Below are 57,671 nucleotides of genomic sequence, written 5' to 3'. Positions count from 1 at the left end.
TTACTATATCTGCTTGTGTTAAGGGTTCTAGCATTACTGCTGTTACATTACTAGTATCACCTAATTTTAAACGTTTAAATATAATTCCATTAGTGAAAGATCCACCTACACATGCTATAGCTGCAATTCCCATAGGTAATCCAGTTAATCCAAGCATGGCAGTTAAAGCCATAGAACTTAATGGAGAAGTACATATCATCTTCATTAAACCACCTAATAAGAATCCCATAACTATAGGCGATTGGTCAGCTGCTATAAGGATCATATCTCCTATATTAGCTAAAGTTGAATCTACCACTGGTGCCACTTGTACTGCTAATAATCTTGCCATAGGTGCAATAATTAATACACTTACAATTACATCTAATCCTTCTGGTAGTTTTTCCTCTAATTTAGGACCTATTAATCCTACTGCATATCCAGCTATAAATCCTGGTAATATGCTCATGCCTGATAAGGCAATCCCAGCTGATACGGCTAAAACAGGGCTAACTCCCATACTAAGTGGTACTAAAGCTGCTGCCGCAACACCACCTAAAGAACCTGATGCGTTTCCAACTTCTCCTAAGAAAGCTATTCCTAAAAAATCTCCAAATATATATTTATGAATTGCTTCTACTAAAAAACTTGCCACAGCTGCGTTAGCTAAACCAGACATGGCCTTTTGTCCCTTTGGGGCCTTCATACTAAATATAGAAAATACTGATAATGCCAATAATAATAAACCTATTCCTTTAACAATTTCCATGAAATATCCTCCTTGTAATTTAAAAACTTCTAGTAATAGTCTGAATAAAAAATTAGTCTCTTATAGGACAAATAATGGATATGCAAATAATACACAACTGAATATACTTATAACCAACATACCGGCCTTTTTTAAAGCTTCCATACTAATCCTCCTCACATAAAATTTAATTTTAATGAATATAATTAACTTGAGTTGAAGGAATTTTAAATTTTTTCTAGAATTAATTCATAAGGGGTTCTATACATTAAATGGCTGTGAAATCGTATTCCCAACGTTTAGGTAAATACTATACGGGCTTAGGTTATAGTATTTACCTTCAATCTAAATTAAGTTTTAGGTTATTGAAATTAGGATAAGTAAAGAGTGTCTGTATTCTTTACAATGAGTAGGCTTGCTAAAATAGATTGTCATATTGTTGAGATATACTTACATAATTAATGTAAGATTCTAAGCAACTCAAGTTAGTAAGCTAATTTTTTAAGATTCTAGTCAAGTTGAAATTATATCTTCTGTAAATATAATTTCTCTATAATGATTTGAGAAAGTTTATCTAATGAAACTTTCATATTTAGATTTTTCATTAAATTTAGTATAATATCCTAGTTTCGAAAATCTTCAAGAAGTATAAATATTTTGTAAAATAAATTGAATTTTCTTTTATTGTGGAAATTCATTCATGCCATTTAAATCACCTCTTAAGCTTGTTATTTTCAACACTCTCATCTATACAAGGAGGTCTAATTATGGTTCATTTTTTTAAATTATTTATTTTAGTTTCTTCTATACTTTTCATATTCTTGAAACTTTATAATCTTCAAAAGGATACTTTAATACTTAGATCAGCCCTATCCTTTGGTAATGACTATCTTCCATTTTTCATAAGTGCATCTTTATTGATGGGTATTTTTCATTTTAGAGATTTTTTCAATATATTAGAAAGTTCCCAATTAAATATTCATAATTTTGTAGAATTTCTTAACTATATTTCCTTGAAACTTTCTGAGACAAAGAACCTATTATCTGTGTACTATAAAAATGAGGTCCTCTTTTATCCTCTTATGGCCGGTCTGATTTTTTCATCTTATGGTGTCGCAGGTATTTTACTTATGAGTAAAAATGGCTTATATGAAAGTGGCATTTATATAAACAGTGATAAATATAACTGGAATTATATAAAGGATTTTAATTGGTCATCTGTTAAAACAAGTAAAAGTAAAAAATTTTACTATTTAAACTTTATTTCATATAATGAAGAAGACCTTGTTATGAAGATTCCATTTAAGGATAAGAATAAGTGGGATTTAGTTTTAAGAGAAAAGTTTTAAGGCATAGTAAAGGAGTTTTATATGAATATTGCAGTATTAGGTTATGGAGGAGTTTCAAAAGCATTCATAGAGTTAATTTCTTCTAAAGAAGATTACTTAAAAAGAGAAAAAATTTCTATACAGATAAATTATATTTTAAATTCTAAGGGAGGAGTATATGATCCAAAGGGTATAGACTACAATAATCTATTGAATTTTACTAGTAATAAAGGAAATTTAATAGATTATCCTCATGGTGGAAGTTCTAACTTGACCTTTAATGAAATATTAAATGATAAGAATATAGATATTCTAATAGAATTAACTCCCACAAATAAGGATACAGGTGAACCTGCATTTACTCACATGAAATCAGCCCTTGAGAATAAAATCCATGTAATAACAGGAAATAAGGGACCTATATTATTAAATTATAATGAATTAAATAATATTGCCATTAAAAATAATGTTCAACTTGCCATAGGATGTACTACGGGAGGTGCCCTTCCTAGTATTAATGGAGGTCTATTTGATATGGCAGGAGCCGATATCACGTCCATAGAAGGTGTATTAAATGGTACTACTAATTTCATATTAAAGGAAATGGAGGATACATCATGCACCTATGACGAGGCTTTAAAAACTGCCCAAAGATTGGGAATCGCAGAAGCTAACCCGTCCTTAGACGTGGATGGTTGGGATACGGCCACCAAATTACTCATATTAACCAATGTACTTATGAAGGAAAATAAGACTCTAAATGATACGAAAGTACATGGCATCAGTCATATTACACCTAATCATATATTAGAGGCTCAAAAAGAAAATAAAAAATATAAGCTCATTGGTAGAACCACAAAAGAAAATAATGTTGTTAGTACTAGTGTGGGACTAAAACTATTAGAATCTACCCATCCCCTATATAATGTGGACGGTAAAAATAAGGGGCTAAGATACACTTCATCTACCTTAGGTGATTTAACCTTAATAGGAGGTGCTTCTGGAGTTACCCCAGCTGCAGCTTCTATATTTAGAGATTTAATAAATATTAATAATGGATATAAATTTTCAAAATAAAACTGGGTAAGAAGCACTCTTCTTTAACCCAGTTTTTTTAATTTCATTGTATTTACTATGTATTTGTCCATGTACTAGTTTTATTTTTTGATGAAACTTTACATAAACAACCTATATAAATTAAATCTAGTAGAAAAATGCTCGTGGCTAAAACCATTACTAATGGAGACCTATAATAGGCAAAGGCTATGATAGATGCACATAAACTTCCTACCATTTTACAAATCCCTATATATAGTGATTGGCCTTTTAAATTTCCCCTCTTAAGAATCAATGATATGAACAATGCAGACATGATGAAATTTTGACTAAAGGCAGCATACTTTCCTCTGAAATCATTAAACTCCCTTGATATGGCAACAATTATAAAAAAGCTTAAAATTAGTCCAAATATAAATGTGGGGTAAAAATATCTCAGTGGCGTATATTTTTTAAACTCTTTCCATCCAAAGATGAAAAATTGCAGTACAATAACACAATCTAATGAAAACCATACTATGTTCACAATAAGTTGTATCCCCTCTGCCGGATATATGAAAGAAAATATAAACTCCCAGCAAATATTGGCGCAGAGTGCAACCATAGGCATTCCATGTGCTCTATCCTTAAACCCTTTTCTTATAATAAGTATATATGTTATAGTCCAAAATAAAGCCATCCCCAATTGTAATATTAACTCTATCATATGCCTATTGCCCATAATTCTCCCCCCTATTACATTAAAAATTTATTAATATATATTTATTTCCCTTATGAAGTATTCATACATAAATTTAAGTATTGTATAAGGTTTCACATGTATTAGTTACTGTTGACCTATTTAAAATTTATCCTGTAACAAAGAAAGACAAGGATAATATACTAATACTAAGGGGGTATTAGGTAAATGTATAATCCATATTTATATTCCATGAATCAGGACATATATACAAATTCAATTAATGCGCACGACTCTCATGTACCTACTAAGGATAAAAAATATTATAGAGCTTTTAATTTGGGTGATCCTGCACCTGGATTTACATTACAGGGTATTGTTAATGGGCAGCCTAAGATGGTTTCATTATCGGACTATAAGCGTAAATGGGTAGTAGTATTTTTCTATGGTTCAGATTTTACATTTGTTTGACCTACTGAATTAGCAGCAGTTGCTGACTCATATAAAAATTTTCAAGCTTTAAATACACAAGTACTAGCCATTAGTACGGATAGTATCTACTCTCATAAGATTTTTATGCAAACATCACCTTCTGGAAAAAAAATAAATTATCCGCTCCTGTCTGATAGGTCTAAAGAAGTATCTAAAAAGTATGGAGTTGTAAATAAAAAAGGAGGATTTGCATATAGAGGCGCCTTCATAATAGATCCTGATGGAAATCTACAAGCTTATTTAGTTAATCCACAAGTTGTTGGGAGAAACATATACGAAATTTTAAGAATTATACAAGGTTTACAGTACAACTCAAAAACTGGGTTAGGAGTACCAGCTAACTGGAAACCAGGAGAGAAAGGCATTCCAATGGGATGGGATTATGTAGGTAAATATTAAAAACTTTAGCTTATTATAATTAAGGGGCTCTCTCACATTTTATTGTGAAAGAGCCCCTTAATACATATTCTAAAATCTATTTGTGCTACGTCTAATTCTAATCTTTTTAGCACTTATATTCTTTCCTTTTATTTTATTATTTTGGAGTGCCTTCCAGATCATATCCCCTTTTTTGTTGAATATTTCTATATATGAACAGGTATCTTGAATATCAATAATACCAATGTCTTCTCCACTTACTCCCTTAATATTAGTAAGGGCTCCTAATATATCTCCTGATCTAATTTTTTTCTTACTTCCTACATTTATACGTATCCTTGTAATATCCTTATTAAAGTTTTCTGCCACATCCCTTTGGATTTTAGGCTTTTTCTTTAACTTCTCGTTCATTACTTTAGGCTTTTTATTGTTCATCTTTCCCTTTGGTATTTCATAGTTTAAATACTCTTTAAGTTCATTAAATCTCTCTTCCTCATTAGATGATACTAATGATATGGCTATGCCCTTTTCCTCTACTCGTCCAGTTCTTCCTATTCTATGTACATAGGCTTCATTTTCAAAGGGCACATTATAGTTAATAACTAGGGATAAACTATCCACGTGAATTCCTCTACCTGCCAGATCTGTAGCTACTAAAAAATTAAATTGTCCCATCTTAAACTTAGATATGGTCCTAAGTCTAATATTCTGATGCATGCCTCCATGGAGTGCTTCACAATAATATCCCTGTCTTTTTAATTTGTTAGTTAACTTTTCAACCCCTTGTCTCGTATTACAAAATATAATACAACTTTCTGGTTCCTCTTCATTTATAATATTCTTCAGTAGTGAAACTTTATCCCTCTCTTCTACTTCATAAAAGGCCTGTTTAATCTTTTTAGTAGTTGGATTTTTCGATTCTATCTGGATTTGTTCTGGGCTTATCATATATTTTGAGCATATTTCCCTTATTTTTTCAGGCATAGTTGCAGAAAAAAGTAAGGTTTTTCTATCATGGGGAAGCTTTTTTATAATATCTTCCACTTGGTCTATGAAACCTCTGTTTAAAAGTTCATCTGCTTCGTCTATAACTAGATATTTTAAATCTTCTAGTTTAATAGTTTTTCTCTTTATATGATCACTAATTCTTCCAGGAGTTCCCACTACCACATGAACCCTTTGTTTTAATTGTCTTATTTGCATTTGTATAGGTTGTTTTCCATATACTTTCACACTTCTAATTTTTTTAAACTTTCCTATATTAGTAATTTCATCACTAACTTGCACTGCCAACTCCCTAGTAGGTGTTAAAACTAGTGCCTGAGGTTTATTAGTCTCAAGTTCAATTTTCTCACAAAGGGGGATGGCAAAGGCTCCTGTTTTTCCACTACCCGTTTGAGATTTTACTATTAAATCTTTTCCTTCAAGTACTAGGGGAATTACTTTAGATTGAACTTCCATAGGTTTTTCATATCCTAGTACATTTAATGCCCTTATTATTTCTTTGTTAATTCCATATTTGTTAAATCCTATATTATTCATCATTTTCTACCTTTCAATTTTAATACTATCTATAATTATAGTTCCCTAAACCTTTTCTGACAATGAAATATAATTATAATACTTATATAAAAATTTGATAAATGAAAAAGAGATAAGTATCTACTTATCTCTTTTTCATTTATTATTAACACTTATTTTTAATCAACTTCTATTTCTACCGTCTGGGTTGGTCCATCCCATTTTACATCACAGCCTAAATTTTCAACAATAAATCTTAGAGGAATCATGGTTCTAGAAGAATCTGATATATATGGAGCCACATCATTATATTTTTTCCTACCATTAATCTTTGCCGTTTTGCTACCAATCCAAAGCCTAATGTCCATATCATCTACTAAAATTTTAACTTCCTTCCTATTTCCATCCCAGTAAACTCTACCACCAATGGATTCTATAAATGCTCTTATAGGTAGGAATGTTCTTCCATTTTTAATAATCATTTTAGTGCCTCTTCTAGGATCTATTTCTCTTCTCTTACCATCCACTGTCATGTACTTACTTCCTACTTTAAGTATTATTTTATTATTTTTATTATTTGTCCATTCTGATCTTACTTTCACCTCATTTGAAGATTTGCTTAAGGAACCATCTTTAAAAACTGCTTTCATTATATAATAATAAGTAGTGTCATCTTCTACATTTTTATCAGTGTAGGATGTACCATCTATTGGAAAATCCGTAATAGGAGTACTGGATTTCCTTCCCCTACTAGTTCCTCTATAGAGGTTATATCCTATTACTCTTGATTCATCTAAATCATTCCAACGAAAACTTATACCATTATAACTGGATTCTGCCCTTAAGTTAAATTCTTCATAATTATAATCTTTATCTGAAATATTAACTAATTTAAAGGTAGACCATCTGCTTATTTTATCATAATTGGCCATAAGCTCATTATCATCATCTTCAATACCTAAGAACTTTCCATTATATCCTTTAAGAGCTATCTTATTGTTTCCTAAGTAAACAATTTGAAACTTAGTTGAATCATCAATTCTGCTGCTGTCCGCTTCAATTTCGCCTGATTTTTTATCTTCAACGTCCACATATTTTCCATTGTGCACTTTCAATGCTACTTTATTATCTCTTGACTGAATCAATTCAAACTTCTGCCAACTATTAATTCTGCTGCTACTTGCGATGATTTCTTCTCCACCGCCATCTTCTGCAGTTAAATATTTCCCATTTTCAGCCATTAATGCTATTTCATCTTCAAATTCAAAGTCGGGTAGTTCAAACTCACTTTTTACAAATTCAAAGGTCTCCCATTTTCCAACCTTATCACGATTTGCTACTACTTTTCCTCCGCCTCCATTTTCAGCACATACATATTTACCCTTATATGTCTTTAATGCATATTTCCCATGACTTACATAGACTAATTGAAAGGTCTCCCATTCTCTAATCTGATCTCGGTTAAAAACTACATCCTTTCCTCCGCCACCTTCTGCACATAAATATTTCCCATTATATCCCCTTATTGCAATTTTATTATTGCCCAAAGAAATTAGCTCAAAGGTCTCCCACCTTTCAACTTTCCTTCTATCCGCCTCTACCTTTCCACTCTTTTCTGTTCCCAGATATTTTCCATTATATGCTTTTATTCCTACTATTTTAATGTCCCCTGAGGATGCATAAACATCAGTAGTCACAGCACTTAATCCTGCTATCATAATAAAAGCAGTTACGATAAATGGCAATAGATTAATAAATCTTTTTCTACACTTCATAAGTCCACTCCCTTTTAGATAGTTTCAAGGTCTAGGTAGTATTACTTCCCACTAATTTATATTTCATTCATAGGAATATCTTAGACCCATTATCATTATTAGTATGATATGGCAGCAAATATTCTTTTTCAAAGTAAATGTAACATTAATGTAAAAAATGTAAAAAAAGATAATATAATCTTTTAAGGCAAAGGACCCTCTAAAAATATTTTCATTTCTCTCCATTAGGTTTAAAATTATTAATAGAGTGTAATAAAATGTTCTGTTAGCACCTAATAAAAATTATGATATACTTAAACGAAAAATCATTTGAATAACAAAAGGAGGATTACATGAGTAATGAATTATTAACCTCTCGCAAAGACCTTCCTATTCGACTATTCGTAAAACGTATAATAAATGATATCATTCATTGGCATGATGGAATAGAAATAATCTTTGTATTAAAGGGTTCTATTCATCTTAGTATAGGTGCAGAAACATGGTGGCTAAAGGAAAATGATATGGTTATTCACAACATAGGTGAAACACATAGGATCCATCAAACAGAAGAAGAAAACCAGCTTTTATTTTTGCAAATAGATACTAAATTCTTCAAAAAATATTATCCTAATATAAATGAGTATTATTTTCATTGCTGCTCTCCTGAAAATGAAGAAGGCAATAAAGAAAAGTTTCATATTTTACGTAAATATATAGCACGAATAGTATTTACAATAAATGAATACGAGAACAGCAATGAACATCAAATTCAGAATTTAACAAAAGCATTATTAGAGTATTTAGTTGAGCATTTTGATTATATACGTGCTAGTGAGATAAAAAATGAAATGCAAATAGAAAGATATGAACGAATTTTTGAGTATGTAATAAAAAATTATATGAATAAAATAAGCTTGCAGGAAATTGCTAAAAAGGAGCATATAAGCTTATATTATTTATCTCATGATATTAAGGAAAAATCAGGTTATAGCTTTCAAGAAATCATAACTGCACTTAGAGTAGACCAAGCTGTAAAGTTATTATTAGGTACAGATAAGAAAATTTCTCAAATTGCTTTAGAATGTGGATTTTCTGCACCAAGGTACTTAAATAAGTACTTTACAAAGTACTATAATGATACGCCTATACATTTTAGGAAAAAGAATAAAAGAGAGAAAGCTTTTGAAAAACATGAAGAATTAGAGTTATCAGTGGCAATAGAAAATTTAACTAACTATCTACATGACTACAAAGGCAAAAAAAAATATATAAAAGAGACTAAAACTATTTACCTTAATACGGATTCAAACGGAAGAAGTTTTCATCACACATGGAAAAAAGATATTTATTTAGGTAGTGCGAAAAAAATCCTTATGACTAATTATCAAAATTATCTAAAAGAAATGCAGACAGAAATTCGTTTTGATTGTATAAAGTTTTCTGGATTATTTGAAGAAATGGATGCTTTTCACAAGGATACAGATGGAAATCATATTTTTTATTGGAATCATATTGATGAAATTTTAAATTTCTTTCAGAAAATAAATATAAAACCCTTTATAAGTGTGCATTTTGTCCATTTATCTAATGTACATATTGATTTTTTTAATAGATTTCTTTTCCATTGTATAAAAGAATATGGTTTAAAAGAAATAGAAAGTTGGATATTTGAAGTTCCTAATGATAAAGGCTATGAAGAGATTATCAAAGTAATTCAATCCATTTCTTCTAAAGTAAAAATAAAAGAGGAGAAAATACCTGATTTTAACAAAAACTTTCTATATGATACGATTTATATGGCTCCCTATATTATACATAGTGCCATACATTCAAAAAATCCATTAGATTTTATCAAAGCTGTAGATAGTATAGATTTTAATAAAAAAATAAATAATCCTATTTTCCATGGCGAAAACGGACTTATGACTATTAATGGACTGAAAAAAGCTTCCTACTACGCCTATTACTTACTATCACGTTTAGGAAATGAAATGATAGAAAAAGAAAAAGGGTATATTATTACTAAAAAAAATAATGATTTTCAAATTCTTTTATATGATTATGAGGAAAATAAGAAGAAACATATAGAAGAAAAGTTTGAAAAACATTCTTTTTTCAGAATAAAAGACGAAAAAGAAATATTTCTATATATAAGAAATTTAATGGGAAAGTATAAGATTACAAGATATGAATTAAACGAGAAACATGGATCCATATTTGACCATTGGACAGCTATGGGTCAGCCAAAAGAATTATCTCAAAAGGAAGAAAAATTCCTAAATAGAATTGTTTTTCCAAAGGTGACCTTTGACTGTACAGAAAAAAGCAATAAGGATTTATCTATTAAATTAAAACCTCACGGCGTCACCCTAATTACATTAGAAAAATTATATGAATAACTATAATTTTCGCCCAAAATAGGGCGTTTTTTGTTGCGCAAAAATCAAGATAAGTATTTGGACAAAATTCTTTCATATATTCCACAAAATTGTTATATGTGTTCAACAAAATGGTGAATGATTCTAATTTTAAAAACTTATATACTTAAAATTAGTCACTAGAAGATATTAGCAAATAACATTATGGAATGAATTTAAATCATTGAATTGTATTTATTAGTTAAAGAGTTTTAAAAAAGTTGAAATTTGTAGATTCATCTATTTATTTTTGAATAAATCAATTCACATGTATATAAAGAAAGGGAGATGATTATGAAAAAATTTTTAGTCCTATTACTTATGATTAGCACACTTTTATTACTAGTAGCATGTTCAAAAGCTGAAGGAACTACAGTAAAAGAAAAAGTAAAAGCAGTAAAAGTTGAAAAAATACAACAAAGTGAGAATTCTGTTTTCCTAAGTTATATTGGAACAGTAGATGCTAAAGACATTATAAAGTACAGCTTTAAAACGTCTGGAAAAATTGGAAGAGTTTTTGTTGAAAAGGGAGATAAGGTAAAAGAAGGAGATAAATTAGTTCAGCTTGATACACAAGATTTAAAATTCCAAGTAGATGCTGCAAAATCCACATTAGACACTGCACAATTTAATATAAAAAAGGCTAAAGATTCCTATATCTATGACAAAGATTATTTTAGTAAGATGAAAAAATTATATGATGGTGCAACCATATCTAAAAATGAATATGATCAAATAAAGTTAAAAATGGATATGTCAGAAACTACTTATAATCAAGCAAAATCTCAATATGAGGTAGCAAAGACAGATTATGAATATAAGTTAAGCTTACTTGATGATTCAACTATTTATGCAACAATAACAGGAAGTGTAGTAGACACTCTCTATAAAGAAAGAGAGCTTGCTCCTGAGGGAAATCCCGTTGCCATTGTTAGAAGTAAAGAACAGATCATAAACATAGGCATTGCTCAAAAGGATCTAAAGAAAATTAAACTTGGAACAAAAGCTATCAGCCATGTAGACGGAGAGAAAGTAAATGGAGTAATAACAAATATAGCTGAAGCTCCAGATGAGGATACAAGAACATACAAAGGTGAAATTACTGTAAATGAGAAGCACTTTAAATTAGGATCTATTGCACAGGTTGAGCTCAATGTGGGCATGGAAAAAGGTGTATGGATACCAATTGCATCTATTATGTCTGATGGAGAAAATTATGTATATATTGTAAAAGAAAATAGAGTTTATAAAAGAACCGTACAATTAGGTAATATTAATAAAGATCACGTTATGATTAATGGCGTAAAAGACGGAGAATTTTTAGTAGTAAGTGGAATGAAAAATTTAAATGACGGACTAAAGGTTAATATTACAAAATAGGGGGGGTTTTATGAGTAGTTTAATAAAAGTATTAATCCAGAAAAGAAGAGTTACACTGTTTTTATCTGTTATCATTGCTGTTATGGGAGCTTTGTCATATCACTTGTTGCCAAGACAAGAGAGCCCAGATGTGGCTGCTCCCTATGCAATGGTTGTAACTCCTTATCCTGGAGCATCTCCAAAAGATGTGAATGATTTAGTAAGTAAAAAAATAGAAGATAAACTGGCACAGCTTGAAGGGTGTAAAGAAACCGAGAGTATATCTAACGATAGCGTATCTATTGTAGTGATATCTTTTTTTAATGGTACAAATAATGACAAAGCAATGCAAGATGTTAGAAATGCAGTTGCTGACGTAAGTAGTGAATTGCCAAAGGGATGCTTACCTAGTGAGGTTAATACGGATTTGGTGAAAACAGCTGGAATCATTATCAGCTTATCGGGAGAAAAATATTCTTATGAACAGCTTGCATCCTTCGGAAAACAATTTAAAGATAAACTAATGGATATTGACGGAATATCAAAGTTTACAATAGAAGGTGAATTAAAAAAACAATTAAAAGTAAAGATAGATATGGCTAAAATGAATCAATTAGGTATATCCTTTGAGGATATATATAATATCCTCCGAAGCCAAAATATTGAAATTCCGTCAGGAAGCATAAAAACAGAAAGCGGAAAGATAAAAGTAAAAACCTCTGGAATTTATACATCCTTACAAGATGTAAAAGATACAATCATAGGTATATCTCCTCAAACGGGAGTTGTAACAAAACTATCTGATATAGCACATATAGTTATGGAAAACCCAGAAGATGTTCAAAAGTATAAGCAAAATGGGAAAAATGCCGTATTGCTTACAGGATTTTTTCAAAAGGGTAAGAATGTGGTCATCATTGGAAAAGATGTACGAAAGGCTATTGATAATGTAAAATCCACCCTTCCTGAAGATCTCATTGTAGAGGAAGTCGTTTATCAGCCTGATTCTGTAAGTAAATCAACCAATGATTTCATGATAAATCTTGTTGAAGGGATTATACTTGTAATTATTGTAGTATTTTTAGGAATGGGTATGAGGAATGCAGTAGTTGTTTCAGCCGCTATTCCCATGTCTATACTCATGACTTTCATAGTTATGTATGCAATGAAAATATATATACATCAAATGTCTTTGACAGCCCTTATTGTTGCGTTGGGAGTTTTAGTTGATAATGCCATTGTTATTAGTGACACCATTCAGGTAAGAATTGATGGAGGAGAAGAAAGAATAGAAGCTTCTTTTAAAGGAACCAGTATGTCAGCCGTACCAATATTTACAGCAACCCTTACGACTGTAGCTGCCTTTTCTCCCCTTTTAGGAATACCAGGAGCTGCTGGAGATTTTTTAAAGTCGATTCCTCAGGTATTGATTATTTCTATCATTGCAGCATACATTGTTTCAATGTTTATAACACCAGCGATGGCTACTATATTCTTTAAAAAGAGCAATAAGAAAAATGAAAAGGAGGGTTGGCTTAGAGTATTTTTCAAAAATTTATTGGTAATTGGATTGAAGAGAAAAATTACAGTTACTTCTGTTACATTTATTACATTAATCTTAGTTATACAGTTTGTTATGCCTGTACTACCCCAAGAATTTTTTCCATTTGCCGATAAAAATATACTTTATATAGATATTACCTCAGAAAAATCAGGGGATATTGAGACGACAGAAAAATTAACTGACCAAGTAGTAAATCTTTTATCAAAGGAAAAGGAGATTACTAGTTATACAGTTTCCATAGGAACGGGTATGCCAAAATTTTATGTAACCTTAAATCCTCCTACGCCATCAAATGATTTTGCTCAAATGGTATGTAAATTTGATTTAGGAGATGAGAAAGATAGAAAATTTAATACTAATAGTGAGTTGTCAAGTCATATACAAACTCTTTTAGATGAAAATATTCCTAGTGGTAATTTCAGTGTACAATTATTGGCACTTGCTGAACCAGGAGCTAAAATAAGATTAAATGTTTCAGGAGAAAGTGTAGAGAGAATCAAAGAAGTATCAGATTTAATAAGAAATGAAATCAAAAAGATTGAGGGAACAACAAATGTACGCCATAATATGAACGATAAAACTTTACAATATCTTGTAAAAATAGATGGTAATAAAGCTACTAATTTAGGCATTTCAAAGTATGATATTCAAAGACAAGTGAATATTGCATTATATGGTGCAGAGGCATCTGTTTATAGAAAAGATGGTAAAGAATATGATATTTTAGTAAAAAGTCCAATGAATAAGATTGAAGACCTTGAAAATCTGCAAATTAAATCTTCAATTACTGGTAAGAAAGTACCAATTAAACAATATGGCCAGGTTACATATGAATCAAAATTGGATCAGGTAAATCGATTTAAAAGAAAATTAACAATACAAATTAAGAGTGATGTGCTACCAGGGTATAATTCATCTGAAATAGCAAATATTATTGAAACTGAACTTTTACCTAAATTGGATATCTCAGGAGTAAATATTCAATTTAAAGGCGAAAGAGAAGATATTGCAGATACTTTTGGAAATGTTATTCTATTGGCAGGTCTAGCCATATTCCTTATTTATGTAATTCTCTTCATTCAATTTGATTCGTTTATTCAGCCTATTGTTATTATGATGACAGTACCCTTGTCATTAATAGGTTGTATAATTGGCCTATATTTATTTAATCAACCACTGTCCCTAACAGCCTTCTTAGGAATTATTGCTTTAATTGGGCTAGTTGTTAAAAATGGTATATTATTGATAGAATATATTAATGATGCAAGAAAAGGAGGATATGATATAGATCATGCTTGTATTGATTCTGTTGACAAAAGATTTAATGCCATTGTCCTTAGTGCAGCTACTACAATTATGGGCCTTGTACCATTAGCACTCTCAGGTAGTAGTTTATTTGCACCCATGGCAGTATCTCTCATGGCAGGATTGATTGTATCAACCTTTTTAACAATGGTTGTAATCCCTGTTATATATAGTTTAATTGAAACATTTTTAGAAAAAGTTAATAATAGGAGAAAAGAAGCTTCATTATAATAAATAGTAAGGAGAGGATTGATTAACTATCCTCTTCTTACTATTATACTTCTCAATCAATCGTTACGACCATCCAATCATTGTACCAATTGCAACTGCTAAAGTACCTATTAACACCCAAAGGCCAAATAATGGTAACATAAATTTTACCCATTTTTCATAGGGAACTTTTGCTACACCTAATGTAGCCATTAAAACTCCTGACGTAGGAATTATGGTATTTGAAAATCCGTCTCCATATTGATATGCAGAAACTGCAACCTGTCTAGTTACATTAACCACATCGGCCATAGGTGCCATTAAAGGCATAACAACCATTGCTTGCCCTGAACCAGATGGAACAAAGAAGTTGAAAATTAAGTTTATATAAAACATTAGTATACTAGAAATGGTAGGCGGTACCTTAGATAATGGCATGGACATATAATAAATGATTGAATGTATTACCTTTCCATCCGTTAAAACTATTGTAATTGCCTTAGCAAAACCAATAACTAGTGCTCCATAAACCATGCTTTTACATCCAGATATAAAAGATTTTGCCATATCATCTGGATGCATCTTTCCTATAAATCCACTTATTAATGCAACTGCTAGCATAATAGCACTTAGATAATTAAGTTTCCATTTTAGTTTAAATGATCCATATGCATAAAGTGCAAATCCAGCTGTTAAAACTAATAAAATCAAACCATGTCTAAAGTTAAACTCACTAGGTTCATCTTCTGCGCCTTCTTTATCAGACCATTCTATTTTATCTAATACACTATCATTAATATCCTTTTGAAGCTTTTTGGAATAAGAAATTGTATACCATAGTGTTACTAAGAAAATTGCAGCCCACACTATAGATCTAAATCCAAATCCAGACATTATAGGGATACCTGCAATTGTTTGACCTAATACAGTATTAAATGGACCCATAGGGCTAGATGTGAAGCCTGAATAGGCACCAAGATACATAATAGATATTCCAACAACTGGATCTAATTTTAACTTTTTAGCTAATGCTACTCCAATTGGTATAAATGCAATGGCTGCATTTACTATTATACCTAATGCCCCTAGTACAGACATTAGAGCCATAATGATAGGAATAACCAAAAGAGCTTTATCCTTTAATTTATTAATAGATAAGTTTATAGCAGAATCAATAGCTCCCGTATCATTTACAATCTGAAAATATCCTCCTACTAAAAATACTAAAAATATTATTGACGCCGCACCTGTCATACCATTTGTTATTGATAGTAAAAAGCCCATTATTCCTACTGGATTTTTTTCAACAAAGTGGAATGAATTAGGATCAATTAAAGTCTTTCCTGTTACGTCATCTTTAACCATTTCATATTGGCCAGCAGGTATAATATAAGTTAAAAGAACTGCAATTATAACAAATAACATAATCAATGTATATGTATTTGGAATCTTAAACTTTTTCTTATTTTTGTTTGAAGTAATGGAATTCGCCATAAAATAACCTCCTTAATTTAAACTTTTAATAACATAATTATCCTAATCTTTTTTCTATAAATTTAATTATAATATCCTTGCCATACTCTAATGCCTTTAAATCAAAGGCCATCTGTGGATGATGCAATCCAGGAACTAAATCAGCACCTAATCCTATGTAGGTGGACTTTATATTAAGAGCCTTATTATAGTAATGAAAATCTTCTCCCCCAGGAGTAACAATAGGATCTAGAGAACTTCCTAGTACCTCTATTATAGATTCTTTAGCAGATTCAATCATCCCCCTGTCATATTCAGCTGCTATAACACCTGCTGGAACTTCTATCTTAGCCTTTGCACCAATTGATTGAGCACTCATGGAAACAGCCCTTTTAATGGCTTCTATCAATTTATCCATCGTCTGGTTATTTTGAGCCCTTACATCAAGGGTCATGCTTACCTTGCTAGGAATTATGTTATGAGCTGAGCCAGATGAACTTATTTTAGTAACTTTAGCAGAATGGGCAATTCTAGGATCAACCCTTACTGAATTAATTGCATTAATACATAAGGAAGCAGCGTCTATGGCATTTATCCCCAAATGGGGTCTTGCTCCATGGGATTCTAATCCAAATATCTCCACATTTATTGCATTTGAAGCCCCATGATATAGGGCCGGAGTCCCTTCGCCTAATTTAGCCTCTTCAATTGGTCTAAGATGTATTCCTACTAATTCGTCTACGTCATGAAGTATATTGGATTCACAAATCAGCTTTGCTCCCTTTGATATTTCTTCAGCCGGTTGAAATATGAACATTATTATTCCTTTTAATATACCCTTTTCAGATATTTCCTTTGCTGCTCCTAATACCATGGTACAATTTGCATCATGTCCACAAGCATGAATATTTGTCTTTTTTCCTTCCATTTCGAACTCAAGTGCATCCATATCCGCTCTTACACCTAAGCATACCCCATCTTCTGAACCCCTCATTATTGCAACTATTCCCGTTTGTCCAATATTCTCTATAACCTCATATCCAAATCTTTTTAATTCATTTCCAATAAATTGTGAGGTTTTAAATTCATTAAGTCCTGTTTCAGGTATTGAATGAAGATAATCAAATACTTCTTTTACATATTCTTCATTTGGCATATCTATCACCTCCCTTTGTATGAAATATTTCACTAACTTAGAAAAGCAATATTTATACCAACAGCTTTAATATGGATATACTAATTGAATAATCTAATTAAAAAAATTTCTACAGCCTAGGAATTTCTTTTACTAATTAATATGTCTTAGACAAAAAAAAATTTTATTTATTAGGTGATAAAAGATTTAAAACATAGCAAAAACGGGATGGTATTAGTTTTTTCACCCTTATACCATCCCATTAACATCCCATTATTTAATTTTTCTCGTAACTTCTTTTCCCTTATGAGTTAAGAAAGAACCCTTTCTACCTTTACCATATGTTATATACTCATTAGAATTTAAAAAATCCATTATGTTTCTAATTTTATGTTCCGATATGTTATAATTCCTTTCAATTAGTTCATCGTATATGGCCCTTCTTCCAGCATTCTTATATTTTAAAATACTTAATATTTCTTTTGCTATATTATTATCTTCCATATGTAGTTGAGAAAATAACCATTCTTCTTCTATTTTTTCATTTGAGCAATCTGATTTACTGAAATCTGGAGGAAGGTCCCTTATGGTTAATACTTCGTCCCCCATGTATGCCATATATTCTATACAATTTCTCAATTCTCTTATATTTCCACCCCAATAATTGTTCTTTAATATATGTAAAAGTTCAGTATGAATTTGTTTATTGCCCATAGATATTTCATTTAAAATATCCTTTATCAAGTAAAGAATATCGTCCTTCCTCTCTCGTAGAGGAGGCAAATATAAGGGTAATACATTTAATCTATAATACAAATCACTTCTAAATTTCCCCTTTTCCATTAATTCCCTTAAATTCCTATTGGTTGCTGCAATAACCCTTACATCTACAGGAATAACACGTATACCACCCATCCTCATTACCTCTTTTTCCTGTAATACCCTCAAAAGTTTAACCTGAGTGTCCACAGGTAATTCTCCAATCTCATCTAAAAATAAACTACCTTTATGTGCTAGTTCAAAAAGGCCTTTTTTACCACCCCTCTTAGCTCCAGTAAAGGCCCCTTCCTCATATCCAAACAATTCACTTTCTAATAGATCAGATGATAAAGTGGCACAATTTACTGCTAAAAAAGGTTGATTTTTTCGCCTAGAAAAATTATGTATAGACTGGGCAAATAGTTCTTTCCCTGTTCCACTTTCTCCAATAATTAAAACAGGAGAATCAATTTTGCTGATTTTTTTTGCCTTAGTCTTACATTCTATTAAGTTTTCACTAACACCTATTATATCTTGAAAATGATATTTAGCCACATGGCCCTTATCTACTAGTTGTTTTCTCAATTGACTCTCTAAATTTTCTATTTCCGTCTTATCTTTGATAATCAAAACATAACCATAGATATTTCCATGTGTCTTTATAGGTCTCTTTGTAACAATTAAACTTTTATTTGTTAGATTATATTTCACTATATAATTTTGTATATTATCTTCTTTTACCAATTCATTTAACACAGATGACGATTTTATTAAGTCTTTTATATTTTTATTTAAAATATCTTGTTCCTGGATGCCAAGTATTTTTTCTATAGATTTATTTAAATGTAAAACCTTATATTCCTTATCTACAACCATAACCCCATCATCAATCACGTCTAAAATAACATTCAATTGATTTTTCATTTTATTTGTATTTTCAAATATAAAATTAAAACCTTGATTAATTGGAATAATATTTTTTAAATATCTTTCTAATTTTTCATCAATTCTTTCATTTAATATATCAAGCTTTGTAATTATGTTCATCAAAGTTGAAATATCAATAACTCGCCAGCCTATATCAAAAACCTTTTCTACAGTTTTAGGTACATATGCCATCTGTCCAGGAGTTACTGCATACTTAAGGTCAGGAATATTATCTAGATTAGGATACACAGGTTTAAAATCTATATGCTTAATTCCCATTTCATATAAAAGGGATATAGTTCCTATAGTTCCTATGTCATTATTATTTACAAGCATAGCTTCCGTACCTTCTGGTATATTATGCAAAGGATCTAAGCTTCCCTTCATAAAAGTTCTATTCATATATATAATTTCTATTTCCTCTGAAAGATATTTTTGAGCAATACCAGGTAATATGGGAGAGGTTACTAAAGCCAAGTCCCCTTGTATTTTTTCATATATTCCTTCACGTATACTATAGCCTTCCACTTCTAAATAATCTTCAAAAAAATCCTTTAGATCTCTTGTATATTTTTCTTTAGGTTCTACCTCTAGAGTAATAAGTATTAATTTTTTCTTCATTCTCTCAACCCCAAATTAAAGATTTAACTTTTATAAACTATTAAAAATGATTAAAACTTACGTTATTCTTTAATCTAGATTATATCTTATTAATACAATTTATTGTATCTTTAAAGTAGGACCCCCTGGTCTTTTTTCAGTTTTAAATATTTTTTCAAAGTTATAATATTCATAGGGAAAAATGCATAATCTTCATTTTCTAAAAACTGGTGAAGTTCCCTAATTGGTATCCACCGTGCATTCCTAGATTCATCTGTCTCCTTTAAAGGCTCACCTTCAGCTTTGCAAATAAACACTTGAACTATAATAGGATAATTGCCCTTTGTATTTTGAGTGACGGAAAAGGGAGTATAATTTACAATATTATATCCATTGCATTCATAACTTGTGGCTTCATCTTCTCCCTGTATATGAGTAAGAGTTAATCCTGTCTCCTCTTTTACTTCTCTTCTTAAAGCATCAAATATATTTTCAAAGGCTCTAATTCTACCAGCTGGTATTTCTATAAGACCATATTCCTCTGGTATTTTAGGATTAAACCTCTCTTGTACTAAAATATGTGACACTCCATCTGCTACCTTCTCAATAATAGCACCTGCTGCTGGCATAAAAAATGTTTCCAATTTAGTTTCCCCCTTCTTTTCCTGTAATTTTAAATTCTTATAATTTCCAAACACTCCCAATCCATATTAATCTTATCATAGAAAGAAAAGTAAAATAAAGAACCACCAAAGGCTTTTTTTATTCCTTCAGTGGTTGCTCACCGTAAATTTTATTTAATTAGGCTTTTAATCAAAGCATAGACTTCTTCACTATTTTCTAAATCATAGAAGGTTAAAGCATTATATTTTCCATAGAAATCTACACTGCTATCTCCAAAGATTATGTTTCCCGTATTGTTCTTTTTCATAATTACATTTAAATTTAATATACCATTAATCCTTAGAATCTCTATATTTTTGTCCTTATAATCCATGATCTTTATTATTCTCTTATTAGTTATTCCATAATATGTATTAAGATTTCTATTATATCGTCTTTTTTCAGTAATAAAAATCATAGGTATACTAATTATAGCTCCAAAGAATATAGACACCAACCAGATGGCTACCATGAAAGGTTCAATTATGTAGATTATTAAGGCAGGCATAAAAAGTATAACCAATAATCCTATTAAAAGAGGCTTAAGTTTTTTATTTATAGGATATAATACGGGCTGTCCTTGCCACAGTAGTTCTTCACCTTCTAGAAGCTCCTCATAAATTAGTTTACTCATCCTTTATATCTATTATAATTCCCTCTATGAACTTCTTGATATTAACCTTTCCACTTTGGTCTGATTCGCCCCTTGCAAAGTTCATTTGATTTCTTACTTCTTTAAAATTAAATAAAGTACTAGAATATTTAACAAAGATTTCATTCTCAGGATTCTCAATCCCCATATTGGCTATATTCTTAAGGGCTTTTATTGAAGATCTCCTAACCCTTTGTTCTATGGCAGAAGTATTTGTAGATATGCCCTCTTCTTCACTGTATTTATCGCATAAATACTTATATATATCAGATAACTTATATTTAGGTAAGTTATTTTTACCCTCTTCCATATGTTCAATTATCCATAGGATAATCTCCATAATGTCTTTTACTCCTGCTTCACCTAAAATACCTAATTGGGCTAATACCTTTTCTATTTTATCTTCATTACTATGTTCCTTACTCTTTTTCTCTGTAGGTACATGATCTATTCTTCTTATACCCTTTAGGGCATCTTCAAAGGATTGAATTACCTTACTCATGTTCACCTTTTCCTTTATCTTTTCGATTACAGTTATAACCTCTATTACATTGATAGGCTTACTTATGAAAAACTCAATTCCATTTTTATATGCCTTAGATATCATCTCTTCTGAGCTCACTTGAGATATCATGATAAAAGTAACATCTTCATGAGTTTCTTTAACCTTAGATACTATCTTTATACCATCTACAGTAGGTAATAATAAATCAACTAAAACAATATCCGGTTTAAGTATTTTTATGTCTTCTATAGCTTTTCCCCCATCATTACTAGAACCAATTATGTCTCCCAAATCATTCTTTTCAATTATTCTCTTTAATATATTTTGCACAACTTTATCATCTTCAACTATGTAGAAACTTGTATTCAATTGATTATGCACTCCCCTCAATATTCGTAACTGGAATTTTTATTTCAAATATTGTTTTTGAACTTTCCCTATTATTAACCTCTATTGTACCCCCGAAATGATTTTCCACTATATTTTTAACATGGGATAAACCTATCCCTGTGGACATTTTGCCCGTTGTTTTATCGTATTTATTAGTAAAACCAGGCTCAAATATTAACTCCATATCTTCTTCCTCAATACCAGGACCATCATCAATAACTCTAAATACATGGTTTCCATCCATTTCATATTCCTCAACAATTATTTCACCTGTTGATTCTATGGCCTCGATAGAGTTAGTTATGAGATTATTTAAAACAGAAATCAAATGATAATAGTCATCCATTTGAAAATTACTTTGAGTTTGAAATTTCACAGAAATATCCACATTCTTAAACTTTATTAATTTATATGTGGCATCCTTAATTATTTTAAATATGTCTTCCACAGACATGTGTAGATTTGTCTTTTCACTTAGCAGTGTATTTTCCATACCTGCTACCACTCGAATATAATCCTTTTTGATTTCATGTATGTTTTTAGAAATGTTTAAAGCCATATCCCTTAATTGTGGTTCTTCAAGTCTTTCATATAAATCATAACTCTGTTCCATCATATCTTCAATGTCTATCATGGATTTTTTTAAGAAAAATAATTCAGTCTTAAGTTTTGCCGTGAACAATAACAACTCCCTAAACTTCTTTTCCTTTTGTTCTATTTCAAATATATCCTTAGAATATAATATAATCTTGTAAATAACCCATGTCATCCAGGATCTTATTAATCCCACATATATAATGGCTATAACAGCTTTCTCAAAATCAATGTTCATAAAATAGTATGACAATATGGCTTCCGCAATATTACTAGTACTATCACAAAACCATAAAGATATAATAAAAACTGCAGAATCATCTAACTTATCCCTTATATTAAGAAGTTTAAAAAGAAAACCAAAGACAATATAAAATGCGACCACAGGTAAGTAACTGAGTAAGTTTGTGAGAAATGCGGTTTCAGGATAAGCAATAAAATTCAGTGATGCTCTAAATATGAACATTAATACCCCTATACTCGCAGATACAGTCACCACTGATAGGTCCTTAAAGTATATTAATAAAAGTGATAACACTAATACGGCAAGTGAAAATCTAAACCATTGGGAAAATGGACTTATATATCCTTGTCCCATAAAAACCGTTACTAAACATATGGCTATAGTATTTCCTAATCGTTTTTTATCCATAACTAAATCCTTTCCTAAAACTAAGCTTTATCTTAAATAATCATACAAACCTATACTATCACAAAATGAAATAAATTAGTCCATTTATTTTAATGTATCATGCTTCTTTTCTTTATATAGTTTTTACTTTGCGATGCCTATTGAAACAATAAAAATACAAATTTAAATTTATTATATCCATAAAGAATTTAGAATGACTAGTCTATAAGAACTATTTTTAAAAATTTTCTTAATTCGACTCATTCTTGCTTTTTTCACCCTTAACTTTCTTCATTATTTATAGTAAAATATAATTCAACATTTTCTGTAAAAATATTGCATAATTTACTAGATATTTCAAATTAGAGTTTGCGTTTAAGGTAAAGCTTATAGGAAAATCTTATTAGGCTTTTATGAAATGAAAGTATGGGAATTATGTTTTTAACACTTGGGGGAGTGTATAATTTCCTACGAATTCTAAAAATATAAAAATAATAAACAGGGGGAATAGCACATGGAAACTTATGTAATTAAACCAGAGGTAGGCTTTCCAGAATTAGAGATTTACAACAATGAGGAAATGATGGATCTTTTAGGATTAAGGGATTCTCGTAAGCTTAAGGTTTTATTTAGAAAGGGTGGAGTAAGTAAGAAGTTCACCACCTTTGATTTCAATGAAAAGAAAGTAAATGAAGCCATGACTGAAATGTGTTTTAAATCTATTGAAAAGCTATTCAAAAATAATAATATTAGTCCACAAGATATAGACTGTGTTATCACTTGCTGTAACTCAAGTGATCAACAAGTACCTGGACTAAGTAGTAGATTATTCTCTAGAATAGACTTTAGAAAAGACATTCATAACTACCCTATATATGGTCTAGGTTGTGGAGCCTTTCTTGCAGCTATTAATATGTCTAAGTCCCTATTAAAGGATGAGAATATGAAGAATGTATTAGTAGTATGTTGTGAAGCACAAACTAATTCATTCATGGATAATATAGATCCTAATAATGATGGAAAGTTAATAGGATTGACCATATTTGGTGACGGGGCTGCTGCTGCTTTAGTTACTAAAGATGATTCCTTTGAAAATAATAAAATACATGTTTTAGATACTCAGGTTTTAACTCATTATAGCGATAGCATGACCATGACAAATAGTGAAGTACACATTGATGAAAAACTTCTTGAAAAGATTTCACCTCATATTCAAAAATTAGTCACTTCTTTACTTGAAAAACACAATATTGATAAAAATGAAGTTAAGCATTGGGTAATGCATTCAGGTGGAAAGAAAATTTTAGCAGGAGTTAAAAAATTATTCGATTTAAATGATGATCAGATGAAACCTTCCGTTGAAATATATAACACTTGTGGAAATATGTCTTGTGCCAGTGTGCCAGCTGGATTAAATAGATTGTATTCATTAGCAGAGGAAGAAAACTATATAAAAAATTCAGGAGAACTTGGTATAGTTCTAGGTTTTGGTTCAGGATTTTTCTTAGGAGTAAGTTTAGTAAGATACTTGTAATTTAGGAAAGTTTCATGATTAAGATTTAGAAGATAATAAAGCTACCTTTCAATTTATAAAATAACTATAATTCAAAGGTAGCTTTTATTGTATATACTATTAATACTAAACTATTAAAACATCATAATCATCAAAAGCTTTAAATGACATTAATATTATGGATAAAATTGCACTAAAGTATCTGCATATTAAAATGGCCACCATTATGGCTGCTTGATATTTTATTGCCGTTAGTGGAATAGCCCCTCCTAAAATTTGTCCTGTCATCATTCCAGGTAAAGATACTAATCCAATAGTCTCAATAGCTGCCATAATAGGATTTACTGAAGCTGACACGGCATTTCTGAAATAAGGTATCAAAGCCTCTATGTTACTTCCACTAAGGCTTAAAGTATAAAAATACTCTTTTTCATTTTCCTTTATGGCCTTGTAAAAATTATTTATACATATTATATTACCTTTTAAACTATTACCTAATAGCATTCCTGCAATAGGAATCAGATATTGGGCACTAAATATATTATCTAACCTTATAACAAAGGTATTAAAAAATAATAATATTATTACATTGGGAATTATGAAGGCAAAAAACAATGGAGCAATAAATTTTTTAGTATTAAATCCGCAGCTTCTGATGGATGTAACGCTAGCTACACCTATCATAAAAACTAAGTATGCAAAGTTTATAATAGAATTATTAATATTAAAAATATATTGAAGAAAGATTCCTACCAAGGCAAGTTGTATTACCATCCTTCCTACGGAATAAAATATTTTTTTATTTATGGGTATATTTAATTTACGATTTAATATAATTACAGGAATCATTAATACTACTAGACTTAACATTGACAAATAAGATACTTCATTTGTACCCATATTACTACCACTCCTTTATTCTAACTAGATTACTTTTATTCCAAACTCTATCATGAGAGATTATTAATACAGTTTTATCCTGCTTTAATACATAGTCTACTACCTTTTCTTTCATTTCCTTATCTAGTCCAGATGTCACTTCATCTAAAAGCCATATATCTCTATCCATAAATATACATATGACCAGACCTAATCTTTGTCTTTCTCCTCCTGAAAGTTGACTTACTTTCTTTTCCATAATATCTTCTGAAAAGTTAAAGTATCTAAGAATATTCAAAACCTTATCTTTAGTAATTTTTATATGTCTATTGCTCTTGTATGAAAATATTTCAAGGATCAAGTCCCATACTTTATCATTTCTTAAATCCACATCTTGACTTACATAAGCTATATTCTTACGAAAATACATAATATTATTTTTTTCTAGATTCTTACCATCCAGTATTATCTCGCCCTTATCAGGCTTATTAAAACCTAAAAGTAATTTAAATAAGGTAGATTTCCCCTTACCTGAAGGAGCATTTAATAGTATTTTTTCACCCTTTCTTATGTGCATATTAAAATCTTTAAATACAGTTTTCCCATCAAAACTTACACCTATATTTTTAAATTGAATCAATATTATCACCCTTCTCCTTTACTTCACCAGTCAATTCCATTGCCTTTTCTCTAGCTTCGACTAAAACTTCTTCTCCTAGTATTGTGGTTGTATAAAACTTTACTATTCTACCATCAACATTCTTTTCTTCCTTTATTAATAATCCTTCCTTTTCCATTCTGCTTAACATGGGATATAAAGTACCAGGACTTATTTTATATCCATGTTCTTTTAATTCATTCATCATCCAAGTCCCATATATAGGTTCCTTCTTAGCATGGTACAATATGTGTATTTGCATAAATCCTAAAAATAGTTTTCTTAATATCTTATCTTTCATAAACATTCCCCTTTATCAAAGTGTATCACCATTCGATATCGTTTTGCGATATCGTTTCATGATATAATCCTATCATCATACATATTATCTGTCAATAAAAACATAAAAATAAGATATCTTTTCCAATTATTAATCTTACTTATATCTTTTCATCTTAGTAAACAATAAATCATATGATAGAATAAGACTTATGAATTTAAGTTAGTCAAATATCAGGAGGATCAGAATATGTTAGTAGCTTCAAAAACGGATTTAATTGCTTTAAGAAAAATTGGAAGGATTGTTGCATTAGCAAGAGAAGAAATGATCAAAGCAATTAAGCCTGGTATTAGTACCATCGAACTTGATACTATTGGTGAAGAAGTTCTTTTAAAGTATGGAGCAAGATCTGCTCCTAAATATGAATATAACTTTCCTGGAAGCACATGTATAAGCCTAAATGATGTGGCAGCCCATGGAATACCAAGTTCAAGAATTATAAAAGAAGGAGATATAATTAACATTGATATATCGGCAGAATTAGACGGATATTTTTCTGATACGGGTGCCACAATTCCTGTTGGGTCCATATCTTCTATCAAGAAAAATTTAATTGATTGCTCTAGGTCTGCTTTAGATAAAGCCATAAAAACATCAAAGGCTGGGGTTAAAATTAATGAAATTGGAAAGGCCATTCACAATGAAGCAAGAAAACACTCCTTTACAGTAATTAAAAACTTGGCTGGCCATGGTATTGGAAAGGTCCTCCATGATTCACCAAACCTCATATTAAATTACTACGATAAACATGACCATAGGGTTTTAAAAAAAGGTATGGTATTAGCCTTAGAAACCTTTATTTCCACAAGGGCAGAGTATGCTATAGAACAAAAGGATGGTTGGACTTTAAAGACTCCTGATGGAAGTTTTGTTGCCCAATTTGAGCACACAATTGTGGTTACAGAAAAGGAACCTATAGTCCTTACATTAGTGTAATCATTAATAAATAAAGATAAAGGACTTACAAAATATAAGTCCTTTATCTTCAATGGATATAATAATTATAATTAAGATTTGTGAGTCCTTACTTCGTATTTTATCTTAGACTTATTTAGGATTACTAAGTTAAATGTTAATAATAATAATCCCCCTCCTATTGGCAATACATATGGTTGTATTTTATTTAATAAAATTCCAGATAATATTAAGCCTATGGGGGCAATAACTTTTCCTACACTTATCACTATGCTAAGAACCCTTCCCCTTATTTCGTCTGGTATATACTTCTGGGTCATACAAATAAAAGGTATATCTATAAATGAAATAGTAACTCCAAATAATATCATTATGGTTGTATAGTATATTAAATAAAAAATTCCACTTAATTGAACCTGCCTTATAACCGGAATTCCTACTAAGATCATGTTTATGGACAAGGAAATACTCATAATCATTAAAATCTCTTTGTATTCAAATTTCTCCATTATTTTATAAACAAATATTGCTCCAATTATGACTCCCATAGAAAAGGAACCTTCTATTATTCCAAAACTCTTAGAAGGTAATTTTAACACATTGTTTATTATAAAAGGTAATGGCACAGTTATGGCGACACTGATAAAAAAGTTAATGGCTATAAACAATCCAAATACATTTATAATATTCTTTTCAGATTTAATGTACATGAAGGCTTCTTTCATATCCTTTGTTAGACTAATGTCTTTCTTTTCTTCAATTTTATTTACGTAGTTGTACCTAAAATCAATTAACATTTCACACAAGGCTGAGAGAATAAAAGAAATTCCATTTAACAATATAAACATGTGTATATCCATAAAGGCAAATACAATTCCTCCTATTAGAGGACCCATAATGGATGATAGGGAGTCAATTATTTTACTAGCAGAATTAATATTAACTAGTTTCTTATCTGATACTATATTAGGTATGGCCACCTCAAAGCTTGTTGCAAAGATAGTGGTAAATGTTCTAGTAAGAAAAGTACTTATATAGATCATTATGAGATTTAATCCATATACTCTACTGATAAAATATAGGCATAGGAACAAAATTCCATTTAATATGTCCATAAAAATAACTATATTCTTTTTATTAAATCTATCTGCCATAACCCCTCCAATAGGGTTAAATACAATTATTGGAATTATACCCAATACTAAGGTAGTAGCAAAATTTAACCCTGATCCTGTTAATTTTAATACATATAGACCTATGGCAAAGGTATATATGGCAGTTCCAAATATGGATATGAATTTTCCCAATGAAAAAAATATAAAATTAAAATATTCCTTTGATTTCATATAATCCCTCCTGTCTTTAAGTCCATTCTAAACCTTTGGCTAGACACCATGACAATAGGGTTACACATACTTTTTTCATACCTCTTAAAATAAAAGGTAGGGTTAACCCTACCTTTTTCCATAAAATATATAATTATATACCTTTTCACCTTTTACAAAGAAACTTTCATACTTGCCACCCTCTTCTACATAATCAGATACTTTATCATCTATACACTTATATCCCATATTATGTATATTAGCCTTTACATTTTCCATTACAAAGTTCTTTCTATATTGCTCTCCTATAAGGCTATTCATGCTAAAGTTCTTAAATAAAATATAACTCCCAATTAAATACCCATTGTCCTTTGCATATTTTTCCATATGCTCTAGTAAAAATTCTTCCTCCTCAAAACTATAATTACTAGTTCCTGCAAAGTCCACTAACATATCTACTGATTTATTTTTTATAGGTATTTGTAAAAAATCCGTACATAGGAAAATAATATTCTTCCTACACTCTGCCCTTTCAAGGATACTCTTAAGAAATCTATGGCGAGTCAAGTCATGATCTACAGCTATATACACACAGTCATCTGAAAGCTTATTATATATATTTCTAAGATAAAATCCAAACCCTGAACCTAATTCTAAAATGACTTTACTCTTAAAATTATTAAAGTCTACTTTCTTATCTATCCATTTTATACCCTTATATACATTATCTAAGTAATCTGAATCAGTAACATTTATGTACTCACTAATATAACCACTCAAGAAATTCAATTCTGATTCTCTATAATATCCATCTATTTTTAGTATGCCATCTTCAATAATATATTCTTCATTGCAATTACATCTTAACTTTCCATCTATTATCTGGTTGTCCTTTATTTTCCCATCTACTATGACTAATTTTCCATTACATTTTAAGCATCTTAATAGATTCAATGTACTTATATGAACACCTAATGTGAACTTCTTTTTTCTCTTTTCTTTTGATATTTCATCTATCTTTTTCTTTAATCTATTTTTTATATTAGTTAGGTTTTCAATATCCTTTATAACATTCTCATATTTGCTCATAAAAATAGTTTTATAATACTCTTCTTCCTCATAGGGAATGAGATTACCTAATATTCTAAAGGTAAATATGGTCTTAATCTCATTCAGAGTAAATCCCATAGCCTTTAGATCTAAAATTCTATTTAAACTATTTTGACACCTCTCATCAAAGTCATATTGTCCCCCTACCTTTTCTGGTACAATTAAGCCTAAATCCATATAGTGTCTTATTGTATCTTTACTAATATTATTTATCTGTCCAAATTTCCCAATCCTCATATTATCACCACTAAAAAATTATATTTGTTTTTATTATATCATTTATGGTCATCCTTCTTTTATACATATATGAACCTTTTAAGGAATATACACTTAATATATAAAATATTTTGTATGGGAGGAAAAGCCATGTATGAAGATTTAAAGAGAAAAAGAGTAGTTATAACAGGTGGTGCTAGTGGTATTGGATTGGCTACTGTTAAAAGATTTGTAGATGAGGGTGCTAAAGTTGTAATATTTGATGTTAATAAAAAGAATCTAGATGAAGTATTATTAGAACTTAAAAATGTACAAGGAATACTAGTAGATGTAAGTAATGAATCAAGTGTAGTTAATGCATTTGAACAGGTGGATGAACTATTAGGCGGAGTAGATATATTAATATCTAATGCAGGTATAAGTGTTAGGAAATCCTTTCATGAGATTACATATGAACAATGGCAGAAAGTTATTAATATAAATTTAGGTGGCATGTTTTTATGTGCCAGGGAAAGTATAAAAAGAATGATAAAAGAAAAAACTGGAGTTATTCTCTTTACAGGATCAACTAATGGTATGGATGGCCATGTTTATTATGCAGATTATAATGCCTCTAAGGCTGGTGTTATTAATCTGGCTAAAACAATTGCTCTTGAATACGCCCCTTGGTTAAGGGTAAATGTTCTTTCTCCAGGATATGTAATGACTCCTATGCAAAAGGCTGAATACACAGAGGAAATGTTTGCTGAAGTAAATGAAGGTATTCCTATAAAACGTCATGCAGAGCCTGAAGAAATAGCTGCCCTTTTTGCTTTCTTAGCCTCAAATGAAGCCTCTTATATAACAGGTCAAAACATTCCTATAGATGGAGGAGAAACTGCTTAAGTAGACATTCTATCCTTTAATAAAGTAAACCTCCATGGGGAGGCTATTAAATCTACCTATGGAGGTTTTATATTTACTATAATTTTGTAATTGTCTTGTATACTAGTCCACCTACCACACTAATGACGACTATGATGTTTTTAATTTGTGAATATCTATTTGTTTTCTAATTGATAAAATAATAGAAACAAGGTGGTGTATGTGGTAAAATGTAGCAATAAGAAACTGGATTCTTCATAAAATCAGTTTGTTTTTAGAAGAAAGATAATTGATATAGAATTCATATACACTATATTTTCCTTTAGAAAGTGGGTAATAAAATGATAACAAGATATCTAGAATATATGTCTGAATTATATGACCACATAGATGCGATTATAATTGTTAATAAACAAGGTATTATTGAATATTCTGCAATGTTTTGCCCTGAAACCAACCGTTTTGAAAATGAAGGCATTACAGGAAAACGTCTTTTAGAAATATATCCTACACTCACAAAGGAAACTAGTAGTCATTATAGGGTTCTAAAAAGTGGTGAGCCTATCGTCAATGAAAAACAATCCCTAACAAACTTTAAAGGAGAGTCTGCCGTTCTTATCAATTCCACTTTTCCAATGGAATATAATAACGAGATCATTGGGACCATAGAAGCTTCTGTTTTTTCTTCAGCCCATAAAATTAACTCTCATAAATCCTTGAATGACTTTAGATCACATAATGCTTTATATACACTAGAAGATATTATTACAAAAGATGATGCCCTACTTGAAATCAAAGAGAAACTAAAGAGAATATCTCAAAGTAATTCTTCTGTATTAATTTGTGGAGATACAGGAACTGGAAAAGAACTTGTTGCCCAAGCCATTCATAATTACAGTGCAAGAAATAACGGCCCTTTTATCTCTCAAAATTGCTCTGCCATTCCTTCAACTTTACTAGAAAGTACATTATTTGGAACCGTAAAAGGAAGTTATACGGGAGCAGAAAATAAAAAAGGGTTATTCGAATTAGCAAATGATGGAACATTATTTCTAGATGAAATCAATTCTATGGATATTGGTCTCCAAGCAAAAATACTAAAGGCTATTGAAGAGAAAAAAATTCGCCGTGTTGGCGGTGAATCCTTTATCAATATCAATATTCGCGTTGTTTCTGCCATGAATACAGATCCCCTTGCAGCTATTGATGATGGTATACTTAGAAAAGACCTGTATTATAGATTAGGTGTAGTACAAATAAATCTACCACCTCTTAAAGATAGAAAAAAAGATATTCTTCTTTTAACAGATCATTTTATAAAAACATATAATCATCAAATGTGTAAAAACATACTGGGTGTAAGTGAAATTGTAAAAAACATATTTAACTCCTATACCTGGCCTGGAAATGTTAGGGAGCTAAGAAATGCAATAGAATCTGCTTTTAATTTATGCACAGAAGAAATTATTCCCTTGAAAGATATTCCTGAATATATTATTTACAATAATAAAAAGGAAAAATATTTTGCAAAAGATACGGTTCAAAATAAATCCCTTCCTGAATTGCTAAAAAACTATGAAAAAAACCTTATACTGGATGCCTTATCTATCTCAAAGAATATAACGGAAGCTGCAAAAAAGTTACAAATTACTAGACAATCTCTTCAATATAAAATGGATAAATATAATCTATAAAAGCGCAAGAAATTTTGCGAAATTTCCGCAAAATTTCTTGCGCTTTTAACCTTTTATCTTTTCTATTTTTAATTTCAAATCTATGGAAGCTTTTTAAATCCAAGGATATATAAAATATAATTATCCACTCTAACTTTGGCACTATTATTGCAATAATAAATTTTTAAACAAATAAAAGGAGTGTATTGTTTATGGAATGTAAGAAAAATATGACTTTTGGAAAAGCCATTAGCGTTATTATCTTTCTCATCCTATCCTTGTTTTGGTCATTAAAATGGGGTACGGGCTATTCTCAAATTCCTTTAATTGCAACAGCTACACTTGCAGCTGTCATTGCTATGAAATCCGGATATGATTGGAAGGAACTAGAAGTAGGTATCTTAAATACAGTACAAGTATCCATGCAAGCTATTCTCATTATGATGATTATAGGTATGCTTATTGGAACATGGATTTTGTCTGGAGTTGTTCCTACAATGATTTATTATGGGTTAAAAATTATTTCTCCACGTATATTTTTAATTGCCACTTTATTTATTTGTTCTATTGTATCACTAGCCTGTGGAAGTTCATGGACTACTGCAAGTACAGTAGGTATTGCCCTTGTTGGTATTGCACAAGGTCTTGGTATTCCTACACATATTGCAGTAGGTGCAATTATCTCAGGCTCCTATTTTGGCGATAAAATGTCTCCACTTTCAGAAACTACAAATCTTGCTCCAGCTGTGGCTGGTTCAAATCTCTTTGATCATATTAAACATATGAGTTATACAACTGGCGTTAGCTTATTAATATCTACTGTTTTGTTTGGATTTGTAGGGCTTAAATATGGAGGATCTAAAATTGATTCTAATTCTATTCAAATTATTTTAGACGGATTATCTTCACAATTTATCATTTCTCCTATTTTATTTCTTCCACCGATTCTTGTTATCGTCATGGTAATTAAAAAAATTCCTGCTATTCCTGGTCTTATTGTTGGTGTAATTTTAGGTGGATTATTAGGTTTTTTCTTACAAGGCGCTGATTTAAAAAGTATTGTAGAAGCTGCTCATTTTGGTTATATATCTGATACAGGAGTAGAGGTTATTGATAGTTTATTAAGCCGCGGTGGCATGGATAGTATGATGTTTACTATCTCCTTAATCATATGTGCAATGATTCTAGGTGGAGTTTTAGAAACTTCTGGAATGCTTTATGCTATATCAGAAAAGATACTAACATTTGTCCATGGTACAGGTTCTCTCGTTATGGCCACAGTTCTTACTTCTATCGGTACAAATATTGTAACGGGTGATCAGGCTTTAGCCATCATCATTCCTGGAAGAATGTACAAAGATATTTATGAAGAACAAAGATTAAAACCTAAAAATCTATCTAGAGCTTTAGAAGATGCTGGAACCCTTACCTCTCCTTTAGTTCCTTGGAATGTATGTGGTGCCTTTATGGCTACTACCTTTGGGGTTGCAACATTAGCTTATTTACCTTTTGCTTTTCTCAATCTTATTAATCCTATTGTCTCAATTATCTATGGCTTTACAGGTATCACAATGGAAAAGTATTCTGAAGAAGAATTACACAAAAAAAGTACTATAGATATTGAGTAAAATATTTGAAATTCATATTATTATAAACTTTAAGGAGGATGTATTATGACAACTGTAAATGAAATGATTAAGGATCATCGTATATGGGCAGGTTTAAACAAACCTGATTTATCCCCTGATGAATCAGATGTACTTATCTTTGGTATTCCTTTTGATGGAAGTGTTAGTTTTCGATCTGGCGCCAAAGATGCACCAAAAGCCCTGAGAGAAATTACCTACACCATTTCACCTACTACTGAAGATTTAAAAAGTTTTGCTGATTTAAAAGTACTAGATTTAGGTGATTGCTGTGGAGAAAATAGAAATGAAGTCTTTGAAAAGGCAGAAGAATTTACTTATCAAGCGGTAAAATCTAATAAATTTTTTACTATGATCGGTGGAGATCATTCAACTACCATTCCTGTACACAAAGGAATTGATCGTGCCCTTGATGAGCCTTTTGGTATTATTCATTTTGATGCACATTTTGATCTCTGTGATGATCAAGGTGGGGATAAATTATCCCATGGTTCAACAGAAAGAAGAGCTCTTGAACTAAAAAATGTTACGAATACAGATAACCTTTTTTTCGTAGGTATTCGATCTATTGAATCAGATGAATTAGATTTCTTCCATAATAATAAAATAAATGTATTAACTTCTAAAGAAGTTCATCATAAGGGTGTTGAAAAATCATTAGAGATTATAAAAAATAAAATGAAAAACTTTAATAAGATATACATTACATTAGATATTGATTGTTTAGACCCTGCATATGCAGGCGGTACGGGTACGCCTCAATTTGGTGGATTAACCAGTAGAGAGCTATTAGATCTTCTATATGGTTTATTTGAATTGCCTATTATTGGTTTTGATGTGGTTGAGGTAGCTCCAAAATTAGACCCTTCACTAACATCTCTTTTTGCTGCACGAAAAATTATTACTGAATGTTGGGGACATTATTATAGAAAAAATAATAGATAAAAAATATGTAGATAATTTGTAACTTTAATAAAATAAACCTCCATGGGTAGACTAGTAAAAAATCTACCCATGAAGGCCACTTGCACAACTGTTTAACATAGATAAAAAGGCATGATAGTCCTCCAACTATACTGGCAAGGGCTCCTTCCATTCCTGCTCCCACAATAATGACATTAACCCCTCTTAATATCCTACGCTTATTTGTCTATGATCGTCAATTTTAACAAACTCTAGATGTGTAAGACCAGCTAATCACTCCTTATTAACCCTATCCTTTGATATCTCTATTGCTCCAAAATTTCCCTATTAACATGAAATTTTACTTACCAAAGATTTTGCTCCAAATTTTTTTTTACTTCTAGGTTCAGTTTTAACATTTATTTCAGCTCATATATAGCTTATATACCCATCAAAATCCTCTGCTATTTTAGAAAAAGATAATTTAGAGTATGTTTTATTTTTTATATGAAAAGATTCCTTTTTGCATTCTTTCAAGTATTGGCTCAATTCTTCTCTTTTCCACTCGTATCTAATTTTAGATATAAATACTATTAGCATAAAAATAAAGAAAAAAATACCAGCACCTACAACTGTAATTTTATCGAGTATACTCAAATTGTTAAACAAATCAAGAACTCATAACTTAAGTGTTCATTTATAATACAAAAGACTAGAATCTTAAGTCCATACACATTATCAAAAAAATAAAACCCTAGAAATTTCTAGAGCTATAATAGTACCAATCATCCCTAACAAATATTAATTTAAGAATACTTGTTTTAAGGGTTTCTAGGCCGTATGAGTTAAATTTCGTGGTTGATTGGAGGATCACCATACTTATTTGCTCCAGTAGTACCTTTTTTAAATAAAAGACAAAAAAACAAATAAATATTGTAAATAGGAATAAGGAGTAATAGAATATGTTCCAATGGTCTATCTAAATCATGTAAACGCTGAACAATAAGACAAGATATGCCCCATATAAGAATAATATAAAAAATATATAGATTAAAAGATATTAGGACACTTAAACTTATATCAAATATAAGTAAGAAGAAGCTATATCCAATAAAACGCAAATTATCTATACGGCCTTTAGGTAAGAATAACCTACTTAATTCCAATAAAATCAACTCCATTATTATAAGTATAAATATAGGATGACACAGAATTTATCTAAAGATTTATTAATCGTACTAGAAAATAATTCAATAATTTGAAAAAACTACAAACTATTACTATAAAGGCAAACAACAAGAAGAAAGTGATGAAACGACTGATTTTGTCAATTCCATCACTACTTCTTAATAACTAGCTTCAATTTTGTTATCTTACATTATAAACCTCTATAAGTAGACTGGGAAAAAATCTACCCATTAAGGTTTTATTATAACTTATTAATGATACTAGCATTATATGCTGCACCAAATCCGTTGTCTATATTTACTACACTTATCCCACTTGCACAACTGTTTAACATGCATAAAAGGGATGATAGTCCTCCAAAATTTGCTCCATAGCCTACACTTGTGGGAACAGCTATAATTGGCTTATCAACTAGGCCTCCAACTACACTGGCAAGGGCTCCTTCCATTCCTGCTACCACAATAATGACCTTAGCCCCTCTTATTTTGTCTAATCTGGCTAAAAGTCTATGAATACCAGCAACTCCCACATCAATAATTTTCTCTACCCTATTCCCAAGAATTTTTGCAGTTTCTGCTGCTTCCTCCACTACGGGTAAATCTGAAGTTCCTGCTGAAATGATGGCTATATAATCATTCGTTAGCTTCTCTTCTTTCTTTCTAATAGTTATTGTTCTTCCAAGCTTATTATATTCTGCATCTTTGCATATTTTCTTTACTGCATTGTAAATTTCCTCATTGGCTCTGGTGGCTAGTATGTTGCTATCCTTTGTATTCATGAATTTAATAATGTCTCTAACTTGTTCTACAGTCTTTCCTTCACAATATATTACTTCAGGATATCCTACTCTTATTTCTCTATGGTTATCAATTTTAGCAAACTCTAAATCCTTAAAAGGTAGATCCTCAATCTTTTCCATTGCTTCTTCTATTTGCATTTTATCCTTTTTCACATCTTCTAATAATTTTCTAATATCCTTCGAATCCATTTAAACCTCCTATTTTTTCATAGTTTCATTAAAGCTTCCTACTCTGTATCCTTCCATATCCATGGATATATATTTAAATCCAATTTCTTTTAATCTAGCTGAAATATCATCTAGAATCTTTTCATCAAATAGCCTTTTTCTGTCTTTCCTGTTGACTTCTATCCTTGCCAAATCATTATGACATCTTACTCTAACAGCTCTAAAACCTATGCTCATCATATATTTTTCAGCCTCTTCTATCTTTCTAAAATTCTCTTCCTTTAATTCATGGCCATAGGGAATTCTAGTTAAAAGACAAGCATAAGCTGGTTTATCCCATGTACTAAGATTAAGTTCCTTAGATAAACTTCTTATCTCATTCTTAGTCAATTCACATTCAAGTAAGGGACTTTTTATTTCTAATTCCTTTAAAGCTACCATACCCGGCCTATAATCAGATGTGTCATCAAAGTTAGTTCCATCTATTACGTAATTATATCCCTCAATTTCAGCCTTTTCCTTTATCATACTAAATATGGCTGTTTTACATAGATAGCATCTATCTTCTGGATTATTTTTAATTTCATCAATGATTGGAACCTGTATTACTTCATATTCTACATCTAATTCCTTAACTAACTCCTTAGCTTCTTCCACTTCCCATCTAGGAATATATGGCGAAAGTATAGTTACTGCCTTTACATCATTTCCAAGGGCCTCTTTAGCAGCTTTTAATAAGAAGGTACTATCAACCCCTCCTGAAAAAGCTAGAACTACCTTATCTAATTTCTTTAAGTATTTTATTAGTCTTTTATATTTTTCATTATTTATCATCTACATCTTCTCCACTATTTTATCTACTTCTTTGTAAACTTCTGAAATTGGTATATTATTTTCTTTAGCAATTTTTTTGCAATCTTCATATTCTGCCTTATATTTAATTAATTCACCTTCATAATAGGCCTTTTTAATAGTAACATCTCCATACTTCGTACTTATCTTTTTAAAATCTCTATCAAGCATAATCTTATCTACTTCATATTTTCTAAGACCTATGGAAGTGGTCTCTTTAAAAATTACTTCTAATACATCCTTTTCCTTTTTATCACTAACTAATATACTTAATTTTGTGGCAGCCCTTCCCTTTTTCATAATAATAGGTGTTTTAAACACATCTAAGGCTCCCACCTCAAAAAGTCTTTCTTCTACATGACCATACAGTTCTGGATTCATATCATCTATATTAGTTTCAAGAATATACTGCTTTTTTACTTCCTCTTTCTTTATTTCCTTTCCCAAGTACACCCTAAGTACGTTAGGTATTTCTAATTCCCTATTACCTATACCGTATCCAATTTTCTCTATTGAGAACTCTATCTTATCTGTAAATTCCTCCACATTGGCTGCTAAAATGGCTGCCCCTGTAGGTGTAGTTGTCTCAAATTCCACAATTCCAGTCTTAACTGGTATATCCTTTAATATTTCAACAGTAGCTGGAGCTGGTACTGGTATAATTCCGTGGGCACATTTTACAAAACCCCCTCCTAGTTGAACTTTAGATGCCATAATTTTGTCTACCTTTAAATAGTCTAGGCATATGGCTGCTCCTACCATATCTATAATAGAATCAATGGCTCCAACTTCATGAAAATGTACTTCATATAGGCTTTTCCCATGGACCTTAGCCTCTGCCTTAGCTACTTCCATAAACATGTCTAAACTTAGTTTCTTCACATTTTCATTTAAGTCACTTGAATTTATTATGTCTTCAATTTCCTTCAATCCCCTATGGTGGTGTTCATGACTATGGTCATGATTGTGGCTATGATTATGGTCATGTGAGTGATCGTGTCCATGGTGTTCATGATGGTGATGATGATCATGTTCATGGTCATGTTTGTGCTCATGGTCATGGTTATGACCTTCATTTTTTATGATTACATCAACCTTAGTTCCTGTTATGCCCTTTTTAATTGATTCTTTAATGTGTATTTCATATTCAGACTCTAACTTAAGCTTTGATATTCCCTCTAAAAGGTATTCCTTATCTACACCTAGATCTATCATTGCTCCTAAATTCATATCTCCACTGATTCCACAAAAACAATCATAATACAATACGTTCATGATTATGCCTCCCTACTTAATATTATTATCTATTAAAAATTCATCGTCTTTTACAACCATATCGTATTTATCATCCCTAATAACAGTATGGTCTTGGGAAAATACTAGGGCCCTTTTAAAAAGACCTTCCACATACTCAAAATCATGTGTTGCGCAGATAATAGTTTTACCAGCTTTATTTAATTTAATAAAAAGTTCTCTTAAAAATCTTTTTCCCTTTGGATCTATACCATTCATAGGTTCATCTAGAGTAATGACCTCTGGATTCATGGCAAGAACACTGGCTATTGCAACCCGCTTTTTTTCTCCACCACTTAGGTTATATGGGTGTTCATCCCTTAACTTTTCTATGCTGAGCATGGATAAGCAATCATTTACCCTTTTATTTATTTCATCCTTTGAAAGACCCATTTGCATTGGTCCAAAGGCTATTTCCTCAGAGACACTAGAACAAAAGAGTTGAGTGTCTGCATTTTGAAATACAAATCCTATTCTCTTGTGAAATAGTTTAGAAAAACTATTATCCTGCAATCTTTTTTCAGTAATATTAGTTTCATCAAAGGTATAAGTTCCCTTACTTGGAAAGACAATACCATTTAGCAACTTTAAAAATGTAGATTTTCCACTTCCATTTGGCCCAATAATGGCTACTGACTCTCCCTCTTTTATATGAACCTTCATATTATGAAGGGCTGTTTTCTCTTTATATTTAAATGTTACATTATCTATTTTAATCATTTGCGCTACTCCTTAATAATTTAGGATTACAAATAAAACAATTATAATTATATTAATTAGTCCATATATATAATCTATATTTTTTAATTTAAATTCTATTGATACCTTGTACTCTCCAACAAATCCTCTACACTCCATGGCACTTGATAAGTCCTGACTCATCCTATAGGATTTTAAAAATAAGTTTCCCATTATTCTTGATATGGAACCCTGTTTATCCTGGTTCTTTCCAATGGATCTAAGCTTTAATGCATATAATAGGCTTGTGGAGTACTCTCCTAGTAAAATAATATATTTTAATCCTATTTCCATAACCCATATGAATATGTCAGGTACAAATAATAATTTTAAAGTTCTACTAATGTGTGTCCACTGGGTACTATAGGATAAAATATTGGCAAATAATACACTTAATATGATTCTCTGGAAAAGTAATAAGCTATTATATATGTTTCCTTTCATCATGGATGGAATCAACATTATTAGTGTTACAATTGGAAATATAAAACTTATTGACATAATCTTTTTTCTATCTTCTGAGTCCATAAGTAAAATACTTATAATCACATATATATCAAGTATAAATAAATAGGTGAAATTTCTTGATAGGGATATAAACAATATATTTAATATTGTAAATATAACCTTCAACACAGGATCTATCCTGTAAAAAACTTTATCTCTATTTTTAACACTTCTAATCCTTGAAAGGATCTTTAAAAATGAAAGGATACTTTTATCTATATATGTATCTCTTTCTTTCTTAGGCACATAATCATCCTTTTCTAGTAACCATTTCTCATTCATTACTTCACCTTTTCTGGATTATTTTTAAATTGAGATTTACTTAATAATTTAATCAATGTAAAGATTAATCCTACTCCTACTAGGGCAGAGAAAATATATGCTATAATTTCTGAAACACCTGATATGGCATAATCCGGTATAGGCGCACTAAAGTTAAAGCCTTCTATCATCCCTTTTGGTATAAATCCTATAAATTCTTTTAATTCCTCAGGAGCCCATTCTCCCCAAGCCGTTCCTGTGGCTAATACTCCAAGGGGACTAAGAATAACTAATGATACTATTAAGGCATAAAGGGGTTTTATTTTCTTACTAGTACCCTTATATATTATCTCTGGAGAAAGTTTTTTCACATAAGCATATACTCCAGCTGTCACTAGGCCTTCTAATATTCCAGCTACTAATAAATGGGGAATCATCATGGCAGGAATTGCTATGTTCAAACCATAGGGACTGTATAGAGGAAGTCCTACATTATCAGTAAATAACATGGGCTGAATTCCAAACTCTATTGCTGTTAAAAGGGCCGCTACATTTAAAGATATATATCCAGCTAGAAAAGCTCCCACGTATTGACCCCTTTCACTAGGAAAGTTCTCCTTAACAAATTTGAATATGTAAAAGGCTACAAAGGGCATTATAAATGCCATGTTAAAGCAATTTACTCCTAATGCTAGAATACCTCCATCTCCAAAAAATAGGGCTTGAATTGCAAGGGCAATGGTGACTGCTATAACTGCAGAATAGGGTCCTAGTAAAATTGCTGCCAAAGTAGCTCCAACTGCGTGACCTGTAGTACCTCCTGGAAGGGGTATATTAAACATCATAATTAAAAATACAAAGGCTGTGCATATTCCAAGAAGGGGCATCTTTTGCCTAGACATTTCTTTTTTTACTTTCGTACTTGCCCACTTCCATATTGGTATCATGGTTACCCCCAATGTGGCACAAGTAGATGGACTTAGATAATTATCTGGTATGTGCATGTGATTCTCCTCCTTTATTAAAATTCGTTTACCACTATTGTGGCTACTCATATGGTAATTAAATCAATTCCTATTCGGTCATTTATTTAATTACTCAGAATTTGTCTATTTTAATAGACATAAAGACTTATTTGACATATTTAATTTCAAATAAGTCTTTATGATAACTATTCTTATAGATTCAATTCTAGTACCTCTTTAACCTTTTTTAATTCTTCTCTAATGGCAATATTTTGTGGACAGTGCTTTTCACATTTTCCGCACTCTACACAATTTGATGCCTTAGCCTCCTTACCTAAAAGCATATTATATTGCATTTTGGCATTTTCTATATTATCAAATAAATATCCATTGTTATACAAAGCAAAGTTTTGTGGTATATCTACTCCCACAGGACAAGGCATACAATATCTACAGGCCGTACAATTTACTTTCATCTTTTCTTTGAAAACCTTCTTTGCAAAATCTATTAAATCTACTTCTTTTTCATTTAATGAATTAGCTTCTCCTTCTTTTGCCGTGTTTATGTTATCTTCCACATGTTCCATTTCAGTCATGCCACTTAGTACTACTGAAACTTCTGGATGATTCCATAACCATCTAAGGGCCCACTGGGCTGGTGTTCTTATTACTGGAGCTTCATTCCAAGCATCTAAAATTTCCTTTGGCATTTTCTTAACTAGACTACCACCTCTTAAAGGTTCCATAATTGCAACGCCTAATCCTTTATTGGCAGCATATTCTAATCCTTCTTTACCAGCCTGATAATTTTCATCTAAGTAATTGTATTGAATTTGACAGAAGGACCAATCATAATAATCTACAATTTCTTTAAATGTATCAATATCATCATGGAAAGAAAACCCTGCATGTTTGATTTTACCATCTTTTATAGCTTTATCCAAGAATTCATCTATACCTAACTTCTTTAAATTTGCCCAAAGACTTTTATTAAGGGTATGGACTAAGTAAAAATCTATCACATCTGTTTGGATGCGCTTAAGTTGTTCATCTAATAATCTATCCATATCTTCTCTTGTCTGAACTAGCCATGATGGAAGCTTAGTTGCTATTTTCACACGTTCCCTATATCCATCCTTTAATGCCTTTCCTACAAAGGGTTCACTTTCTCCTCCCTTGTCAAATCCAGCTCCATGATATGGATATGCCGTGTCAATATAATTTACTCCATTGTCAATTGCATGTCTGATCATTTTTATTGCTTTCTCTTCATCAATTTTAGTTTGATCTCCATCAATAACAGGCAATCTCATGCAACCAAATCCTAAAACAGAAACCTCTTCATTTGTTTTACCAAACTTTCTATACAACATTTTATCAGCTCCCTATATTAAAATCTAAACAATCTGCGCATCGACTGTTCAGTCTATAAAATTTCATTTTCTAACATTTTTCCACGGGATATATCCATATTTTTTACAATTCACTAGAGTATTTACTCTATACTTTAATATATTATCATCACATTTTCTTTAATGCAAGTGTTTTTAAATGAAAATTTCACTGCCGTTGACACGCTTCTCATATATGTGTTAAATTTAATAATAGAGTAATTACTCTGTAGGAGGAAATAATATGGATAGTAAAGATAAAATATTAAATGCAGCTTTAAAACTTTTTATAAAGGAAGGTTTCCATGGCACATCCACATCAAAAATAGCTAAAGAAGCAGGTGTATCTAATGGGACACTATTTCATCATTTTAAGACTAAAGAATCTTTGATAAGTAGATTATATATAAGAATAAAAGAAGATTATAGAGATTATCTTTTAAAACACGTTACATCTTGTAAAACAAGTAAAGACAAGGTTAAACAGTGTTGGTTTGGTTTTGTAAGATGGGCTCTTGAAAACAAGGATAGTATGACCTTCTTTATGATGTTTTCAAATTCACCTTATATAGATAAGCTTAGTAAAGAAGAAGCATGTAGAAACTTCAATTTTATATTTGAAATTATTCAAGAGGCAATTGATGATGAGACACTTATTAATGTGCATCCAAGTTTAATTATGAATTCCATGTATGGATCAGTACTTGGATTTCTTAATTTTGTTAACGAGAACCCAGGCAAGCTTGATGAGTCTATAGATGTGGCCTTTAAAATGTGTTGGAGATCTATTGTGAATATTTAACAAAAAATCCTTATTAATTTTAATTAATAAGGATTTTATTATTATATAGCATATACTCTAGCCTCATAGGGTCTTAATAAAATGCTTTTTTCACCATTATGTTCATTTACTTCATAGTTGTTTAGGATTAAGTTATCATATCTTAATTCTAGATTATCATACTCATATAAGGCCTCTTTATCTGTTAGGTTGCATATTACAAGAACTTGTTTCTCTTCCAAGGTACGAGTATATGCAAATATTTGTTTGTGATCTTCTAAAATCAGATCATAATTTCCGTATATTAAAACTGGATTTTCTTTTTTCAATTTAATCATTTTTTTATAGAAATTCAAAATAGAATGCGGATCCTTTTCTTGTACCTCAACATTGATTTCTCTATGATTTGGATTAATTCCAATCCAAGGTGTACCTGTTGTGAATCCAGCATTTATACCATCATTCCACTGCATAGGAGTACGAGAATTATCCCTTGATGATGGGCCTATATTCTTCATTATTTCTTTATGGGGTATTCCCTTTTCCTTATCTATATGATACATATTTTTAGTTCTAACATCATTGTACTCATTAATACAATTAAACTCCACATTAGTCATACCAATCTCTTGCCCTTGATATATAAAAGGAGTTCCCTGCATTAGAAAATACATTACACCTAAAGATGTGGCACTTTCTTTCCAGTACTTCTTATCATTTCCCCAAATTGAAACACTACGAGGTATGTCGTGATTCTCAATATATAATGCGTTCCATCCCTTGTTTTCTAATCCCTTTTGCCACTTAGACAATATTTTCTTAAAACTTATCACATCTAAATTATCACTACTTTTACTATCCCATAAATCTAAATGTTCAAACTGAAATACCATATCAAACTTACCATTATCATCACCCACCCAAAGATGGGCATCCTCCACGTTCACACCATTTGCCTCTCCCACAGTCATAATGTCATAATTAGCAAAGGTATTCTTCTTTATATCCTCAAGATATTCATGAATTCCATCCACATTCATATGTTTATCAAAGGAGTTTACATATTTTAGGTTTTCTGGATTAGGCATATCCCTAAGTCCATCTTCCTTCTTAATATGACTAATAGCGTCTACTCTAAATCCATCTATTCCCTTATCTAACCATCTATTGATCATACCATATACAGCTTCACGCATATGGGTATTTTCCCAATTTAAATCTGGTTGCTTCTTGGAGAACAAATGCATATAATATTGTTCACTATTTTCATCATATTCCCAGGCAGAATTACCAAAGATACTTTCCCAATTGTTTGGTTCTTTTCCATCCTTAGAATCTCTCCATATATACCAATCACGCTTTGGGTTATCCTTTGAAGAACTGGATTCAATAAACCATGGATGTTCATCACTTGTATGATTTATAACCAGGTCAATAATAAGTTTCATGCCACGTTTGTGAACTTCCTCTAAAAGTTCATCAAAATCATCCATAGTACCAAATTCGTCCATAATATCTTCATAATCACTAATATCATAACCATTATCATCATTTGGGGATTTATATATGGGACAAATCCAGATCACATCAATTCCTAAGTCCTTTAGATAATCTAGTTTAGAAATTATTCCCTGTAAATCCCCTATTCCGTCACCATTTGAGTCCATAAAACTTCTAGGATATATTTCATAGGCAACAGCTTCTTTCCACCAAACTTTTTTCATCTAATATCGTCCCTTTCTTCAACCCTTATTGACTCTCCATTATGGCAAGAGCCACAGCTCCCTTTACTCCTGCATCAGTTCCTAAAGCCGCCGGCACTATTCTAACACTATTGTACATAGCTTCAAAACATCTTTCCTTTACTACCTCATTTACCTTTTCAAATACCATATGTCCACCCTTTGAAACGCCTCCACCAATTATAACCATTTCTGGGTCAAAGGAAGTAATTACATTTGCAACACATATGCCTAGATAAGATAATGCCCTATTAAGTACATTAAGAGCTACCTTATCCCCTTTTTTTGCTTCCTCAAATACTTCATAGGATGTTATCTTTTCATAATTTTCTAAGGAGCTATTAGAATTTCTCTCTAATTCCCTTATAGCTCCCTTTCCTATGGCAGTACCTGAAGCTAATGCCTCTGCACATCCATAATTTCCACAATTACAAAGAGGTCCATCCTTTTTTAGGGTCATATGACCAATTTCTAAAGCATTATAAGTATTACCCCTATATATTTTTCCATTTAATACGGCACCTCCACCTATTCCAGTAGAAACCGTTATAAATACCATATTATTTGTTCCTTTTCCTGCTCCAAAGGTATATTCTCCTATGGCTGCCACGTTAGCATCATTATCTAAAAAAACAGGCATATTAAATCTATCCATTAAAGGCTTTACTATATTAAAATCTTTAAAAGGAAGATTAGGAGTAGTTATAATTTTTCCTTCTCTAGGGTCTAATGGACCTGGAGAACCTATACCTATAGATATAATTTTTTCTTTTTCTACCTTTGATTCTTCTATTATTTTTTCTACAACTGATATTATTCTATCTAATACGGCATGTTCACCTTCCTGTGCCTTTGTAGGAAGAGTGTACTTTGAAATTATATGTCCATTAAAATCCGCAATGGCTCCACTAATTTTAGTTCCACCTAAATCAATACCTATAACATATTTATCCTCCACTAAAATCCCTCCACTTCTATCTCTACTCCATAATGGTCTGATACTACCGGCTTATTTTCTCCATTAAATATGACCTTAGAATATTTAACATTCATTCTTTTGTTAGACAAGATTAAATCTAATCTTAAGTCTTGTTCATTTGAGCTCCAACCAGCTATTTTGCCTTTTACTGTAACTCCCTTATCCCTTTCCTTAGCCATAAAAAACGTATCATAAAATCCCTTTTTTATTAAATAATCATATCCTTCGTCTCTTACAAAGGCATTATTATTAAAATCTCCCATCAAAAGGGTAAGTCTACCTTTTCTAACATGGCCCACTAACCTATCTACTTGATCTTTAAAGGGTTCTTCTTCATCCTTCCACCAGCCTAAATGGCAAGAGTAAAAATCCATTAGTTTATCATTTATCGTAATAGTAGTTCCTATGATTTTTCTAGTTTTCCAAAAGTTTTTATCCTCACCTTTAGTTATGAAAAAGGATTTTTCTTCTTCAATCTTATGCTTAGTTATAATACTAACTCCTTCTTCGTACTTGTCATAACCTATATGAGAAAAATCCCAGGTCATATTATATTCCCCACAACCTAAATCCTTTAACTCTTTTAATAGGACTAGGGCAAAGTTATCTTCCTTTATGTTTTTAGAAACAATCTTCGCACCTATAGACTGATTCACTTCTTGCAGTGCTATAAGGTCATAACCTTTTTCTTTTATCTCTTTTGCTATTATTTTCATTTTTTCTATCTGATTTTCTTCTATCCATGAATGACAATTTAAAGTTAAAAGTCTCATTTTTATTCACCTAAAATATCTATAATATTAGATTTTAGTAAGTCTGCCTTTGGACCGTATATGGCCTGCACTCCATTGTCCTTTGTTACTAAGCCTAATGCCTTATTCTCCTTCCATGCTTTCTCCCCTGCAACTAAATTTCTATCCTTAACAGTTACACGAAGGCGAGTCATGCAAGCATCCACATCTGTTATGTTTTCTTTTCCACCTAATAATTCTATTGCAGTAACGGCTATTTCGTCTTCCACACTTGATACGGATTTTTCTGATTTAAATTTATTCTCCACCATATCCACATCATTACCTCCGCGCCCTGGTGTTGAAACGTTAAACTTTTTAATTATGAAGTTAAATGTAAAGTAACTAATAAATAAAAATCCTATAGATATAATAATGAAACTAATGAGTTCCTTTGTAATACCTGCATTTACAATTATTGGTACACGAGTTAATAACTCTATAAAACCAAAGGCATGAATACGTAAATTTATTAAATCTGCCATGGCAAATGCTATACCTGTTAATAATGCATAAACTCCATATAAGATAGGTGAAACAAACATAAACATAAATTCAATAGGTTCTGTAACTCCAGTTAAAAATACAGCTAGTGCTGATGAAAGGTACATAGACTTATACTTTTCCCTTTTATCACTTTCCACATTCTTATACATGGCAAAGGCTGCCCCCATTAATGTGGCTGAAGAAGTTATAACTTGACCTACCTTAAAACGTGCCGGATGTACTGTAGATAATAAATTCTTATATGTATCTATGTTTCCTGCAGCTTTTAAGTTATTCAAATCCGTAATCCACGCTAACCATAGTGGATCTTGCCCATATACAATTTGACCAATCTTGTCTCCTGTTAATATGCTATAACTACCTCCAAGCTGAGTATAGTTTATAGGAATTGTTACTAAATGATGTAAACCAAATGGTAATAATAAGCGCTCAAGGGATCCGAAAATGAAAGTAGATATAAATGGTGCACTATCCTTTGATGTGGCTATCCACTTTCCAAATCCATTTATTCCAGACTGAACAATAGGCCAAAATACAGCAAGTAAAGCTGCAACAACAACAGAATAACCTATCACTACGAAGGGAACAAATCGTTTTCCATTAAAGAATGCTAAATAACTTGGTAATTTACTATAGTTATAATATTTATTATATAAAGTGGCTCCAACGAAACCTGCTATTATACCTACAAAGACACCCATATTTAAAGTTGGTGCTCCTAGAACTGATACAAAATAATCCTTAACTAAAAGCTCTCCACCTATTATAGTTTTAACAACTGCTGTAGGGTCTACAAGCATACTAGATGTTACTCCATAAATTGATCCAATTATACGATTTATTAATACAAAAGCTAAAGCCGATGCAAAAGCTCCACCGGCACGTTCCTTAGCCCATGAACCTCCAATAGCAATGGCAAATAATAAATTTAAGTTAACTATTACACCCCAACCTATATCCTCTATAACACGTGCAATAATTCCGATAATCCCTGCGTTTCCAAGGAATATTCCCGTTACTTTTCCTAAGGAAATCATAAGACCTGCAGCTGGCATAACTGCAATAACTACCATTAGGGCCTTTCCAAATTTTTGCCAAAATTCGAATGAAATTAATTTAGATTTTTGCGAAGACATTTTCTACATTCCCTCCTATGTTCATAATAACTTATGTAATTTAATCCATGTTGTGCAATCGTTTTTCTTTATTCTAAATTATTTTGTGCAACCGTTTGCATAATTAGATTATATTGTCCTCTTCTAAGATTGTCAATACAATTATTATAATTTCTTATGAACTAAAAATAAGAGCATAAAATCTATACTCTTATATCTAAGTTAATACTCGGTTGATTGTCTTTCTATTAAATTGGTTTCTACAATGTGATGCATACTCTTTATATTTTTTTCTAGCTTATCTGCCAGGATCTTTACCGCATAGTATCCTAATTCTTTAGCATTAATATCTACTGAAGTTAAAGGCGGATTTTGATATTCTGCTAAGGGAGTGTTATTAAACCCTACTACAGAAATACCTTTTATATTATTTTCAGTCAAATATGAATTAGCTCCAAAGGCTAATAGGTCATCTGTGCATACTAGTGCCGTTGGCTTCTTTGAACCTAAAATTTTCTTCATAGCTCCATATCCTAGATCTTCCCTAAAGTCATCAACTTCTATCACTATATTTTCATCAATAGGAACACCGTGCATCTTATGTGCTTGTCTATATCCACCTAATCTATCCTTTGATACATTTAATTCTCTTTTAGCCCCTATAAAGGCAATTTCTTTGTGTCCTTTGAGTAATAATTTACTAAGTACATTATACATGGCTTGAAAATTATCATTATCTACCCAAAGTACACCTTCAGTGTCCTCTGGCCTTCCTATTACCACAAAGGGAAATTCCCTTTCTTGAAGATATCCTATACATCTATCATTAGTATGAACTGTTGTAAGAATTATTCCATCCGCTAAGTTACTGTTAATATAATTTTTTACAGAACCCAAGCCCTCTTCCTCTGTATTAAAAAAGCTATACATTATGTAATATCCTGCCTTTTGAGCATATTGGCTTATCCCTGCCATTACATATATAAAAAATGGATTCTTAAATAAGTCCTCTGCTTCACTTGGCAAAACGATTCCTATAACTTTAGTCCTTTTATTGGCTAAACTCCTTGCAACAACATTTGGATGATAATTTAGCTTCTTTATTGCATCATTAACTTTTTTCTTTGTTTCATCACTAATTCTATCACTTCCAGCGATAACCCTTGAGACGGTAGAAGGCGAAACTTTTGCCTCTTTAGCCACATCCTTTATTGTAACCCCCATATTTTTCACATCCTATTTAATAATATTGTACAATCGTTTGCATAGATTAATTTTATATAATTATAATTATTGTGTCAAATTCCATGGTTAAATCTGAATGCCCTCTATTATTTTTTTAAATTTTCTAGTTATGGGAAATATAGTTATTTAATAACTTAATTATAAAATTACCTCTACAAGCACAAAATAATATTGATACTAAGGAGGTGTTTCAAAATGGATTTAAAGACTGGAGATGTAATTAAGAAAAAACTTCTTGATGCTCAAGAAAATGTACGTGATTATGAAATGTTCTCTAAGAAAGTAGATAATGAGGAAGTTAGTAGCACATTTAAAAAATTTGCTGAAGAATCAGGTATGCATGCTAGAAAGTTACAAGAGTTAGTAGACAAATATGGTAACATACAGTAATAAGAACATATAAGAGAATCCTAATAATGGATTCTCTTTTTTCTTTTTGTATTAAAAAAATTTGCATAGTAGGTAATATTCTTTATACCTATTTTTACCACATATCAAATATTAAAATAATATTGACAATTTTAGATTACAAATGTAATATTTAGTTATGATTACAATTGTAATTTAAACCTATATGGAGGTGAATAAATAGAACTATGCATAAGAATATTCCCAAAATATCTGATAGCGAATATGAAATTATGAAGATTATTTGGAAAAACCATCCTATAAAATCTAATGATATTATTCAGCAGATAGATCAAGGCCATAATTGGAGTGAAAAGACAATAAAAACTATGATTAATAGACTGTTGAAAAAAGAGGTGATTAGTTACAAAAAAGATGGTAAATCCTATCTTTATTATCCATTAGTCGAAGAATCAAACTATCGAAAATTAGAAAATGAATCATTTTTGAAAAAAGTTTATAATGGTTCTATTAATGTAATGTTTGCTAGCTTTATTAAAGATATGAAACTTTCAGATAAGGACATTAATGAACTAAAAATGATTTTAGAAGAAGGTAATGATGATGAGTAACTTTGTAACTATAATTTTTCAAATGTCCATAAGAGCAAGCTTGCTAATATTAATTATTTTGGCAGTAAAATTCGTTTTCAAAAAAGTTTTACTTCCTCAAATACATTACTTAATATGGTTTTTGCTTTTTATAGCCTTGACCATTCCTTATACATCAGAAAGTGCCTTGAGCATGTATAATATACCCAATTATTTTGATACTAATAAGCTCTCTTCTGAATCTATATTACCTTCTGTTAGTAATGAAAAGGATGTGCCGCCTAAATCCCAGGATTTAGAAGATATACAATACAATAGGTTAAAGCAAAATACTCAAAAGGACAAAAGAATATTAACTTTTGAAGAATCTTTAACTAAAAAAATTATGTCTACGTTGTCATGGATATGGCTATTTGGTGGACTGTTTGTACTTTTTTCTTCCATCATTAAAAACATTCAACTACATGATTCAATACGTAATGAGGAAGAAATTTATGATGAAAAAATACTGACTATTTTAAATCACTATAAAAAACAACTAAATATACAAACAAATGTAAAACTGATTAAAACTAGGCAATTTTCTACGCCTAGCCTGGTAGGCATTCTTAAACCTAGAATACTGATTCCAGCACCTATTTTATCTAATTTAGATGAGACAAAGTTAGGATTCATTATATTACATGAATTATCTCACTTAAAGCGAAAAGACATTTTAACAAATTGGATTATATTAGTTTTTCAATCCTTATACTGGTTTAATCCCCTCATCTGGATTGGCTTTTACAGAATGAAAATGGATATGGAAATTGCTTGTGATACTTTTGTATTAAATAAATTGCATAAAAAGCATCATATCCCCTATGGTAAGGTTATTATCGAACTATTAGAATATTTTTCCTACAACAAATTTAGCCCTATCATTACAAATATTTTACAAAACAAATCGGAAGTGGAGAGAAGAATTATTATGATAAAAAATTTTCGTAAAAACTCATATGTATTAATGATCATCAGTTTATTATTAGTTGCACTAGTGGGATGTACTACCCTTACAAATGCCACAAAAAATGAGAGTACTACAAACACAGAAGACTATAATGTGCAAATGATAACTGAAAATTATAAAACCATGATCTATGAAGAAGAAGAAGAATTAACACTAACTTATCCTCAAGTAGTAGACTTCCAGGATAAACAGATTGAACAAAAGGTAAATAATATCATTAAAGACTGGTATAGAGATTTGTCAGTACTTTTAGCTGCAGAAGCTAATGTGATTAAATCAGATTTTGAAACTCTACAAAAGGATTCTCATATGTTGAAAATAAAGTTAAACTATACTACAAGTTCTGATAAGGAGTATGATTTCTCTGAAATTCTTAGTATTGATATGACAACGGGAGAAATATTAAAATAGAATTATGCTTTAGATTTAACTCTAGAAGATATATTTAAAAAGGGAGTGCTTTTATAGCAACTCCCTTTTCTATTTATTAGTCTACATATAAATAATATTTTTTCATAATACCGATATTCTTCCAAAATCTCTTAAAAGCTGGTAATACATAATAATCTAAACCAAAGGTACTACCTGAACCACCTATTAGGGCTATACTTCCCATTATAATTCCATATAAAGGCATACCTGAACCATAAAGCATCACTGCCATAATAATTGAAGCAATAGATGAAACTGCTGTAAATAATCCAATAATTAAAGATAAACCAACTACTATTTCACCTATAGCCATACTCTGTAAACCATGTTGTAGCCATGTAGCACCTATAAAAATTCTCAATGGGACTAACCAAAAGGTTGGTGCTAATTTAGCAAAGTGTCCACCAACAAAACTTCTATTATCTTTTATATATACAAATTCATGTAGCAAATAGGACCAACATTTATTAAATCCTGCAACTTGTAAGAAATATACCAAATTAATAAAATGCTTCACAAACATTGCAAAGAAACCAGGTACAGCAAAAAATTTGCCAGGCATTCCTAGATGTGCTAAACCATAGCGTGAACCTATACAAACCATTGAACCATGGAATCCTGGTTTATAGGATTTCTTTTCTCCACCTTTTATATCTCTATAAATGTTATTTGCAATCAAAGGAGCTGAATGTTCAGCATTTTCAACCATCTGCGGAACTGGTCTCTCTTGTCCTTCTACAATGTAGAATATATTGTCTCCTACAACATACACATTTTCATGATCTAATGCTTGTAGTTTATCATTTGTGACGATTCTTTTTCTACCCTTTTGTTCAAGGTCCATAGCTTCAAGTATATTGGCACCTTCAACACCAGCTGCCCAAATGACCGTATTAGTATTTATATTACCTTTATCTCCTAGGGTAACAGAATCCTTTGAAACCTCTGTTATACCAGCACCTGTTATTATTTCAACACCTAAATCCTTAAATCTTTTTTCAGCTTTTTTAATTAGGTTATCGGGATAAATAGGTAGTATTTTAGGCATGGCATCAACTAAATATAACTTTACTTCTTCCTTGTCTATATAGAAGTCTTCACATAACCTATCCTTCCATTCGCCTAATTCTCCCATCATTTCAACACCTGTAAAGCCACCGCCTACAACAACAAAAGTTAACATCTTTTGTCTTTTTTCTTTATCCGTTTCTTTAACGGCTTCTCTAAACATGTGAAGAATATGCTCTTTTAAACTAACGGCATCATCATAAGTCCATAATGGATGAGTGTATTCTTTTGCACCTTTTATACCAAAATAAGTTGGCTGAGATCCAGCCCCTATTACTAAATAGTCATATTCATATATACTTTTTTCTGATTTTAAAACCTGTTTATTAAAATCCATATCCATTATTTCATCTAGTACTACATTTACTTTTCTCTTTGCAAATACTTTCTTTAAATCAATCCTAATAGAATCTTCGTCTACTCTACCAGCTGCCACCTCATGAAGCTCTGTACGCATTGTATGGTATGGGTTTTTATCAATAAGAGTAATCTCTACTTCACTATCATTTTTAAATTTATTCCCAAGTTTTTTTGCTGTTAATAACCCACCATATCCTGCTCCAAGGAGCAAAATTCTTTTTTTATTACTCATAGCTTCCTCCTCATCAAAACGCTATCTTAACATTGTATTTTCCCTCTAAATGTAATGTTAACAGAAGAAATTTAGATTTCCAAGCTTTCTTGACTATTGTCATAACAACCATGTATAACAGGGACAAATTACTATATTTATTCCTGTATAGTTGTATTTTCCTTTAGAAGAAAATGTATAACTTTTTGATACAATAACTGATTAAAAGCATCGTTTACTTTGCTATTTTCACATTTTTCTTTTTCTTCATCACTTAACGCAATGTTCTCTACTTGTGCTATTTTTTCTATTATAGCTTTTTCCGTCAAATAGGTTTGTGCTTCTATTTTACACTGTTCAAATAATTCTTCTTCTGTTTTTTTTGTATATGATAAATATATTTCTAAATTTGCATTTTTCTTTTCAAGTTCTTTTTTAAAGTCTTCCAATATCTCAAATTTAAGACTTTCAATTTCTTCATCTTCTAATTGAACTTTTGAACCTTCTATAATTTTATTCATTATTTCATTAACAACTTTTGTACTTTCAAACATTATTTTTTCATAATTGATCTGATCTTTTGCATATTCTTTTAACTGATCTATATTATTTATTCCTTCAATTTTAAATCTTTTTATCATATGGTCTGTTAACTCAGGGATAATTTTATTCATAACAGATATAATTTCCACTTTAAAATTAACTGTCTCATTACGAAGAAAGTTATATTGTTTATTATTTGGTAATACCATGTGAAATTCAACGGTATCTCCCTTTTTTAATCCTAATAAATGCTTTTCAAAATCATCTAAAAAATATCCTTCACCTAATTTAGAATGGTAGTTCTTTGCACTTATATCTGACCTGTGTAGTCCATTGTGATATCCATCATATGATATAGTCACATAATCGTGTTTTTCAATAGAACCTTCTTTTTCAACTTTTACTTTATACTTTTCTCTTATTTTGTTTATATAATTATTGATTTCTTCATCTGCCACATTTACATTTGGACGTCTAAAACCAAATCCTTTATATTGACCAAGTTCAACATTCATCTTATCACCTTTTCTAATACTTTATCTACTATTTAAAAACGAACATTTCCATTGAAAATCATATAAAAGGGCAATAAATGCCCTTTTGTTTAAGCTTGTGCTTTGATTGTATCTTTTTTAGTTGTAAATCTATATGCAAGTATAGCAAAAACTACTGCCAATCCTCCAAACACTAATAATCCCATATTAGCCGCTCTAACTTCATTTTCTACATATGAATCATAAGTCCATAATATTGTAAATGCAAATGTACATGCTGATAATACTATAAATGTAAAGTTCATTTTATTAGCTTTATTATCTTGCTTTAATTTCATATGAAAATATGTCATTGAAGAGAACATCAGTCCTCCAGATACAAACCATACTAATTGATGTAAAGAAAACACCCATTTTATTAAACTAGCTATTAAATGCATACTATATCCCCCCTCTAAATTTTTTCCCAGAAATCATTTATTGCATCTTTTAGATATTTAGATTCCATACGTGCTTCCGGTTCTACTGGACCACCATATCCAAACATCTCATCTAGTGAACGTAACAATGGTTTAAATGGCGTTAATGTGGCTAATTTTGATAAATCATGATGCCACTCATCAATTTTATTATATGGACATACGGAGAAACATGTCCCACAGTCTCCACCGTTATAAGCCCAGAATGCATTACATCTTTCAGCATTTACAAACCATTTTTCAACACCTGCACATACTGATTTATTAACTTTACCCGTATCAAATTCCATACCTTCTTTTAGTACTTGTGCTGGTTCTTGGGTAATAGCTTTAGATGGACAAGCATCAGCACACTTCATACATACATTACAAAATTCCTTTACTCCAAAGGTAATTGGTTTATCAGGATGTAATTCTAAATCAGTAAATATTTTTGATATACGTACACGTGGTCCGTAGGATTCTGTTATTATCATTCCCATTCGAGCACCTTCACCTAATCCTGCTTCAATTGCAAGTGGCACTGACAGAGCCGTATCATTTCCAGCTGGAGCTGCTTTATATCCTATCTCTCGTAAGAAAGTTGCTATTTTATGGTTTGTTTCAGCCATTTTCGAGTACATAGTCCCAGCAGCTGCTGATGCTAATTGTGATGGGGCTGTCTTAAATCCATGATAATCCATCTCATAGGCTAAAACTATAACTGATTTTGGTTCAAATCCAGCTTCACGCTTAAAATCTGGCTTTACTGTGGTAACACCATATGTTTCATATTCACCAGTGGGAACTGTAGCAGGATTCATTGGACTATATGACTTTGATCCATCTGGCATTGTAAATAATTTGGCATTTGGTCTTGACCACTCTGTATAAACCCATTTCTTTGCCCTTTCATAGGGTACAATACCAACTAAATCTGCTCCTAAAAACTTTGATGCTTTTTTGATATATTGTGATGCTTCTTTTTTATCTTTAAATTTATACTGGCTTCCATGTGCTATTATTTCATCAGCCTTTGAGTTATCCCAAGAATTTAAACTTGGAATAAACACAGGCATGTCCTTCATTTCTTCACCTGTCTCTGGGTTTACAGGATATTTTTGAAGGTATACATTACGCATTCCCGCTGAAGAACCACCATTAAAATGGGCCTCTACACTCCACCCCGCTTTATTTAAGGCATAATCAACTTGTCTGTATCCTAATTCACCTGATCTTACAAGGGGTTTGTGTCCCTCGTCTGTCATTACAAAGTCCATCATTGATTCAGCTGGTGTTTTATATCCATATGTTTTTATGATATGTTCATCATCATATATTTCTTTATCCCAATAAACACGGTGAAAGAAAACATTTTTTTGGTTAAATCCTTTAAAATCTTTAGTTATCTCTAATGGAAATTCATCATGTTCCTCTCCAAGGTCTATTGCAAATGCTTTCTTTGGATTCGACGCAAGTGCAGCTCCTGTTACTGCAGTGGTAACTCCAGCAACCTTTAAAAATTCACGGCGATTCATAGTATTTCCTCCTCTAATCTTTCCTCAAATTTTCTCTTTAGTTTTATTTACTTTCTACTACTTCAACAACTTCTTTTACTTCCTCTTCAGCACTTTTTGCTGATTTTTTAAAT

The 57,671-nt window shown here is 30.9% G+C and carries 50 protein-coding genes (1 of these 50 running past the window's edge); 16 read left to right on the top strand and 34 right to left on the bottom strand.

The features are described from left to right. A protein-coding gene (locus CCE28_RS11395) for a PTS sugar transporter subunit IIC (RefSeq protein ID WP_095133844.1) crosses the window boundary here: on the bottom strand, positions 1-748 show its 5' portion. 266 nt of this gene lie to the left of the window's left edge; only the first 748 of its 1,014 coding nucleotides appear in the window; it begins with the start codon at positions 746-748; its stop codon lies off the left edge, out of view. Positions 749-1,494: 746 nt separating this feature from the next. On the opposite strand from CCE28_RS11395, the gene CCE28_RS11390 reads away from it, so the two are divergent. Continuing rightward, on the top strand, positions 1,495-2,076 hold the full coding sequence (locus CCE28_RS11390; protein ID WP_095133843.1) for a hypothetical protein: 582 nt from the start codon (positions 1,495-1,497) through the stop codon (positions 2,074-2,076). Positions 2,077-2,097: 21 nt separating this feature from the next. Then, positions 2,098-3,132, top strand: a complete 1,035-nt coding sequence (locus CCE28_RS11385) for a homoserine dehydrogenase (RefSeq protein WP_095133842.1) — start codon at positions 2,098-2,100, stop codon at positions 3,130-3,132. Positions 3,133-3,187: 55 nt separating this feature from the next. Here the strand turns inward: CCE28_RS11385 and CCE28_RS11380 are convergent, their stop codons facing one another. Further along, complete coding sequence (locus CCE28_RS11380) at positions 3,188-3,832, bottom strand: transmembrane-type terpene cyclase (protein WP_095133841.1); 645 nt, start codon at positions 3,830-3,832, stop codon at positions 3,188-3,190. 297 nt (positions 3,833-4,129) lie between these two features. Between CCE28_RS11380 and CCE28_RS11370 the strand changes: the two genes are divergently transcribed. Beyond that, complete coding sequence (locus CCE28_RS11370; RefSeq protein ID WP_278277561.1) at positions 4,130-4,681, top strand: peroxiredoxin; 552 nt, start codon at positions 4,130-4,132, stop codon at positions 4,679-4,681. Positions 4,682-4,750: 69 nt separating this feature from the next. Here CCE28_RS11370 and CCE28_RS11365 read toward each other — a convergent pair whose 3' ends face one another. Then, positions 4,751-6,205, bottom strand: a complete 1,455-nt coding sequence (locus tag CCE28_RS11365) for a DEAD/DEAH box helicase (RefSeq protein ID WP_330396849.1) — start codon at positions 6,203-6,205, stop codon at positions 4,751-4,753. Positions 6,206-6,360: 155 nt separating this feature from the next. Next, entirely contained in the window at positions 6,361-7,956 is a 1,596-nt protein-coding gene (locus CCE28_RS11360) for a DUF7910 domain-containing protein (RefSeq protein ID WP_095133838.1), read from the bottom strand. Between the two features lie 332 nt (positions 7,957-8,288). Here CCE28_RS11360 and CCE28_RS11355 point away from each other — a divergent pair, with 332 nt between their 5' ends. From CCE28_RS11355 to CCE28_RS11345, 3 genes are all read left to right on the top strand, one after another. After that, entirely contained in the window at positions 8,289-10,337 is a 2,049-nt protein-coding gene (locus CCE28_RS11355; RefSeq protein ID WP_095133837.1) for a helix-turn-helix domain-containing protein, read from the top strand. 312 nt (positions 10,338-10,649) lie between these two features. After that, a complete protein-coding gene (locus CCE28_RS11350; RefSeq protein WP_176461782.1) occupies positions 10,650-11,735 on the top strand; it encodes an efflux RND transporter periplasmic adaptor subunit in 1,086 nt (361 codons plus the stop codon). Between the two features lie 10 nt (positions 11,736-11,745). Then, positions 11,746-14,814 (top strand): efflux RND transporter permease subunit, encoded by a 3,069-nt coding sequence (locus CCE28_RS11345; protein ID WP_095133835.1) that lies wholly within the window; start codon positions 11,746-11,748, stop codon positions 14,812-14,814. Positions 14,815-14,877: 63 nt separating this feature from the next. On the opposite strand, the gene CCE28_RS11340 is transcribed toward CCE28_RS11345, so the two are convergent. From CCE28_RS11340 to CCE28_RS11310, 7 genes are all read right to left on the bottom strand, one after another. Next, positions 14,878-16,287, bottom strand: a complete 1,410-nt coding sequence (locus CCE28_RS11340; RefSeq protein WP_095133834.1) for a YfcC family protein — start codon at positions 16,285-16,287, stop codon at positions 14,878-14,880. A 37-nt stretch (positions 16,288-16,324) separates the two neighbouring features. After that, a complete protein-coding gene (locus tag CCE28_RS11335) occupies positions 16,325-17,422 on the bottom strand; it encodes an amidohydrolase (protein WP_095133833.1) in 1,098 nt (365 codons plus the stop codon). Positions 17,423-17,674: 252 nt separating this feature from the next. Continuing rightward, positions 17,675-19,708 (bottom strand): sigma-54 interaction domain-containing protein, encoded by a 2,034-nt coding sequence (locus CCE28_RS22760; RefSeq protein WP_095133832.1) that lies wholly within the window; start codon positions 19,706-19,708, stop codon positions 17,675-17,677. A gap of 110 nt (positions 19,709-19,818) precedes the next feature. Continuing rightward, positions 19,819-20,331: an NUDIX hydrolase gene (locus CCE28_RS11325; protein WP_242972970.1), complete on the bottom strand. Its 513-nt coding sequence runs from the start codon at positions 20,329-20,331 to the stop codon at positions 19,819-19,821. A 149-nt stretch (positions 20,332-20,480) separates the two neighbouring features. Then, complete coding sequence (locus tag CCE28_RS11320; RefSeq protein WP_095133831.1) at positions 20,481-20,984, bottom strand: hypothetical protein; 504 nt, start codon at positions 20,982-20,984, stop codon at positions 20,481-20,483. Continuing rightward, a complete protein-coding gene (locus tag CCE28_RS11315) occupies positions 20,977-21,876 on the bottom strand; it encodes a response regulator (RefSeq protein ID WP_095133830.1) in 900 nt (299 codons plus the stop codon). Before CCE28_RS11315 ends, CCE28_RS11320 begins: the two co-directional genes overlap by 8 nt. Positions 21,877-21,880: 4 nt before the next feature. Next, complete coding sequence (locus tag CCE28_RS11310) at positions 21,881-23,143, bottom strand: ATP-binding protein (protein ID WP_095133829.1); 1,263 nt, start codon at positions 23,141-23,143, stop codon at positions 21,881-21,883. Between the two features lie 493 nt (positions 23,144-23,636). Between CCE28_RS11310 and CCE28_RS11305 the strand changes: the two genes are divergently transcribed. After that, entirely contained in the window at positions 23,637-24,656 is a 1,020-nt protein-coding gene (locus tag CCE28_RS11305) for a 3-oxoacyl-[acyl-carrier-protein] synthase III C-terminal domain-containing protein (RefSeq protein WP_095133828.1), read from the top strand. Positions 24,657-24,761: 105 nt separating this feature from the next. Here CCE28_RS11305 and CCE28_RS11300 read toward each other — a convergent pair whose 3' ends face one another. From CCE28_RS11300 to CCE28_RS11290, 3 genes are read right to left on the bottom strand one after another with little or no spacing between them, the layout of a single operon-like run. Continuing rightward, entirely contained in the window at positions 24,762-25,535 is a 774-nt protein-coding gene (locus tag CCE28_RS11300) for an ABC transporter permease (RefSeq protein WP_095133827.1), read from the bottom strand. A 4-nt stretch (positions 25,536-25,539) separates the two neighbouring features. Beyond that, positions 25,540-26,154: an ABC transporter ATP-binding protein gene (locus CCE28_RS11295; RefSeq protein ID WP_095133826.1), complete on the bottom strand. Its 615-nt coding sequence runs from the start codon at positions 26,152-26,154 to the stop codon at positions 25,540-25,542. Further along, positions 26,141-26,473: a PadR family transcriptional regulator gene (locus tag CCE28_RS11290; protein ID WP_095133825.1), complete on the bottom strand. Its 333-nt coding sequence runs from the start codon at positions 26,471-26,473 to the stop codon at positions 26,141-26,143. Before CCE28_RS11290 ends, CCE28_RS11295 begins: the two co-directional genes overlap by 14 nt. Before the next feature lie 228 nt (positions 26,474-26,701). Here CCE28_RS11290 and map point away from each other — a divergent pair, with 228 nt between their 5' ends. Next, a complete protein-coding gene (gene map, locus CCE28_RS11285; RefSeq protein WP_095133824.1) occupies positions 26,702-27,448 on the top strand; it encodes a type I methionyl aminopeptidase in 747 nt (248 codons plus the stop codon). Between the two features lie 71 nt (positions 27,449-27,519). Here the strand turns inward: map and CCE28_RS11280 are convergent, their stop codons facing one another. Both CCE28_RS11280 and CCE28_RS11275 read right to left on the bottom strand, forming a co-directional pair. Next, complete coding sequence (locus CCE28_RS11280) at positions 27,520-28,773, bottom strand: MFS transporter (protein ID WP_095133823.1); 1,254 nt, start codon at positions 28,771-28,773, stop codon at positions 27,520-27,522. Positions 28,774-28,881: 108 nt separating this feature from the next. Beyond that, positions 28,882-30,099 carry a MerR family transcriptional regulator gene (locus tag CCE28_RS11275; RefSeq protein ID WP_095133822.1) on the bottom strand — a complete coding sequence of 406 codons (1,218 nt, stop codon included), beginning with the start codon at positions 30,097-30,099 and terminating at the stop codon, positions 28,882-28,884. Positions 30,100-30,228: 129 nt separating this feature from the next. On the opposite strand from CCE28_RS11275, the gene CCE28_RS11270 reads away from it, so the two are divergent. From CCE28_RS11270 to speB, 4 genes are all read left to right on the top strand, one after another. Continuing rightward, complete coding sequence (locus CCE28_RS11270; protein WP_095133821.1) at positions 30,229-30,963, top strand: SDR family NAD(P)-dependent oxidoreductase; 735 nt, start codon at positions 30,229-30,231, stop codon at positions 30,961-30,963. 344 nt (positions 30,964-31,307) lie between these two features. Then, positions 31,308-32,636 carry a sigma-54 interaction domain-containing protein gene (locus CCE28_RS11265; protein ID WP_242972969.1) on the top strand — a complete coding sequence of 443 codons (1,329 nt, stop codon included), beginning with the start codon at positions 31,308-31,310 and terminating at the stop codon, positions 32,634-32,636. Positions 32,637-32,827: 191 nt separating this feature from the next. Further along, positions 32,828-34,243: a Na+/H+ antiporter NhaC gene (gene nhaC, locus CCE28_RS11260; protein ID WP_095133819.1), complete on the top strand. Its 1,416-nt coding sequence runs from the start codon at positions 32,828-32,830 to the stop codon at positions 34,241-34,243. A gap of 45 nt (positions 34,244-34,288) precedes the next feature. Continuing rightward, on the top strand, positions 34,289-35,206 hold the full coding sequence (gene speB, locus CCE28_RS11255; RefSeq protein WP_095133818.1) for an agmatinase: 918 nt from the start codon (positions 34,289-34,291) through the stop codon (positions 35,204-35,206). A 387-nt stretch (positions 35,207-35,593) separates the two neighbouring features. On the opposite strand, the gene CCE28_RS22250 is transcribed toward speB, so the two are convergent. The 9 genes from CCE28_RS22250 to CCE28_RS11210 form a co-directional block, all read right to left on the bottom strand. Next, positions 35,594-35,764, bottom strand: a complete 171-nt coding sequence (locus tag CCE28_RS22250) for a hypothetical protein (RefSeq protein WP_176461780.1) — start codon at positions 35,762-35,764, stop codon at positions 35,594-35,596. 245 nt (positions 35,765-36,009) lie between these two features. After that, positions 36,010-36,345, bottom strand: coding sequence for a DUF805 domain-containing protein (locus CCE28_RS23025; protein WP_095133816.1), 336 nt, complete (start codon positions 36,343-36,345; stop codon positions 36,010-36,012). A gap of 248 nt (positions 36,346-36,593) precedes the next feature. After that, positions 36,594-37,340, bottom strand: a complete 747-nt coding sequence (gene larB / locus CCE28_RS11240; RefSeq protein ID WP_095133815.1) for a nickel pincer cofactor biosynthesis protein LarB — start codon at positions 37,338-37,340, stop codon at positions 36,594-36,596. 9 nt (positions 37,341-37,349) lie between these two features. Beyond that, a complete protein-coding gene (larE, locus tag CCE28_RS11235) occupies positions 37,350-38,153 on the bottom strand; it encodes an ATP-dependent sacrificial sulfur transferase LarE (RefSeq protein WP_095133814.1) in 804 nt (267 codons plus the stop codon). After that, positions 38,154-39,446: a nickel pincer cofactor biosynthesis protein LarC gene (gene larC / locus CCE28_RS11230; RefSeq protein ID WP_095133813.1), complete on the bottom strand. Its 1,293-nt coding sequence runs from the start codon at positions 39,444-39,446 to the stop codon at positions 38,154-38,156. Between the two features lie 12 nt (positions 39,447-39,458). Then, positions 39,459-40,184 (bottom strand): energy-coupling factor ABC transporter ATP-binding protein, encoded by a 726-nt coding sequence (locus tag CCE28_RS11225; RefSeq protein ID WP_095133812.1) that lies wholly within the window; start codon positions 40,182-40,184, stop codon positions 39,459-39,461. 12 nt (positions 40,185-40,196) lie between these two features. Next, the gene (locus tag CCE28_RS11220; RefSeq protein WP_095133811.1) at positions 40,197-40,991 is read right to left on the bottom strand and encodes an energy-coupling factor transporter transmembrane component T; all 795 of its coding nucleotides are present in this window, start codon (positions 40,989-40,991) and stop codon (positions 40,197-40,199) included. Then, positions 40,991-41,974 (bottom strand): cobalt transporter CbiM, encoded by a 984-nt coding sequence (cbiM, locus tag CCE28_RS11215; protein ID WP_095133810.1) that lies wholly within the window; start codon positions 41,972-41,974, stop codon positions 40,991-40,993. Before cbiM ends, CCE28_RS11220 begins: the two co-directional genes overlap by 1 nt. A 173-nt stretch (positions 41,975-42,147) precedes the next feature. Beyond that, positions 42,148-43,308, bottom strand: coding sequence for an aldo/keto reductase (locus CCE28_RS11210; RefSeq protein WP_095133809.1), 1,161 nt, complete (start codon positions 43,306-43,308; stop codon positions 42,148-42,150). 262 nt (positions 43,309-43,570) lie between these two features. Between CCE28_RS11210 and CCE28_RS11205 the strand changes: the two genes are divergently transcribed. Further along, entirely contained in the window at positions 43,571-44,128 is a 558-nt protein-coding gene (locus CCE28_RS11205; RefSeq protein WP_095133808.1) for a TetR/AcrR family transcriptional regulator, read from the top strand. 41 nt (positions 44,129-44,169) lie between these two features. Here CCE28_RS11205 and CCE28_RS11200 read toward each other — a convergent pair whose 3' ends face one another. From CCE28_RS11200 to CCE28_RS11180, 5 genes are all read right to left on the bottom strand, one after another. Beyond that, on the bottom strand, positions 44,170-45,831 hold the full coding sequence (locus CCE28_RS11200; RefSeq protein ID WP_095133807.1) for a glycoside hydrolase family 13 protein: 1,662 nt from the start codon (positions 45,829-45,831) through the stop codon (positions 44,170-44,172). A 25-nt stretch (positions 45,832-45,856) separates the two neighbouring features. Next, the gene (locus tag CCE28_RS11195; RefSeq protein WP_095133806.1) at positions 45,857-46,807 is read right to left on the bottom strand and encodes an ROK family protein; all 951 of its coding nucleotides are present in this window, start codon (positions 46,805-46,807) and stop codon (positions 45,857-45,859) included. Continuing rightward, positions 46,807-47,601 (bottom strand): endonuclease/exonuclease/phosphatase family protein, encoded by a 795-nt coding sequence (locus tag CCE28_RS11190; protein WP_095133805.1) that lies wholly within the window; start codon positions 47,599-47,601, stop codon positions 46,807-46,809. The genes CCE28_RS11195 and CCE28_RS11190 overlap by 1 nt, the downstream gene beginning before the upstream one ends. Positions 47,602-47,603: 2 nt before the next feature. After that, on the bottom strand, positions 47,604-49,262 hold the full coding sequence (locus CCE28_RS11185) for a PTS transporter subunit IIBC (RefSeq protein ID WP_095133804.1): 1,659 nt from the start codon (positions 49,260-49,262) through the stop codon (positions 47,604-47,606). 201 nt (positions 49,263-49,463) lie between these two features. Next, complete coding sequence (locus CCE28_RS11180; RefSeq protein ID WP_095133803.1) at positions 49,464-50,465, bottom strand: LacI family DNA-binding transcriptional regulator; 1,002 nt, start codon at positions 50,463-50,465, stop codon at positions 49,464-49,466. A gap of 216 nt (positions 50,466-50,681) precedes the next feature. Between CCE28_RS11180 and CCE28_RS11175 the strand changes: the two genes are divergently transcribed. The 3 genes from CCE28_RS11175 to CCE28_RS11165 all read left to right on the top strand — a co-directional run bounded on the left by CCE28_RS11175 (position 50,682) and on the right by CCE28_RS11165 (position 52,865). Continuing rightward, entirely contained in the window at positions 50,682-50,876 is a 195-nt protein-coding gene (locus CCE28_RS11175) for a ferritin family protein (protein WP_095133802.1), read from the top strand. A gap of 206 nt (positions 50,877-51,082) precedes the next feature. Then, positions 51,083-51,466, top strand: a complete 384-nt coding sequence (locus CCE28_RS11170; RefSeq protein ID WP_095133801.1) for a BlaI/MecI/CopY family transcriptional regulator — start codon at positions 51,083-51,085, stop codon at positions 51,464-51,466. Then, positions 51,459-52,865: a M56 family metallopeptidase gene (locus CCE28_RS11165; protein ID WP_176461778.1), complete on the top strand. Its 1,407-nt coding sequence runs from the start codon at positions 51,459-51,461 to the stop codon at positions 52,863-52,865. Before CCE28_RS11170 ends, CCE28_RS11165 begins: the two co-directional genes overlap by 8 nt. Before the next feature lie 76 nt (positions 52,866-52,941). On the opposite strand, the gene CCE28_RS11160 is transcribed toward CCE28_RS11165, so the two are convergent. The 4 genes from CCE28_RS11160 to CCE28_RS11145 all read right to left on the bottom strand — a co-directional run bounded on the left by CCE28_RS11160 (position 52,942) and on the right by CCE28_RS11145 (position 57,558). Beyond that, positions 52,942-54,546, bottom strand: coding sequence for an FAD-dependent oxidoreductase (locus CCE28_RS11160; protein ID WP_095133799.1), 1,605 nt, complete (start codon positions 54,544-54,546; stop codon positions 52,942-52,944). Between the two features lie 137 nt (positions 54,547-54,683). Next, positions 54,684-55,583 (bottom strand): FKBP-type peptidyl-prolyl cis-trans isomerase, encoded by a 900-nt coding sequence (locus CCE28_RS11155; protein WP_095133798.1) that lies wholly within the window; start codon positions 55,581-55,583, stop codon positions 54,684-54,686. A gap of 89 nt (positions 55,584-55,672) precedes the next feature. Continuing rightward, complete coding sequence (locus CCE28_RS11150; RefSeq protein WP_095133797.1) at positions 55,673-56,002, bottom strand: hypothetical protein; 330 nt, start codon at positions 56,000-56,002, stop codon at positions 55,673-55,675. A gap of 14 nt (positions 56,003-56,016) precedes the next feature. Next, positions 56,017-57,558, bottom strand: a complete 1,542-nt coding sequence (locus CCE28_RS11145; protein WP_095133796.1) for a reductive dehalogenase — start codon at positions 57,556-57,558, stop codon at positions 56,017-56,019. Between the last annotated feature and the right edge of the window lie 113 nt (positions 57,559-57,671).

It is taken from the genome of Anaeromicrobium sediminis (assembly GCF_002270055.1).
In the GTDB taxonomy this organism is placed as follows: domain Bacteria; phylum Bacillota; class Clostridia; order Peptostreptococcales; family Thermotaleaceae; genus Anaeromicrobium; species Anaeromicrobium sediminis.
Note: the sequence above shows the minus strand (reverse complement) of the source record. Positions and strands in the feature narration are given on the sequence as shown.

What these genes read in the sequence shown, in the direction of transcription:
- CCE28_RS11390 (WP_095133843.1), top strand. Translation starts at nt 1,495, where the DNA reads ATGGTTCATTTTTTTAAATTATTTATTTTAGTTTCTTCTATACTTTTC.
- CCE28_RS11385 (WP_095133842.1), top strand. Translation starts at nt 2,098, where the DNA reads ATGAATATTGCAGTATTAGGTTATGGAGGAGTTTCAAAAGCATTCATA.
- CCE28_RS11380 (WP_095133841.1), bottom strand. Translation starts at nt 3,832, where the DNA reads ATGGGCAATAGGCATATGATAGAGTTAATATTACAATTGGGGATGGCT.
- CCE28_RS11365 (WP_330396849.1), bottom strand. Translation starts at nt 6,205, where the DNA reads ATGATGAATAATATAGGATTTAACAAATATGGAATTAACAAAGAAATA.
- CCE28_RS11360 (WP_095133838.1), bottom strand. Translation starts at nt 7,956, where the DNA reads ATGAAGTGTAGAAAAAGATTTATTAATCTATTGCCATTTATCGTAACT.
- CCE28_RS11355 (WP_095133837.1), top strand. Translation starts at nt 8,289, where the DNA reads ATGAGTAATGAATTATTAACCTCTCGCAAAGACCTTCCTATTCGACTA.
- CCE28_RS11350 (WP_176461782.1), top strand. Translation starts at nt 10,650, where the DNA reads ATGAAAAAATTTTTAGTCCTATTACTTATGATTAGCACACTTTTATTA.
- CCE28_RS11345 (WP_095133835.1), top strand. Translation starts at nt 11,746, where the DNA reads ATGAGTAGTTTAATAAAAGTATTAATCCAGAAAAGAAGAGTTACACTG.
- CCE28_RS11340 (WP_095133834.1), bottom strand. Translation starts at nt 16,287, where the DNA reads ATGGCGAATTCCATTACTTCAAACAAAAATAAGAAAAAGTTTAAGATT.
- CCE28_RS11335 (WP_095133833.1), bottom strand. Translation starts at nt 17,422, where the DNA reads ATGCCAAATGAAGAATATGTAAAAGAAGTATTTGATTATCTTCATTCA.
- CCE28_RS22760 (WP_095133832.1), bottom strand. Translation starts at nt 19,708, where the DNA reads ATGAAGAAAAAATTAATACTTATTACTCTAGAGGTAGAACCTAAAGAA.
- CCE28_RS11320 (WP_095133831.1), bottom strand. Translation starts at nt 20,984, where the DNA reads ATGAGTAAACTAATTTATGAGGAGCTTCTAGAAGGTGAAGAACTACTG.
- CCE28_RS11310 (WP_095133829.1), bottom strand. Translation starts at nt 23,143, where the DNA reads ATGGATAAAAAACGATTAGGAAATACTATAGCCATATGTTTAGTAACG.
- CCE28_RS11305 (WP_095133828.1), top strand. Translation starts at nt 23,637, where the DNA reads ATGGAAACTTATGTAATTAAACCAGAGGTAGGCTTTCCAGAATTAGAG.
- CCE28_RS11300 (WP_095133827.1), bottom strand. Translation starts at nt 25,535, where the DNA reads ATGGGTACAAATGAAGTATCTTATTTGTCAATGTTAAGTCTAGTAGTA.
- CCE28_RS11290 (WP_095133825.1), bottom strand. Translation starts at nt 26,473, where the DNA reads ATGAAAGATAAGATATTAAGAAAACTATTTTTAGGATTTATGCAAATA.
- map (WP_095133824.1), top strand. Translation starts at nt 26,702, where the DNA reads ATGTTAGTAGCTTCAAAAACGGATTTAATTGCTTTAAGAAAAATTGGA.
- CCE28_RS11280 (WP_095133823.1), bottom strand. Translation starts at nt 28,773, where the DNA reads ATGAAATCAAAGGAATATTTTAATTTTATATTTTTTTCATTGGGAAAA.
- CCE28_RS11275 (WP_095133822.1), bottom strand. Translation starts at nt 30,099, where the DNA reads ATGAGGATTGGGAAATTTGGACAGATAAATAATATTAGTAAAGATACA.
- CCE28_RS11270 (WP_095133821.1), top strand. Translation starts at nt 30,229, where the DNA reads ATGTATGAAGATTTAAAGAGAAAAAGAGTAGTTATAACAGGTGGTGCT.
- CCE28_RS11265 (WP_242972969.1), top strand. Translation starts at nt 31,308, where the DNA reads ATGTCTGAATTATATGACCACATAGATGCGATTATAATTGTTAATAAA.
- nhaC (WP_095133819.1), top strand. Translation starts at nt 32,828, where the DNA reads ATGGAATGTAAGAAAAATATGACTTTTGGAAAAGCCATTAGCGTTATT.
- speB (WP_095133818.1), top strand. Translation starts at nt 34,289, where the DNA reads ATGACAACTGTAAATGAAATGATTAAGGATCATCGTATATGGGCAGGT.
- CCE28_RS22250 (WP_176461780.1), bottom strand. Translation starts at nt 35,764, where the DNA reads ATGCTAATAGTATTTATATCTAAAATTAGATACGAGTGGAAAAGAGAA.
- CCE28_RS23025 (WP_095133816.1), bottom strand. Translation starts at nt 36,345, where the DNA reads ATGGAGTTGATTTTATTGGAATTAAGTAGGTTATTCTTACCTAAAGGC.
- larB (WP_095133815.1), bottom strand. Translation starts at nt 37,340, where the DNA reads ATGGATTCGAAGGATATTAGAAAATTATTAGAAGATGTGAAAAAGGAT.
- larE (WP_095133814.1), bottom strand. Translation starts at nt 38,153, where the DNA reads ATGATAAATAATGAAAAATATAAAAGACTAATAAAATACTTAAAGAAA.
- larC (WP_095133813.1), bottom strand. Translation starts at nt 39,446, where the DNA reads ATGAACGTATTGTATTATGATTGTTTTTGTGGAATCAGTGGAGATATG.
- CCE28_RS11225 (WP_095133812.1), bottom strand. Translation starts at nt 40,184, where the DNA reads ATGATTAAAATAGATAATGTAACATTTAAATATAAAGAGAAAACAGCC.
- CCE28_RS11220 (WP_095133811.1), bottom strand. Translation starts at nt 40,991, where the DNA reads ATGAATGAGAAATGGTTACTAGAAAAGGATGATTATGTGCCTAAGAAA.
- cbiM (WP_095133810.1), bottom strand. Translation starts at nt 41,974, where the DNA reads ATGCACATACCAGATAATTATCTAAGTCCATCTACTTGTGCCACATTG.
- CCE28_RS11210 (WP_095133809.1), bottom strand. Translation starts at nt 43,308, where the DNA reads ATGTTGTATAGAAAGTTTGGTAAAACAAATGAAGAGGTTTCTGTTTTA.
- CCE28_RS11205 (WP_095133808.1), top strand. Translation starts at nt 43,571, where the DNA reads ATGGATAGTAAAGATAAAATATTAAATGCAGCTTTAAAACTTTTTATA.
- CCE28_RS11200 (WP_095133807.1), bottom strand. Translation starts at nt 45,831, where the DNA reads ATGAAAAAAGTTTGGTGGAAAGAAGCTGTTGCCTATGAAATATATCCT.
- CCE28_RS11190 (WP_095133805.1), bottom strand. Translation starts at nt 47,601, where the DNA reads ATGAGACTTTTAACTTTAAATTGTCATTCATGGATAGAAGAAAATCAG.
- CCE28_RS11185 (WP_095133804.1), bottom strand. Translation starts at nt 49,262, where the DNA reads ATGTCTTCGCAAAAATCTAAATTAATTTCATTCGAATTTTGGCAAAAA.
- CCE28_RS11180 (WP_095133803.1), bottom strand. Translation starts at nt 50,465, where the DNA reads ATGGGGGTTACAATAAAGGATGTGGCTAAAGAGGCAAAAGTTTCGCCT.
- CCE28_RS11175 (WP_095133802.1), top strand. Translation starts at nt 50,682, where the DNA reads ATGGATTTAAAGACTGGAGATGTAATTAAGAAAAAACTTCTTGATGCT.
- CCE28_RS11170 (WP_095133801.1), top strand. Translation starts at nt 51,083, where the DNA reads ATGCATAAGAATATTCCCAAAATATCTGATAGCGAATATGAAATTATG.
- CCE28_RS11165 (WP_176461778.1), top strand. Translation starts at nt 51,459, where the DNA reads ATGAGTAACTTTGTAACTATAATTTTTCAAATGTCCATAAGAGCAAGC.
- CCE28_RS11160 (WP_095133799.1), bottom strand. Translation starts at nt 54,546, where the DNA reads ATGAGTAATAAAAAAAGAATTTTGCTCCTTGGAGCAGGATATGGTGGG.
- CCE28_RS11155 (WP_095133798.1), bottom strand. Translation starts at nt 55,583, where the DNA reads ATGAATGTTGAACTTGGTCAATATAAAGGATTTGGTTTTAGACGTCCA.
- CCE28_RS11150 (WP_095133797.1), bottom strand. Translation starts at nt 56,002, where the DNA reads ATGCATTTAATAGCTAGTTTAATAAAATGGGTGTTTTCTTTACATCAA.
- CCE28_RS11145 (WP_095133796.1), bottom strand. Translation starts at nt 57,558, where the DNA reads ATGAATCGCCGTGAATTTTTAAAGGTTGCTGGAGTTACCACTGCAGTA.